The 57,671-nt window shown below is 37.7% G+C and carries 46 protein-coding genes (1 of these 46 running past the window's edge); 18 read left to right on the plus strand and 28 right to left on the minus strand.

Features of this window, described 5'->3' with window-relative positions:
• Positions 1-60 precede the first annotated feature (60 nt).
• Positions 61-1,386 (plus strand): (Fe-S)-binding protein, encoded by a 1,326-nt coding sequence (locus tag EGI24_RS00005; protein WP_255046365.1) that lies wholly within the window; start codon positions 61-63, stop codon positions 1,384-1,386.
• A gap of 222 nt (positions 1,387-1,608) precedes the next feature.
• The gene (locus tag EGI24_RS00010) at positions 1,609-2,805 is read left to right on the plus strand and encodes an anhydro-N-acetylmuramic acid kinase (RefSeq protein ID WP_255046089.1); all 1,197 of its coding nucleotides are present in this window, start codon (positions 1,609-1,611) and stop codon (positions 2,803-2,805) included.
• On the opposite strand, the gene EGI24_RS00015 is transcribed toward EGI24_RS00010, so the two are convergent.
• Positions 2,806-3,438 (minus strand): hypothetical protein, encoded by a 633-nt coding sequence (locus EGI24_RS00015; protein WP_255046090.1) that lies wholly within the window; start codon positions 3,436-3,438, stop codon positions 2,806-2,808.
• Between the two features lie 274 nt (positions 3,439-3,712).
• Here EGI24_RS00015 and EGI24_RS00020 point away from each other — a divergent pair, with 274 nt between their 5' ends.
• Positions 3,713-4,075: a BlaI/MecI/CopY family transcriptional regulator gene (locus EGI24_RS00020; RefSeq protein ID WP_310586067.1), complete on the plus strand. Its 363-nt coding sequence runs from the start codon at positions 3,713-3,715 to the stop codon at positions 4,073-4,075.
• Between the two features lie 11 nt (positions 4,076-4,086).
• The gene (locus tag EGI24_RS00025) at positions 4,087-6,516 is read left to right on the plus strand and encodes a M56 family metallopeptidase (RefSeq protein WP_255046091.1); all 2,430 of its coding nucleotides are present in this window, start codon (positions 4,087-4,089) and stop codon (positions 6,514-6,516) included.
• Between the two features lie 7 nt (positions 6,517-6,523).
• On the opposite strand, the gene EGI24_RS00030 is transcribed toward EGI24_RS00025, so the two are convergent.
• Entirely contained in the window at positions 6,524-8,155 is a 1,632-nt protein-coding gene (locus tag EGI24_RS00030) for a DUF1501 domain-containing protein (RefSeq protein WP_255046092.1), read from the minus strand.
• 3 nt (positions 8,156-8,158) lie between these two features.
• Positions 8,159-9,706, minus strand: coding sequence for a DUF1800 family protein (locus EGI24_RS00035; protein WP_255046093.1), 1,548 nt, complete (start codon positions 9,704-9,706; stop codon positions 8,159-8,161).
• 175 nt (positions 9,707-9,881) lie between these two features.
• On the opposite strand from EGI24_RS00035, the gene EGI24_RS00040 reads away from it, so the two are divergent.
• The gene (locus EGI24_RS00040; protein WP_255046094.1) at positions 9,882-10,580 is read left to right on the plus strand and encodes a DUF1080 domain-containing protein; all 699 of its coding nucleotides are present in this window, start codon (positions 9,882-9,884) and stop codon (positions 10,578-10,580) included.
• Between the two features lie 53 nt (positions 10,581-10,633).
• Here the strand turns inward: EGI24_RS00040 and EGI24_RS00045 are convergent, their stop codons facing one another.
• A complete protein-coding gene (locus tag EGI24_RS00045) occupies positions 10,634-10,996 on the minus strand; it encodes a hypothetical protein (RefSeq protein ID WP_255046095.1) in 363 nt (120 codons plus the stop codon).
• 62 nt (positions 10,997-11,058) lie between these two features.
• Positions 11,059-11,547: a methylated-DNA--[protein]-cysteine S-methyltransferase gene (locus EGI24_RS00050; RefSeq protein ID WP_255046096.1), complete on the minus strand. Its 489-nt coding sequence runs from the start codon at positions 11,545-11,547 to the stop codon at positions 11,059-11,061.
• Positions 11,548-11,614: 67 nt separating this feature from the next.
• On the opposite strand from EGI24_RS00050, the gene murF reads away from it, so the two are divergent.
• From murF to EGI24_RS00080, 6 genes are all read left to right on the plus strand, one after another.
• Positions 11,615-12,904 carry a UDP-N-acetylmuramoyl-tripeptide--D-alanyl-D-alanine ligase gene (gene murF, locus EGI24_RS00055; RefSeq protein ID WP_255046097.1) on the plus strand — a complete coding sequence of 430 codons (1,290 nt, stop codon included), beginning with the start codon at positions 11,615-11,617 and terminating at the stop codon, positions 12,902-12,904.
• Between the two features lie 131 nt (positions 12,905-13,035).
• Positions 13,036-14,172 carry a DEAD/DEAH box helicase gene (locus tag EGI24_RS00060; RefSeq protein WP_255046098.1) on the plus strand — a complete coding sequence of 379 codons (1,137 nt, stop codon included), beginning with the start codon at positions 13,036-13,038 and terminating at the stop codon, positions 14,170-14,172.
• A gap of 214 nt (positions 14,173-14,386) precedes the next feature.
• Positions 14,387-15,448: a tail fiber domain-containing protein gene (locus EGI24_RS00065; RefSeq protein WP_255046099.1), complete on the plus strand. Its 1,062-nt coding sequence runs from the start codon at positions 14,387-14,389 to the stop codon at positions 15,446-15,448.
• Positions 15,448-15,828: a hypothetical protein gene (locus EGI24_RS00070; RefSeq protein WP_255046100.1), complete on the plus strand. Its 381-nt coding sequence runs from the start codon at positions 15,448-15,450 to the stop codon at positions 15,826-15,828. The genes EGI24_RS00065 and EGI24_RS00070 overlap by 1 nt, the downstream gene beginning before the upstream one ends.
• Positions 15,829-15,894: 66 nt before the next feature.
• Positions 15,895-17,682, plus strand: a complete 1,788-nt coding sequence (locus EGI24_RS00075; RefSeq protein WP_310586068.1) for an ABC transporter ATP-binding protein — start codon at positions 15,895-15,897, stop codon at positions 17,680-17,682.
• A 20-nt stretch (positions 17,683-17,702) separates the two neighbouring features.
• Positions 17,703-20,033 (plus strand): DUF5916 domain-containing protein, encoded by a 2,331-nt coding sequence (locus EGI24_RS00080; RefSeq protein WP_255046101.1) that lies wholly within the window; start codon positions 17,703-17,705, stop codon positions 20,031-20,033.
• Positions 20,034-20,481: 448 nt separating this feature from the next.
• Here EGI24_RS00080 and EGI24_RS00085 read toward each other — a convergent pair whose 3' ends face one another.
• Positions 20,482-21,528 (minus strand): sugar phosphate isomerase/epimerase, encoded by a 1,047-nt coding sequence (locus EGI24_RS00085; RefSeq protein ID WP_255046102.1) that lies wholly within the window; start codon positions 21,526-21,528, stop codon positions 20,482-20,484.
• A gap of 228 nt (positions 21,529-21,756) precedes the next feature.
• Between EGI24_RS00085 and EGI24_RS00090 the strand changes: the two genes are divergently transcribed.
• Both EGI24_RS00090 and EGI24_RS00095 read left to right on the plus strand, forming a co-directional pair.
• Positions 21,757-22,209 carry an SRPBCC family protein gene (locus EGI24_RS00090; protein ID WP_255046103.1) on the plus strand — a complete coding sequence of 151 codons (453 nt, stop codon included), beginning with the start codon at positions 21,757-21,759 and terminating at the stop codon, positions 22,207-22,209.
• Between the two features lie 108 nt (positions 22,210-22,317).
• Positions 22,318-22,842 carry a DinB family protein gene (locus EGI24_RS00095; protein ID WP_255046104.1) on the plus strand — a complete coding sequence of 175 codons (525 nt, stop codon included), beginning with the start codon at positions 22,318-22,320 and terminating at the stop codon, positions 22,840-22,842.
• 8 nt (positions 22,843-22,850) lie between these two features.
• Here EGI24_RS00095 and EGI24_RS00100 read toward each other — a convergent pair whose 3' ends face one another.
• The 7 genes from EGI24_RS00100 to EGI24_RS00130 form a co-directional block, all read right to left on the minus strand.
• Positions 22,851-24,680, minus strand: a complete 1,830-nt coding sequence (locus tag EGI24_RS00100; RefSeq protein ID WP_255046105.1) for a glycoside hydrolase family 13 protein — start codon at positions 24,678-24,680, stop codon at positions 22,851-22,853.
• A 44-nt stretch (positions 24,681-24,724) separates the two neighbouring features.
• A complete protein-coding gene (locus EGI24_RS00105) occupies positions 24,725-26,110 on the minus strand; it encodes an alpha-amylase (protein WP_255046106.1) in 1,386 nt (461 codons plus the stop codon).
• Positions 26,111-26,195: 85 nt separating this feature from the next.
• Complete coding sequence (locus EGI24_RS00110; protein WP_255046107.1) at positions 26,196-27,527, minus strand: SusE domain-containing protein; 1,332 nt, start codon at positions 27,525-27,527, stop codon at positions 26,196-26,198.
• A gap of 18 nt (positions 27,528-27,545) precedes the next feature.
• Positions 27,546-29,150, minus strand: coding sequence for a RagB/SusD family nutrient uptake outer membrane protein (locus EGI24_RS00115; protein WP_255046108.1), 1,605 nt, complete (start codon positions 29,148-29,150; stop codon positions 27,546-27,548).
• Positions 29,151-29,175: 25 nt separating this feature from the next.
• A complete protein-coding gene (locus tag EGI24_RS00120; protein ID WP_255046109.1) occupies positions 29,176-32,175 on the minus strand; it encodes a SusC/RagA family TonB-linked outer membrane protein in 3,000 nt (999 codons plus the stop codon).
• A 33-nt stretch (positions 32,176-32,208) separates the two neighbouring features.
• On the minus strand, positions 32,209-33,261 hold the full coding sequence (locus EGI24_RS00125; protein WP_255046110.1) for a glycosyl hydrolase 53 family protein: 1,053 nt from the start codon (positions 33,259-33,261) through the stop codon (positions 32,209-32,211).
• Positions 33,262-33,493: 232 nt separating this feature from the next.
• Entirely contained in the window at positions 33,494-35,383 is a 1,890-nt protein-coding gene (locus EGI24_RS00130; RefSeq protein ID WP_255046111.1) for an AraC family transcriptional regulator, read from the minus strand.
• Positions 35,384-35,574: 191 nt separating this feature from the next.
• Between EGI24_RS00130 and EGI24_RS00135 the strand changes: the two genes are divergently transcribed.
• Complete coding sequence (locus EGI24_RS00135; RefSeq protein ID WP_255046113.1) at positions 35,575-36,456, plus strand: MerR family transcriptional regulator; 882 nt, start codon at positions 35,575-35,577, stop codon at positions 36,454-36,456.
• Here EGI24_RS00135 and EGI24_RS00140 read toward each other — a convergent pair.
• The 3 genes from EGI24_RS00140 to EGI24_RS00150 form a co-directional block, all read right to left on the minus strand.
• Positions 36,453-37,271, minus strand: a complete 819-nt coding sequence (locus EGI24_RS00140) for an aldo/keto reductase (RefSeq protein WP_255046114.1) — start codon at positions 37,269-37,271, stop codon at positions 36,453-36,455. The genes EGI24_RS00135 and EGI24_RS00140 overlap by 4 nt on opposite strands.
• A gap of 90 nt (positions 37,272-37,361) precedes the next feature.
• Positions 37,362-37,751, minus strand: coding sequence for a Dabb family protein (locus tag EGI24_RS00145; RefSeq protein WP_255046115.1), 390 nt, complete (start codon positions 37,749-37,751; stop codon positions 37,362-37,364).
• A gap of 8 nt (positions 37,752-37,759) precedes the next feature.
• The gene (locus tag EGI24_RS00150) at positions 37,760-38,755 is read right to left on the minus strand and encodes a phytanoyl-CoA dioxygenase family protein (protein WP_255046116.1); all 996 of its coding nucleotides are present in this window, start codon (positions 38,753-38,755) and stop codon (positions 37,760-37,762) included.
• A 133-nt stretch (positions 38,756-38,888) separates the two neighbouring features.
• On the opposite strand from EGI24_RS00150, the gene EGI24_RS00155 reads away from it, so the two are divergent.
• Positions 38,889-39,749 (plus strand): AraC family transcriptional regulator, encoded by an 861-nt coding sequence (locus tag EGI24_RS00155; RefSeq protein ID WP_255046118.1) that lies wholly within the window; start codon positions 38,889-38,891, stop codon positions 39,747-39,749.
• A gap of 13 nt (positions 39,750-39,762) precedes the next feature.
• The gene (locus EGI24_RS00160; RefSeq protein WP_255046120.1) at positions 39,763-40,713 is read left to right on the plus strand and encodes a glycoside hydrolase family 18 protein; all 951 of its coding nucleotides are present in this window, start codon (positions 39,763-39,765) and stop codon (positions 40,711-40,713) included.
• A gap of 1 nt (position 40,714) precedes the next feature.
• On the opposite strand, the gene EGI24_RS00165 is transcribed toward EGI24_RS00160, so the two are convergent.
• The 12 genes from EGI24_RS00165 to EGI24_RS00220 all read right to left on the minus strand — a co-directional run bounded on the left by EGI24_RS00165 (position 40,715) and on the right by EGI24_RS00220 (position 56,455).
• A complete protein-coding gene (locus EGI24_RS00165; RefSeq protein WP_255046121.1) occupies positions 40,715-41,065 on the minus strand; it encodes a type II toxin-antitoxin system HigA family antitoxin in 351 nt (116 codons plus the stop codon).
• Between the two features lie 4 nt (positions 41,066-41,069).
• Positions 41,070-41,372 carry a type II toxin-antitoxin system HigB family toxin gene (locus EGI24_RS00170; RefSeq protein WP_255046122.1) on the minus strand — a complete coding sequence of 101 codons (303 nt, stop codon included), beginning with the start codon at positions 41,370-41,372 and terminating at the stop codon, positions 41,070-41,072.
• Positions 41,373-41,494: 122 nt separating this feature from the next.
• Positions 41,495-42,406, minus strand: a complete 912-nt coding sequence (rlmF, locus tag EGI24_RS00175; RefSeq protein ID WP_255046123.1) for a 23S rRNA (adenine(1618)-N(6))-methyltransferase RlmF — start codon at positions 42,404-42,406, stop codon at positions 41,495-41,497.
• 60 nt (positions 42,407-42,466) lie between these two features.
• Positions 42,467-42,892, minus strand: coding sequence for a hypothetical protein (locus tag EGI24_RS00180; protein WP_255046124.1), 426 nt, complete (start codon positions 42,890-42,892; stop codon positions 42,467-42,469).
• 107 nt (positions 42,893-42,999) lie between these two features.
• Positions 43,000-44,337: a Gfo/Idh/MocA family protein gene (locus EGI24_RS00185; RefSeq protein WP_255046125.1), complete on the minus strand. Its 1,338-nt coding sequence runs from the start codon at positions 44,335-44,337 to the stop codon at positions 43,000-43,002.
• Positions 44,338-44,420: 83 nt separating this feature from the next.
• Positions 44,421-46,445, minus strand: a complete 2,025-nt coding sequence (locus EGI24_RS00190) for a glycoside hydrolase family 3 N-terminal domain-containing protein (RefSeq protein ID WP_255046126.1) — start codon at positions 46,443-46,445, stop codon at positions 44,421-44,423.
• Positions 46,446-46,505: 60 nt separating this feature from the next.
• A complete protein-coding gene (locus EGI24_RS00195) occupies positions 46,506-47,843 on the minus strand; it encodes a DUF1080 domain-containing protein (protein WP_255046127.1) in 1,338 nt (445 codons plus the stop codon).
• Positions 47,844-47,959: 116 nt separating this feature from the next.
• Positions 47,960-48,841 carry a sugar phosphate isomerase/epimerase gene (locus EGI24_RS00200; protein WP_255046128.1) on the minus strand — a complete coding sequence of 294 codons (882 nt, stop codon included), beginning with the start codon at positions 48,839-48,841 and terminating at the stop codon, positions 47,960-47,962.
• 77 nt (positions 48,842-48,918) lie between these two features.
• Positions 48,919-50,586 (minus strand): RagB/SusD family nutrient uptake outer membrane protein, encoded by a 1,668-nt coding sequence (locus EGI24_RS00205; RefSeq protein WP_255046129.1) that lies wholly within the window; start codon positions 50,584-50,586, stop codon positions 48,919-48,921.
• 13 nt (positions 50,587-50,599) lie between these two features.
• A complete protein-coding gene (locus EGI24_RS00210; RefSeq protein WP_255046130.1) occupies positions 50,600-53,656 on the minus strand; it encodes a TonB-dependent receptor in 3,057 nt (1,018 codons plus the stop codon).
• 238 nt (positions 53,657-53,894) lie between these two features.
• Positions 53,895-55,280 carry a Gfo/Idh/MocA family protein gene (locus tag EGI24_RS00215; RefSeq protein ID WP_255046131.1) on the minus strand — a complete coding sequence of 462 codons (1,386 nt, stop codon included), beginning with the start codon at positions 55,278-55,280 and terminating at the stop codon, positions 53,895-53,897.
• Between the two features lie 17 nt (positions 55,281-55,297).
• Positions 55,298-56,455: a Gfo/Idh/MocA family protein gene (locus tag EGI24_RS00220; protein WP_255046132.1), complete on the minus strand. Its 1,158-nt coding sequence runs from the start codon at positions 56,453-56,455 to the stop codon at positions 55,298-55,300.
• A 219-nt stretch (positions 56,456-56,674) separates the two neighbouring features.
• Here EGI24_RS00220 and EGI24_RS00225 point away from each other — a divergent pair, with 219 nt between their 5' ends.
• Together EGI24_RS00225 and EGI24_RS00230 are read left to right on the plus strand one after the other, a co-directional pair.
• Positions 56,675-57,538 (plus strand): AraC family transcriptional regulator, encoded by an 864-nt coding sequence (locus EGI24_RS00225; protein ID WP_255046133.1) that lies wholly within the window; start codon positions 56,675-56,677, stop codon positions 57,536-57,538.
• 97 nt (positions 57,539-57,635) lie between these two features.
• Positions 57,636-57,671: the start of a LysE family translocator gene (locus EGI24_RS00230; protein WP_255046134.1), read on the plus strand. The gene runs 585 nt beyond the window's last position; the window shows 36 of its 621 coding nt (coding positions 1-36); it begins with the start codon at positions 57,636-57,638; its stop codon lies off the right edge, out of view.

The raw sequence follows: 57,671 nt of genomic DNA on the forward strand, positions 1-57,671 counted from the left end.
ACTTTTTCTTGATATTTGTACATAGTATGCATGCATACCATTATTCTAATAATAGACAACATGAATATTCTTCCTCAAATTCTGTTTTTGATTGCTTTAGGCACTGCTGCATACTTTATTGGTCGCAGAGTAAACCTCATCAGGAAAACCATACTATTGGGAAAAGCTGAAAACCGATACGATAATCCTAGTCAAAGGCTAAAAAACATGCTATTGCTGGCTTTTGGACAGAAAAAAATGTTTGCTAAACCCATAGTGGCGATTCTGCATTTAGCGGTATATGTAGGCTTTATCATCATCAATCTTGAAGTGCTAGAAATTGTTTTGGATGGACTTTTGGGTACCCATCGTATTTTTTTAGAGCCTTTGGGTAACGTTTACTCATTTTTGATAAATTTCTTTGAAATACTGGCTTTGGCTGTAATAGTGGCTTGTGTGGTGTTCTTGATCAGACGAAACATAACCAAAGTGGAGCGTTTACAGGAAAGTCGCCACCGTGAAATGAAAAGTTGGCCTGTGAAAGATGGTAACATTATCTTGATTTTCGAGATTATTTTAATGGCTGCTTTCTTGAAAATGAACGCCGCCGACGCCGTACTCCAAAGCCGCGGTGTGGGTCATTTTGCAGAGGCCATTACAGGTTCTTTTGTAATCAGTCAATGGTTGGTGCCCATTATGGATAATTTCTCAGATGGTATGCTCATCTTTGCTGAAAGAGCGGCTTGGTGGTTTCATATATTGGGCATTATGGCTTTTGCCTTGTATGTTACTTATTCTAAGCACCTCCATATAGCTTTGGCTTTTCCAAATACTTATTTTTCGGACCTCAATCCAAAAGGAAAAATGAGTAATATGCCTACTGTAAGTACAGAGGTAAAAATAATGTTGGGTCTAGAACAAGCTCCCGAAACACCAGCAGAAGTGGGAAGGTTTGGAGCAAAAGACGTAGAAGACCTCTCTTGGAAAAACCTCATGGACGCCTACAGCTGCACCGAATGTGGCCGCTGTACTTCCGCATGCCCGGCCAATATTACAGGAAAGGCTCTATCGCCTCGCAAAATAATGATGGACACCAGAGATAGATTAGAAGACATTCAAAAAGGCTGGATTAAAAACGGAAATGATTACAAAGACGAAAAAAACCTATTAGGTGACTACATCTCTGATGAAGAAATATTGGCTTGCACAAGTTGCAACGCCTGCGTTCAGGAATGCCCCGTGATGATAAGCCCGTTAGACATTATCCTACAACTACGCCGCTACCGCGTAATGGAAGAAAGTCAAGCTCCTCAAAGCTGGAATATGATGTTTCAGAACCTCGAAACCAACATGGCTCCATGGAAATTTTCCCCTGACCAGAGATTTGATTGGGCGAAGGAGGATTAATTCTTGCCCTGAGCGAAGTCGAAGGGGGTTAATTGGTTAATTGGTTAATTGGTTAATTGGTTAATTGGTTAATTGGTTAATTGGTTAATTGGTTAATAAAAGTTTACCTATTCTATTTAGGTTCATTTCTGAGCCTTTTTGTATTAATTTGCGGAAATATTTTTGAGAAAACATAATTTCTTGGGTTCTCTAAACAATTACCTATTTCAATCAAAACACCCAATGAACCAAAACATCCAAAAACTATATGAAATAGCACAAAAGCCCTCTAGAAAAATCATTGGACTGATGTCGGGGACATCAATGGACGGCTTGGATGTGGCTCTTTGTGAATACAGAGGAAGTGGATTGGATACGAAAGTGAAGGTTTTGAAGTTTGAAACAATATCCTTTGCCGAAGATGTAAAAATTGAAATCAGAAAGATATTTGCAAAAAAAGAAATTGATTTTCAACAACTCTGCGTTTTAAATCCTTGGATTGGCAATTTGCATGGCGAAATAGTGAATCAGCTTTTAGAAAAATGGGGAATTAAAAATTCTGAAGTGGATTGTATTGCAAGCCACGGACAAACCGTTTTTCATGCTCCTAAAATTCAACATAAAATAGAGAAATTCCCAAATGCTACGCTCCAAATAGGCGATGGCGACCATTTGGCCGTTAAAACAGGCATCATAACGCTTTCAGATTTCAGACAAAAACACTGTGCTGCAGGAGGCGAAGGTGCTCCATTGGCTGTTTATGGCGACTACCTTATTTTCTCCGAAAAACATAAAAACAGAATCTTGCTCAATATGGGCGGTATTTCAAACTTTACGTTTTTGAGCGGAGACCTAAATCCTGAGAAAGTTTTTGCCACAGATACTGGCCCAGGAAACACCATTATGGATGCTTTTGTGCAGAAACATTTCGGAATTCCATTTGACAAAGAAGCTGAAATAGCATTGAAAGGAAAGGTATCAGAAAGCTTACTTTTAGAGTTGAAAAAGCATACTTTTTTTAAAGGTCCTTTACCTAAAACAACTGGTCCTGAGGTTTTCAACTTGGCTTATTTGGAAGTGGCTCTTGAAAATTCTAAAACTAAAGAGCTTTCGAGAGAAGATATTATGGCTACGCTTTGTCAGTTTACAGCCGAGACTATTACTGATTGTATTTTTTCTATTTCGGAAAACACCTTGCCTTCAGAGGTATTCATGAGTGGCGGTGGCATGCACAATCCCTTGATTGTAAATTTCTTACAAAACAGAATGCCGAACACAAAATTTCTAAGAACAGATGAAATTGGCATAGATGGAGACGCTAAAGAAGCCGTACTTTTTGCCACATTAGCCAACGAAGCACTATGTGGTGGCGAAACTGACTTTGGAATAAGAAAAGGCGTACCTAGCGTAAGTATGGGAAAAGTGAGTTTCCCAAATTGATTAATTTTTTCTAGATCCAACTCCTATCCCCACACCAACAACAGCAGATAGCGTCGTACCGTTTCCTGCTAGTCTATTGTACATCGTGAATCTGGTAAATTCATAACCCTCAGGCAGGTTTTGGTTATAATTGTTATACGTTCTTACGCCCATGCCCAAGAAAACATCTAAGATAGGAAAACCATTTTGACCAATAAATTCGTGGCCAAGTTTTAAATGTAAAGCCGCTACATTAACATTCAATAAATACGTAACACTAGGCGATTGAGGGTTGGAAATATTATCGGCACTTTTCTTTTCTAATACTTTTTTATACATAATTTCTTGTCCTAGATATCCCCTACCTTTCTTTTTAGAGGAAAATGGTCTGAAATATACGCGATGCTCTAACCTGAACATCATGGCCTTTTCGTTGCTTGAACTTTCGAAAATTTTATCATTACCAAAACCGAAAGTGGCCTGAACACTTCTCTTGGCACTCAAGAAATACTCACCTGAAAACTGAAGATGGGGGTCAACTTCCAAAAATGCTGCAAGGGGATTAAACTTAATACCAAAATTAGGCAAACTATCAGGAGAATAACTCCCAAATACATTGGAACAAATGAATAGAAAAAATATCGTAGCCCTCATTAATTTGAAGAATGTGCTTTAAAAATCGACACAGAATTGAATACAGGCGAATAAAAGTTATTCTACGGTCAAATATTTAATAAAATATATGCAAAGCACCAAGTATAAAATTTTCCTCTCTTGTTTTATCCTAAAAAAAATTATTTTCTAAATTTAAAACTACGATGAGACTTAATCTACTGTATATCAATATTATATACACAATAACTGATTTTTAAATTAAATAACTGAAAAAACAGTTGTAAAACTGATTATTTAGTTTTAAGTTTGTTTCATGATGGAAGAACTAACAAAAACAGAGGAGAAAATAATGCAAATAATCTGGAATTTAGGAAAATGCCTTGTTCGAGATATTATTGAAAAATTACCAGACGAACCCAAACCACCTTACAACACCATCTCGTCGGTGGTGAGGCTTTTGGAAAATAAAGGTTTTTTGGGGTTCAAGGCCTATGGTAAAACGCATGAATATTTCCCAATAATTACAAAAGACGAATACAAACAATATACTTTTAAAAAAGTATTTGCTAATTATTTCGACAACTCGGCCGAAAGCCTTTTGTCTTTTATGGTCAGAAAAGAAAACCTAAGTAAAGAAGAAATAGAGAACCTTAAAAAAATTATTGATAGCAATTAAACTAAACCAAAATGGAATATCTACTAAAATCCTCCGCTTGTCTTATTGGTTTTTATGGCCTTTACTATTTCGTTTTCCGTCAGTTCACTTTTCATACCGCCAACAGATTCTATTTGCTGATGAGTATTGGTTTGAGCGTTTTGATACCATTAGTTCACACTACCAAAACCGAAGTTGAATATTTAACAGCCGTGGAAAATCCGCCTGTTCCTACTTTGGTTTTTCCACAAATACAAAAAGAAGCTTCGAATACTAATTATTCAAAAATCGAAAAAACAGAAAAACCATTATGGAAGACTTTGGAAGTATCAGATTATTTTCTTCTCTTCTATTATGTAGGTATTCTGGTATCTATATTCATGCTTTTAAGAAATTTATCATTGATTTTTAAAGTAATAAAAACAGCAGATTATGAAAAAAAATCATTGAATTTGAAGATATTTGAAACCAGCAATTTCCTTGAAAATTCATCATTTTTCAATAATATTTTTATCAACTCAAAGCCGCTAAATCCAGACGAAAAATCCCTAATTATCGAACATGAAAGTTTGCATTGCAAAAAATTACACACGGTAGATTTACTGATAGTAGGAGTTCTAAAATGTACTTTCTGGTTTAATCCTGTAATTTATTTTTTGCAGAAATCTCTCAAAGAAATACATGAATATGAAGTTGATGAATTGATGACTAAATCGTTTAACCAAAAGGAATATGCAAATCTCCTATTAAAATTGGGCGTCTTTGCGGAGCTTTCATTTGTAAATCAAATGAGCAAAAAGCCGCTTTCACAAAGGATACATTTCATGTTTAAACCTGCCACCATTCATACAAAAAAATATCTGTATTTGATTGCGATACCACTAATTGCGGCTGCTTTCATGGCTTTTACAAAAGAAAAAATCGTAAAAGTTCTAAGAGAAAAAGGCAGTACCAAAACGGTTAAGAAAATAGAAGTAAAAGCGTATCCTTTAACCATTAAAAACGACCGAGATTATACCACTTGGGGACCAAGAGCATCATTAAGAATGTTGCCAACCAATATTTCTCTAAACTCACTCACTACAGTAAGGTACAACGGATTTAAATACGAAGTAAATCCAAACTCATTAACTGAAAGCACTATAAGTGATGTCAATAAAGAACTCAAGAAAAGAAACTTAGCCATAATAATCACAGAAAAAGTCCTTGACTTGGGTGGAAATTTCACAAAATTGGGCCTTTCTATCAAGCACCTTAAAAGTGGTAAAGCTTCAATACCTGAAATATTTGATATGAACAAGTGTAGAGAACAAGGGCAAAGCGGTGCGTTCTTTGTTTTCGATGCTTTTGATAGAAATTTCGAAAAATCACAGGTAAGCTACTTTTTCGGAAGCCCTCACTTGCTCATAAACAAGAGTCATTTAGATAGGAGTAAGCATAACACTTTCAACGTAAACTCGGAATCTTCCATTATCAGTCATAGTTCTGATTTGATAACCTATGTAGTTTACCCTGACAAGCTAACCCTTAAAGCGGCGGAAGAAGCCAAAGCATATTTCTCTGAGAATGACTTTAAGTTTGAATTGAAAGATTACGAATCAGATGCCGCTGGGAATTTGACCAAACTTAAGGTAGTCTTCGGAGGCCAAAGCCGATCTTTTGACTTGAATAAAATGCGTCATTGGGTAATATTAAAAAGCGAAGCGAATTCAAAACCTCAAAGAATGGATGAGTCGATGGTTTTTGAAGGAAATTTAAAAACCAAAGAAACTAAAATATCAGTGAATGATTTCTGGTTTAAAGCCATGGAAAAAACTGGAAGGTATGAAATACTTGGCAATAAAATAGTTGAAAAGGCTGCAGTTTTAAATCAAAAAAAAGAGACAAGAACCGTTTACGAAACCAATTTTCTTGGAGAAAACCCTTTGGTTATTATTAACGGGAAGGAATATCCAGCAGAAATTTTGACAAGAATAAATCCAAAAGTCTGCTTAATGCCTAAAATTCTTAGACCTGAAAATAAAATAGCCATCCAAAAATACGGAGAAAAAGCCAGAGATGGATATTTTGAATTATTAACGATGCAAGATTTTGTTCTAACTAATGAAAAAGAAATATTAATTGAAAAAGAGGTGATTGTTAAGCACCTTAACCTTCCAAAGAAGAGAATTCACAGGATTGAATTTGAAGATCTTGATGGAAATATTTTAAATAGAGTAATAGTTCACAGAGAAAACAGGGAAAGCGTCTTCTTTGAAATTGACTTCAAGAAGAGTAGTAAGATACTATTTATGTTAGATGGAAAACCAATAAGTGAAGAAGAATTGGCAAACTTTACCATCAGTATTTTAGAAGGAAAAGCTAGTCCAAAAATAACTACTGAGGATATTAAATTATACGGGCAGATTCTTATTAATTATGATGGTTTTGTATCGTTAAAAACCTACAACACCTTTGACTAGAACTATCCTATATCTTCAAGTACTTCACAAAGTGATTTCTTTTACCGACTTTTATGCGAAGCAGGTATAATCCCGGGCCACCTTTGAGTTCAAGATAAACATTGTGCAAGCCTGCTTGATAGGTTTTTTCATGTATCACACCCATTTCTTGCCCCGAAACATGGGCCTGAACAATCCGAACAGCACCCTGAAAATATAGTCGCATATTTAAAAACGCCGAATTGCCCTGTACTGGATTGGGATAAAGCGTAAACTTATCTTGCTCTGTAATATTCAAAGGACTCAACGGATTATCGGGAGAATTTAAATCCTGACTAACTTTCGGAACATCAGGTGGAGGCGGTAAAGTCACGTCCTTCTGCGTCGATTTAAGGAATCCTTTTTCTTCAATATAGGCAAATTTTGAACCCAATACATATTGTGCATATGCTGGAGTTTGACCAAACCAACTGACCATTATTTCGTAATACAAACTCCTAAAGTCTGTTCTGAACCATAAATTCTGAAAATCTCTAAAAGGCAAAAAAGCAAAATGATACCCAAAAATTTCACCTTTCACTGCCTCCCCAAATGCAAAGCCAACATTGGCAGTGCCGTGGTCTGTACCTAGGCTCCCGTTTTCGTAAGGCCTTCTACCAAACTCCGACGTAGTAATTCCTACAACCTTAGAGGCATGTCCCAGCTGCTCAATATCAGACTGAAAAGCACTGATAGCCTCGCTCAACTCAGCCAAAAGTCTTGAATGAACACCATCCAATACACCCTGATTAGAGTGCGTGTCATAACCATGATGTTCTACAAAATACACCTTAGATTTTAGTCCACCATTGATGAGCCTTGCCACCAATTTGAGCTGGTTAGACAAAGGTTGATCGGCATATTTCTCTATGTTCTTACCATTGTCGAAGGCCTTCTTTATTACCCTAGAATATTCGTTTACCTCAAGCCCTACTTTGTTTATATAATCAAACTCATTTAAAAAATATGCAGAACCACCTATGTTTATCTTGTTAGACTCTACAGACTGAGCTTGGCTATACAGTTGCTCCGCATCTTCCAAAACGATTGATTTTTCGCCACTTTCTCCCAAAAACATCAGCGACGGGTTCTGACCTATCTGCAAACAAAATGGGCTATCGGATTTCTCCGAAGGTCTTCCCCTGTCAAAATATCTGCCCAACCAACCCGTTTTCAAGGGTTCTGTGTCGCTGTTGGGAGTTATTCCACTCAACCAAATATCGGTAGACCTGAAATGTGAATAGTTGGGATTGTGATAACCTAAGCCATGCATTACTGCCAATTTTCCTGATTTAAACATGCCTAACATGCCATTCTTGGGCCCTTTTTTGAGATTGGGGTGCATAGCCATACCAAGTTCTTTACTGATAGGCTCCACAACGTTTTGGGGAATATGAAGCTTGGGTCTGTAAAGTGTATAATAGGAGTCCCATTCGTATGGAGTGATGGTGTTCATTCCATCGTTGCCGCCAAACTGCTGAATGATAACAAGAATGTTATCGTTTTCCGTGCTGACATTGGATGGATCAAATGCACTCACACGCATTTTGCCCAGAGATAGATTGGTAACTACCCCGACACCCATGGTGGATTGTTTTATGAAATCTCTTCTCTTTATCATTTTTTAAAATAAGAAATACTCCGGTGCCTTAATAATCTCGAAAAGGAAACTCCTAACTCGCTGACCAGCTTGTTCTTTGTTTTTGATGATTTCGTACCATTCATAATCGGGTGCCCCGCCCAAAAACGTATTTTTAAACTTCTTGAATCTTTCCTCTGACACAGGTCTTGCCAAAAATAATTCAATAAATCGCTCAGTAAGAATGTGTACTTCGCCACTTCCTTCAATACTTAAGGCCCAATCGGCCAGCCTTGTGTTTGAGTTATTGTCTATTATTTCTTTCAAAAAATGAATTGTTGTAGGTAATGTCTTAGTAGAAATCCAGGCCCTGTAACCTCTCCAACCTGCCACATTGGGTGGGTTAAAAAGTTCTAAACCGAGTGCTGCCATGATGTTTCTTGCATATCGGTCGTTATAGTCTATGTGTTTTACCATAGCTATAATCGTTTCAGCAGGGGATTTTATTTGTACGCCAATGTTAAGGTCATCAAAAAAATGTTGACTCTTGAAGAGTTTTTTCAACATGGGCTTCAATTCAAACCCATTATCAATAATCAACTGAGCCATTTGATCCACCACCGCATTATCGGTTTTTTGTGTATTTGCATACACAAAGTATTGATATATCTTGGTGCTCAAATATTTGGCAGCAACCTGTCCCTTTTTAGCTAAAATAACGTCTATGAGTTTCTGAACAGAGTTTTTATAGACATTTTGTTCGTTCACTTCATAATTCACGGAAAAAACCTCGCCCATGAATAACTTGGAGGTCTTATCAAATTGATTCGTGTTTAGAAAAGCCTTGTAGGGTGTACCCTCATCGAGAAACATGTTTACCTTCCAGCCTGTCAAAATTTTGGCCGCTTCTCGTATATCTTGTTCAGTATAGTTACCCACACCGAGTGAAAAAAGCTCCATCAGTTCCCTTGCATAATTCTCATTAGGCGACTCACTGATATTCTCATTGCCGTTTAAATACCTCAGCATGGCTCCGTCAATCGAAATCTGTTCCAGTAGCGTCCTGAAATTACCTGCATAGTTTTTTCTAAACAACTCGTTTTGGCGGTACATCGAAACAGATGGGATGTTATTGCAACTCGCAAACTGCGTAGCGAAATGGTCATGCCAAAAAAGAACCATTTTTTCCAAAAAGCTCTCGGAGTCCTTTTTCATTACGCCCACCCACCATTCGCCTAAGGTAAGGTTATACTCTCCCACTATAAGTGACTTTTTAGCCTCCGCCTCTTCACGTTGTTTGCCGGTAAGATTCCCTGGGTTTTTTATATGGTCATTTACAAAGAAAGGAGGTGTTGGGTTGATGTTGGCGTCTGCTTTGGCAAATAATTCATCCACCACAAAAGCGGCTGATTTACCAACATATTTATCAATAATGCTGTTGGACAAACTAAATGTGGCTCTTCGCAACAAATGTTGTACCTGAAGTCTATTGAGTGGCTGTGTGTACTCATCCAAACTAGCATTTATTTCTAGTCGGCTGTGGTTAAAATCAAACAAACCCTCTAAAAAATTTCTTCTAGAAACTACCGCCATTTTTTGTGTTGAAATTGTTACAAGTTATGTAGAAAATGGCGTTCTGCCAAATTAGAATTGTATTAGAGATGTTAATGAGGCAGTATGAGAAAGACAAAAGCCTTATTAAAATAATTTATTTATATTATTGAAATAAAACATATATTTGTGCTTGTTCAAAATTAAAAAAATATAAATGAAAAAAAATATTATAATTCTTGTAGCCTTTATTTTGGTTTCGGGCATTGCTTTTGCTCAGAAAAAGGGCAAATGGGAGAAACTAAGCGATGGAAAAACATTCAAAAACTGGCATATTTATAACCACGCTGGCGAGCCAGTAAATGCCAAGTGGAAAATCGTAGATGGTGCTTTTGTATTTGACCAAACTGCCAAAAGTGATTACAAAGTAAATGACTTAGTATCTGACAAAGCTTACGAAAACTTTGAGCTGGAATTGGACTGGAAAATTGCCAAAAACGGAAATAGTGGAATTTTTTATGGTGTATATGAAGATGCAAAATATAGCACGCCTTACCTGACAAGCCCTGAAATACAAGTGTTAGATGATGAAGGTCATCCTGATGCAAAACAAGGGAAAAACGGCAACCGCAAATCGGGATCTCTTTATGACATGATACCTTCAGCATCAAAAGGAAAACCTGCTGGCGAATGGAATAAAGTGAAAATCAAGAAGTTGAATAACCAAGTAACCGTTTGGCAAAATGGCGTACTAGCAGTGACATACCCTACCTCCGGCCCAGAATGGGACGCCATGGTAGCTGTAAGTAAATTTAAAGGTTGGGAAGGTTTTGGCAAATACTCAAATGGAAAAATCGGACTTCAAGACCACGGAAATGAGGTTTCATTTAAGAATATCAGAATAAAGGAATTATAAGGAATTCCACTTTTAAGCGTCGCCAATTGAAATAAAATCAATTGGCGATTTTTTTATTCCTTAAATCTAAACTGTTTGCCTTCGCTTATGGGCAAGCTTGGCTTACCTTTATAGTCTTGCACTACTCCTGAAATAAATACAGTGCGTCCAACATCGTCTTTGGTGATTTTAACTTCTGGTACCGCATCAGGAAAAACGGTTACACCAATTTCAGAATTAGGATAGCTTTCGTCAATATCTAAGAAAAGGATATCTTTTCCATTGCGGTCTGAATAGGGTTTTACGCCTTTTAAAATTCCTTTCAAAACTACTTCCTTACCAATATAGTTTTTGGCAGTTGCGGCGGTTATCGTGTCCGATTGAGCGAAAGAATTAAGTGACAAAAAGATAGAAATAATTATCAAAAGAGGTTTCATGGGTGTTTTTGATGTTTGTTTTTACAAATATATACACATAACAGCCAAATGTTTGTGGCTTTCTAAAACAATTCCATCACGCCGTTGGCCACTCGATTTTCTAAGTCTAGCAGATATCTTTTGTTTTCCAATCCACCCGCATAGCCAGTGAGGCTGCCGTTGGTGCCAATCACTCGGTGGCAAGGAATTACTATTGCCACTGGATTTTTACCATTGGCAGATGCCGCGGCTCGAATAACTTTTGGATCGCCTAGCTTATTGGCCATTTCGGCGTAAGTCCAAGTTTTTCCAAAAGGAATTTTGTATAACAAAGCCCATACTTTTTTCTGAAAATCTGTTCCTTCGGGCTCAAGTTTTAGACTAAACTCTTTTAGGTCTCCATCGAAATATTTTTGAAGTTCTTTTTGTGCTTTTAGTAATATTTCAGGTTGAATATCTGAGGGTTCTTCCAATTCTTTTACAAAACTAATGGCTTTAATAGCATATTCATCAGACTCAATTTTGAGCAAGTGATTAGCGGTTTTTAAAAATGTTTTGAAATATTCTGCCACAATTTTTAGAAAGAATAATACGAAATTAAGCAAAAAGGCAGAACTTTGATATCGAAAACACGATCGAATGCAAATAGCAGAAATTTACGAGAAATTTAAAGAAAGTAAGGGTGTTACAACCGACACCCGCAAGATTGGTCAAGGACAGATTTTCTTTGCCTTAAAAGGTGAGAAATTTAATGCCAATAACTTTGCGGAGCAGGCCATCGCTCTTGGAGCAAGCTACGCCGTAGTGGATGAAATGGAACATGCCCAAAATCCACAATGTATTTTGGTAGATGATGTACTAGAAACACTACAAAAATTGGCCAATTCCCATAGAAAGACATTTAACATTCCGGTGATAGGCCTGACGGGTTCAAACGGAAAAACGACCAATAAAGAGCTTTTGGTAAGGGTTTTAAGTAAGAATTTTAAAGTTCATGCCACCAAAGGAAACCTCAACAACCACATAGGCGTTCCTTTGACCCTACTCGAAATGACTGCTGAAACAGAGATGGCCGTGATAGAAATGGGAGCCAATCATCAGAAAGAAATAGCGATGTTGAGTAACATTTGTGAGCCAACACATGGTTTTATTACTAACCTTGGGAAAGCCCATTTAGAAGGTTTTGGTGGTGAAGAAGGCGTGAGAAAAGGCAAAGGAGAGCTTTTTGATTTTCTGAAAAATAGTCATGGAACCACATTTGTAAATCAAACCGACGAAAAATTGACTTCTCTGGTGAAAGAAAAAAACATGATGTTGGTGGTTTATTATGGAGCTGATGAATTTTCACTAAAAATGACCGCAGAAAGCCCTACAGTTTCTTTTCAAATACCTGACAGTGAGCAAATTTATATTACGCATATTGGTGGAAAATACAACTTTGACAATATGCAAACGGCCTTTGCTTTGGGTCGGTTTTTTGGAGTAAGTCATACTGATGCTGCAGAAGCTATTGCAGACTACAACCCTGACAATAACCGTTCACAAGTGATAGAAAAAGGGAGCAATTCGTTCCTGATGGATGCCTATAATGCCAATCCTTCGTCAATGGCGGCCTCTGTGAAAAACTTCGGTAACTTGAAAACCGAAAAACAAAAAGTGGTGATTTTGGGTGATATGTTTGAACTGGGTGAATACAGTCAAACCGAGCACGAAGCTTTGGGCAAATTGGCGTCTGAACAAGATTTTGATATTGTGGTACTTTATGGCGAAAACATGCATCACGCATTGATTCATTTACCCAAAGCTTACTATTTTACCGATAAGTTTTCTCTACATAACTGGTTGATAGAAAAGGCATTTGCCAATACTTATTTTCTTGTTAAGGGTTCTAGGGGTGTGGGATTGGAGAGTGTATTGACTGTGATGTAGCAGAATTTTTCTAAAATTGTACTTAACCAAGCTCTCGGGCGGAAGAGATGAATCTATAAGATAATAGTTACGAAAATCGCTAGTCGGCTATTTAGGAAAATTTGCCCTACCTTTGTAGAAAAAAACAAAACATGTCTTTCCAATCGCTCGGACTATCGAAACCTTTGCTGGAAGCCATCGAAAAGATGGAATATACGGAGCCTTATCCTATACAGCAACAGGCTATTCCGATAATTTTGAAAGGCAAAGATTTGCAGGCCAAGGCTCAAACGGGTTCGGGAAAAACCGCCAGTTTTGTATTGCCCATTCTGGAGCTTTTTCAGCAGAAAAAACCTTCTAGAAATTTACACCTAAAAGTACTCGTACTGGCTCCAACGCGAGAGCTGGCCATGCAAATAAGCGAAGTATTTAGTTCGTTTACAGTAGGTTTGCCCATTGCACCTAAAAATTTGGCGGTCTATGGCGGTGTGCCTTTGAACCAGCAAATGGTTAAACTCAAAAATACTGAAATCTTGGTGGCTACGCCAGGAAGATTGCTCGATATGGTTTCAACGAATTCTATTCATTTGGGCAAAATAGAAATTTTGGTGTTAGACGAAGCCGACAAAATGCTCGACATGGGTTTTCAGGACGAAATGGCAGATATTCTGAGATTGATTCCTGCGAAAAGACAAAATCTCCTGTTTTCGGCCACACTCGACCCCAAACTAGACAAGATAAAATCTTCAGTATTACATAAACCAGAAATTATTGAGATTGAGCCAGAAGTATTGAATCTGGATTTAATAAAACAAACGGCTTATATCGTAAAACCCGAAAGAAAAGGACCACTTTTGAGACATCTGATTGTTTCGCAAAATATGCAACAAGTGCTGGTATTTGTTTCAAGCACCCGCACTGCCGACAACGTGGTGGCCAAACTCAAAAAAAATGGCATAAATGCTACTGCCTTGCACAGTGACAAATCGCAAAGTGCTCGTAGTGAAGCGTTAAATTGCTTTAAAAAAGGCAAAATAAATATATTGGTGGCCACAGACATTGCTTCAAGAGGGATAGACATCGTTCATCTTCCGACGGTGCTTAACTACGAATTGCCCCGCTCACCCAAGGATTATGTGCATCGAATCGGGCGAACAGGTCGGGCAAATGCCAGTGGGGAAGCCATTTCTTTAGTGACTGAAGAAGAAGAACACCATTTTTATATTATTCAGAAAAAAATGGGGCGGAAAGTGGAGAAGATTGATGCTGAGACTTTGGATTTTAATTAATTGGTTTTAAAGAATCTACTTAAGTCTTCTTTGGGTCATTCCTTAAAATAAAATTCTAACTGAAAACTGTTGGAAAAAATTTGGATATTATCTTTCAAATTCTGAATTTAGATGAAATATATAACTCAGGCTCATGAAACATAATTCCCTAATTATTAAATTATTATTTCTGTTTTTCCTCATTGTCGGTTTCAATCTTTTTGCTCAGCAAAAGATGAACAAACCTGAACAACTAAAACTTACGCCGCAAACTTATAAATCTCGAATAGATGAGTCAGTAAAAAATAGTCTGAATCAAATCTATGAGCAAAAAAGCGTAATGGATCAGGTAATACCTGACGATCTTATTGTGCAAGGAAGTGGTTGTTTTGGGTTTGACTGTATAAACAATGAATCCTTTGGTTTTGATACAATACGCATAAAAGAAAATAATACCAGAATAGGTTTTGATGATACAAGCACTGGAGCATTTCCTGCTAACGATTGGCAAATAACTGCCAATGAAAGTGCAAGTGGAGGGTTAAACAAATTTTCAATTGAGGACATCACTGGTGCTAAAGTTCCATTTACAGTTGTTTCGGGAGCGAAAACAAACGCATTATTTGTAAGTAGCAATAGTAATATCGGAATTGGCACTTCAACTCCGGTATTAAACGCTCATATTTTAACTTCGAATACCCCAGCCATTCGTTTAGACCAAGATAATTCAGGAGGGTATACCCCTCAAGTTTGGGATATTGCAGGAAATGAGGCTAATTTTTTTGTGAGAGATATTACTGGAGGTAGTAGGTTGCCATTTAGAATAAGACCAGGAGCACCTACAAACAGTATTGATATTCAGGCAGATGGTACAATAAAAATCGTAAATTCAATTGTTCCGAATTCTGATATAAGACTAAAAAAGAATTTTGAAAAAATAGGAAATGCCACTTCATTGATTAACCAAATGAATCCGATGAAATATGATTTCAAATATCAAGAACTGAAAGAAATGGGTTTGCCGAAAGAAAGACAATTTGGATTGATCGCTCAGGAACTCGAAAAAGTTGTTCCTGAATTGGTTTTTCAACATTCAGAAGGTAAAAATCAAGAACACTATAAAGGAATAAATTATACGGGACTGATACCCATTCTTATTCAAGGAATGAAAGATCAACAGGCTGAAATTGAAGCTTTAAAACAAAAATTAGTCAATTATGAAACGATAGATTCCAGATTGACACAAATTGAAGCTTTACTTTCAAATCAAACCAAAAATATCAAATCAGAAAAATAATGAAAACAATATATATTACACTCTTCCTTTGTTTTGTTGCCATCCTCTCTAATGCTCAAAAAATTGATGAAAATGGCCGTGAAATTGGAATTTCGAGAACTGCCAAAATAATTCCACAGCCCTATGTGGCTCTTGACGTTCCAAAAACAATAAAATTTGGGGCTACCTTTAATGTAAATTATACTTTACCTGAAGGCAAAAAATCAGGAAAACTGAAATTATTTAATCCTCTAAAAGACGAAGAACTGATAGTGTTTGATTTGGCCGATGAAAAAGGTCAAGTCGCTATCCAAACTGCTGAGCTCAAAACAAAAGGTTTAGTATTAGGCCTATATTCTGATGAAAACTTAATTGCTACTTGCAAAGTAGGATACAATTAAAAAAACAAGAATAAGGCAGGTAAATCTTGTCCTGGTTGGTTTACTTTTGTGTTTTAAACCAATTTCTTGAAAAACAACCCTTACATATACATGCTCCGCATGGCTTGGAAATATTCCAAAGGCGAAAAATTGCGTTTCGCTTGGGTATATTTTAGGTTTATGATGAGCAATGTAGTGCAGGCGTTGTATCCTGTCATCTATGGGGTTTTTGTAAACGATGTGCAGAAAAATGGCACCGACGTGATGCGGCACGTTTGGATTTATGCAGCTGGATTTTTAGGAATTAGATTGGGTGACTGGATTTTTCACGGGCCAGCAAGACTCACCGAAAGAGAGTTGGCTTTCACTATGAGCCGAAATTTCCTTCAAGAAATGTATCACAAAACGCTTAAACTTCCTGTAAAATGGCACCAAGACAACCATTCTGGTGCAACAATCAATAGAGTCAGAAAAGCATATGAAGCACTTAGAGACTTTTTCCAACAAGGATTCGAGTATTTACACACTATATTCAAATTTGTCTTTTCTTTTGGTGCTATGGTCTATTTTTCACCGCTTTTTGGAGGAATTTCAATCATTTTTGGGGCTATTATTGTCTTTATTATTCTAAAGTTTGATAAACCATATATGCAAACTTTAGACGAAGTAAACGAAGGAGAACATGTAGTTTCATCAACACTTTTCGATAGCCTCTCTAATGTAGTGACAGTGATAACACTTAGACTAGAGTCAAGAATGGAAAATGGTTTATTAGAAAAAGTTAAGATGATCTTAAAGCCATTCAAACGAAATGTGGCAATCAATGAATGGAAGTGGTTTGTAACAGATTTGTTGGTAGGTTTCATTTATGTTTTTGTGATGCTGGGCTACGTCTGGCAAAACTGGGAGATTGGAAAGCCATTTATGTTGGGTGGTTTGGTGATGTTGATGGGATACGTGGAGCGTTTTACAAGTGTGTTTCACGGTGTGGCATATTTATACACCGACGTAGTTAAACATGCTACAAATGTGCGTACTGCTCAAAGCATTTTAGACGCCTACGAAGAAAATCATATCGCGGAGTTGGAGAAAACCCTTCCAGAAAATTGGGAGAAAATTGAAATAAAAAATTTGAATTACACACATCAAGGACGAGAAACGAATGTTGAAAACTCTAATTATTTTGCTGGAATAAAGAATTTAAATTTTGAAATTAAAAAAGGACAAAAAATTGCATTAATTGGTGAAAGCGGAAGTGGAAAAAGTACTTTATTAGCTATTTTAAGAGGACTTTATGGCCCAGAAACCTCTGAAATAATCATTGATGGGGAAGTTAAAAAAGAAGGAATAGCATTGATTTCAAATTATGTAACTTTTTTCCCTCAAGAACCAGAAATATTTGAAAATACCATAGCATATAACATTACACTTGGACTACCGTGTAACGAAGAACTGATGCAAGAAATATGTGAAAATGTTCATTTTTTAGAAGTTATTGGCCAACTTCCCAATGGCTTTGAAAGTAATATTGTTGAAAAAGGTGTCAATCTTTCTGGCGGACAGAAACAACGCCTGGCTTTGGCAAGAGGCGTGTTTGCGGCTCAGGATTCTGAGATAATTCTGTTAGATGAACCTACGAGCAGCGTGGACCCTATGACCGAGAGCAAAATTTACAAAAACCTTTTTGAGCGGTTTAATAAGCAAGTTATCATTTCTTCTCTCCACAGATTGCATCTGCTGCCGCTTTTCGATTACATCTACGTGATGGAAGGTGGTCAGGTAAAAGCGGAAGGAAATCTAGAATTTCTTTTAAAATCTTCTGAAACATTTCAAAAACTTTGGAAACATCAAGAAGACCTAATTGTAACTTCATAACCTAGTTATAGAAAAAATAAATGAACTTTAGACTTATTTTATTCTTATCATTATTATTATCTCAAACGGTTTTAGCTCAAACTCAAAATGAGGTTAATCACAAAATACATATAAAAAAAATTAATAGGCCTATAAAAATTGATGGAATATTAGATGAGGCAGAATGGCTTAATGCCGATGCCACCACACCATTTAACCAACAGTTCCCATATGATACCTCTTTGGCCATTATGCAAACACAAGCAAAAATAATGTTTGATGATACTTATTTGTATTACAGCTTTGTTTCGTATCAACCTCGACAATATAGGGTAACCTCTTTAAAAAGGGACTTTCCTCAAGGAGGCGGCACAGACCTAGTAAGTTTAAATATAGATACTTTTAAAGACAAACAAAACGGCTTCCATTTTTCTGTTAATCCCTATGGTGTGCAAAGAGAATCCTTGCTATTTAACGGTAACGAAATAACCAACGATTGGGATAATAAATGGATAACCGAAGTAAAAAATTATGAAGACAAATGGGTAGTGGAATGTGCTATTCCTTTTAGGATTCTCCGCTACAGTCTTAATCCAAATGGAATAAATGAATGGAATATTAATTTTTTTAGAAATAACTTATTGATTAACGAAAGGTCCTCTTGGACAAAAATGCCGAGGAGTGGCCGAGGCAATGATTTGGCTTTTGGGGGAACCTTAATTTGGGATGATGCACCTCCAGAACCAGCTAGAAATATTACCCTAATCCCCTATTTCATAGCAAGCACTACTTCAGATTATATTAACAATAAACCTGTTCAAAATAAAGCAAATATAGGTTTTGATGCGAAGGTTTCTTTGACCCCTTCCCTGAATCTTGACCTAACAGTAAATCCAGACTTCTCACAAGTTGAAGTTGACAGACAGGTTACCAATTTAAGTAGATTCGAATTGCTTTTTCCTGAAAGGAGGCAGTTTTTCATAGAAAACAATGACTTATTTGGATCATTCGGTTCTACTCAAATTAATCCATTTTTTTCTAGAAGAATTGGCATAGCCCGGGCATCAAATACTTATATAGAAGATATTAATGGCGATGGAAAAGTCGACACTACTTCATATTCCAAAACGGATGGAGTTCCTATTTTAGCAGGAGCAAGAGTAAGTGGTAAGATCGATAATAATTGGAGAGTGGGGTTTTTAACTATGCAAACTCGGGCCAAAGAAATAGCATTAACTACTAAACATAGTGTAAATGTACCGCAAGCCAACTATAGTGTTTTTGCAATCCAAAGGAAAGTACTGACGCGATCAAACATCGGATTTATATTTGCAAACAAGCAAAACTATTTTAAAGAGGAAAAAAGTTATGTTGGCAATATACCAAGTACTTCAGATTTTCATAGAATAGTAGGAGTAGATTTTAATTATGCATCTAGAAACGGATTTTGGCAAAATAAACTCTTTTTCCATAAAGCTCTAACCCCAGAAAAAATTGAGCAACAAGAAACTGCAGGCCTTTTGATTGGTCATGACTCTCCTCGTTTCAATATCGAATCAAACACATCGTATGTTGGTAAAAATTATACTGCCGAAATCGGATATGTACCTCGACAAGATTTTATTAGAAATGCATCGTCTGCTTTTATCAATTTTTACCCAACTAATGAAAAAATCAATAAACATTTAAACAGTTGGGGTTTAGGTGTGGATTGGGATTATGTGAAAAGGCAATCTGACGGTTTAAATACGGATTGGGATGGCACTCCTTTAATAATTACGCTTCGATTCAGAAACAATGCCAACATTCGTTTTTCTCCTTATCGAAACGATTATACCTATTTGTTTTCAGATTTTGACCCTACCAATACCGGAGGAAAAACCCTGAAAGCAGGGACATCTTATAACTATAAAAGCACGCGAATCTTTTATCAGTCTAATACTAATAAATTATTCTATTATAATTTTCAAGCTAGAATCGGTGACTATTTCAACGGAAAAATCAGTGCATTGGGAGGTAGTTCAAACTATAGAATTATTCCTTACGCTTTACTTTCTGTAGATTTGAATTATAGTAAAATCAGGCTACCCAAAGGTTATAATAGTTCTCAACTTTGGTTAGAGAGCCCAAGGGCAGAAATTACTTTCACTAAGAGTTTATTTTTTACCACATTTGTTCAATATAACAATCAAGCCAATAACGTAAACATAAACTCTCGGCTTCAATGGAGATTTAAGCCTGTAAGTGACCTATTCATTGTATATACTGATAACTATTTTGCAACAGCTACCGAAAGTGTTTATAATTTGGGTTATTTGGGTTCAAAAAGTAAGTCATTGGTTGTCAAATTTAATTATTGGCTAAATTTATAAAGAATAAAGCTTGATAAATTTGCATTATTCTATTTAGTGTTATCTTTTTTTTACCTTTAAAAATGATGATTTTTAATAGTCAATAAACAAATAGTTTTTATTTATTCCTAAAACATATATTAAAATGATAGGATACGATATCATAATACAACACAGTGTGTTTGAAAAAAAAGCAATAGGTAAGGTCTCTTCGTAATCAGAATAAATGATCAATCAGAAATCACCGAATTTGGCCATACGGGCATCGTGCCAGAGCAAGGTTTTACCTCCGTGAATTTATATTATCCCCAAACCAAAACAAGTTAAATTGTTCTTGAAAATCAGTGTTTTGAGGATTTTAGTATCAGTTATTTTTTTGAGGCTGAAGTCAGAAAAATTGTACGAGAAAGTGGGATTTTGGAATAAAAAAAAGGGCCGAAGCCCTTCTTGATTTTCACAGGTGAGTATTTTACGACAAGGCATTCTTACAAAACTCCAAACATTTCTGAACTTCTTTCACAGAGTTTGATCCTTCTGGTATTTTGTATTCCAATTCTACTGTCGCTGGGAATTTATACTTATTGTCTCTCATTATTTTCAGCACGTCTGCCAAAGGCGTGTCACCAGTTCCCCATGGCAAGTTTCCTTTACCATTGGCGGCATTTTGGCGGTCTTTGATGTGCATGCTGAGTATATTCTTGTTCATTTTTTTCACAAAAGCCAGCGGTTCTATGTTGCCAGCTGCCACAAAATGCCCCAAATCAAGGTTTAAACCGTTGGCTGGTGATTGGCTCAAAGCTGTATCCCAGAAAGTTGGCGTTTGTTGTTCGTGGCCATGATAACCCACTCTTACACCATACTTTTCGGCCAATTTACCTAATCTCATTGTTTGTGCATCGTCTGATGGGTGTTCTAGTGTTACTTGATTAGCACCTAAAGCTTTTGCGGCTTTCATTCCATAAGCCACATCATCATCACTATTGTCTTTTCCAAAGGCATTTGGCTTGAAACCGTATATCGATACTCCTGCTTTTTTATACATTTTACCTACTTCCTCAAATTTACTCATTTGCACACTCGACCTCCATCTTTTCACCTCGGCGTTGTATTCTTTCATCTGAGCATCGGCGGCATCGAGTTTTTTGGTTTCCTCTTCTGTCAAAGGTTGTTTTTCTCTTCTTTTACGCATCAAAGGGAAAAAAGTTCGCATATCAACAGGATTTTTTGGTCTTCCTGCAAAAGTTTCGGCTGGATCACCCATAAGCTCCACTGCACTTATACCACTGTCTAGGATATACTGAAGCGTCGCCTCGGCACTTTGGTCGGGCATTTCTCTAAACGAGTAAGTAATCACACCAATCTGTACACCTTTTATTAACGAACCTCCTTTATAGAGGTCTCTGATAATGGCTGGAGCTCCGAAAATTTTAGTCGAACCCAATACTGAGCCAGTAATCAAGGCTGCGTTGGTAATAAACTGCCGACGAGAAACTTGAGATTTATCTGTTTTTTCCATGAGAGTTTTAGAATAAATGAATGAGTTTTTAATAGAATATTATCTTATAAAACTACAATTTAAAAATAAATATATCCTATAAAAACGACATTATTGTTCCTATTTCCGATGATAAGGCAAAATTAACCGACAAAGAGATTATTTGGAAAAGGCAATTTTATAGTTTTTGTAAACATTGAGGTCTGGCAATGGGTTTAATGAATGATTAATACACCAAAACAATATTTGATGAAACGCCTGAAAGTCGAACAGTTTCTGCCAATTAGTCTTGAAAAAGCATGGGATTTTTTCTCTTCTCCAAAAAATCTGAACGAGATAACTCCGCCAGAAATGACCTTCAAAATCCTTTATGATATTCCCGAAAAAATGTATGAGGGACTGATGATTAGTTACAAAGTCTCGCCCATGCTGAATATTCCGCTCGATTGGGTGACGGAGATTACACATATAAAAGAAAACGAGTTTTTTGTAGACGAGCAACGTCTTGGGCCATACAATATTTGGCACCATGAACACCATTTTAAAGCCGTCGACGGTGGCGTGTTGATGACGGATATTCTTCATTACGACATCGGAAAGTGGATTTTTGGTTGGATTGCAGGTAAATTGTTCGTAGACGCCAAAGTGCAAGGCATTTTTACCTATCGGAAAATTATTTTGGAAAAAATGTTTCCAGTATAAAATTTTACTTTGACAGCTTTGGGTTTCTGAAGTTGATATTTTAAAATTCACTATAAATATCCATCCTTGTTAATCAAAAATTATTAATTTTCGAAAAAAAACAAGCCCATGTCAAAAGTAAAAGCCCTCATTGAAGCCGTTGGCGATTCCCGCCAACGGTTCTTAAAAACAATCTCTCAAATCCCTGAAAAGCAAGCACAAGCCAAGCCTAATGCTGACGTTTGGAATGCTGTGGAGATAACCGAGCATCTGTTTTGGGCAGAGCAAGGCGGTTTGTTTGGAATGTGGAAAGTGTTGGATGCTTTGAAAAACGGAGATGATAGCATTCAGAAAGCCAACGCTCCTTTTCAAGGACTAGAAATAGAAGCAATAATTGCCCAAACTTGGCAAGAAAAAGAGTTAGTTCCAGCAGTAGCTGCACCACGCTTAGGCGGAACACTTGCCTTTTGGTCTGCTTCTTTGAACAGTTTACAGGGCATCCTTGAAACACTCGGAAATGAATTGTCAGACAGTGACTTGCATTTGCTTGCTCACCCACATCCGATTTCAGGGGTGTTGGATTTCCAGCAAAGATTTGAATTTCTTCGGTTTCATATTGATCGACACAATGAACAAGTAAAACAACTGATTTGAAAAGCAGTTTATTTAACCTTTAAAATTCTGAAACTCTTTGCAGGAATTTTGACCTCATTCTGAAATTGACCGCCATCTAAAACATCCTCAAACGACGGCTTGATCGGAAGCATTCCTTTGTATCTTTCCAAACTAAGAGAGGCCTCTTTGTCGTTTTTGTTGAGCACGACAAAATACTTCTCTTTTTCATTAAATCTAAAATACGAATAAATTCCATCTTCTGGGGCAAAGTGAATGAGCTTACCATTATGAATAGCAGTTGCGGATTTACGCCAATTGAGTAATTTTTTTACAAATTCTCGCATCTCCGATTGTAGCGGGCTAAGGTTTTTATTTTGAAAAACATCTACTTTATCACCTTCCCAACCCCCTGGTAAATCTGCCCTTATCAAGCCGTCGTTTCTTTCTTTCGGTGAGGTCATGGCCAGCTCTGTTCCATAAAAAAACTGCGGGATTCCTCGTGTTGTAAATATTACAGCCAATCCCATTTTTAACAAATCTTTATCTTCATCCAGCTGGGTGTATATTCGGTTCATGTCGTGGTTGTCAAAGAAAGTCACCAGATTGTTTGGATTGGCATAAAGATAGTCATCAGACAAACATTGATACAATTTCAGCATGCCTTTTCCCCAGTCTTTGTCGTTTTCTTTGAGACCTTCTATGAGTGCATTGTTTAGTGGAAAATCCATCATCGAAGGCAGATAAGAATGATAACCGTCTCTGTTCATCTGTCCTTTTTGCCAATAGGCCGTTACGGCTTGGCGGGTAGACCACTCTTCGCCTACCATGTTCAGTTTTGGATATTCGTCCATCACTGCTTTTGACCAAACCGATAAGAAGTTTTTGTCAGAATATGGATACGTATCAATTCGCAGTCCGTCTAAGTCAGCGAATTCTATCCACCATAATGTGTTTTGAATGAGATAATTGGCCATGAAAGGATTTCGTTGGTTCATGTCTGGCATTGCAGTTACAAACCACCCTTGGGTCATTTTGTCCACGTCTGTTTTGGCGGCATACGGGTCGTGCATCACTTCTCTTTGGTGGTTGGTCGGGGCAAATTTCCCTTCATTGTTTATCCAATCTTTTGAGGGCAAGTCCGTCATCCACCAATGGTTGAGTCCACAATGGTTCAACACCACATCTCTGATAAATTTCAAGCCTTTTTGTTTAGATTCTTTTACCATATTTTGGTAATCGTCATTGCTACCGTATCGTGGATCTATTTTGTAGAAGTCCGTTATAGCATAGCCGTGGTAACTGGCTTCGTTCATTTTGTTTTCTTCCAATGGCATTGGCCATATAGTAGTAAAGCCCATTTCCGAAATGTAATCCAAGTTTTTTCTTATACCAGCAATGTCCCCGCCATGGCGGCCATAATCTTTCGCCCGGTTGAGGGCATCTGGATAGCCAGAAATATTGTCATTTTTTGGATCCCCATTGGCAAATCTGTCAGGAGTAAGGAGGTAAATAACGTCTTTTGGACTGTAGCCTTCTCTTTGAGCCGAGTTTGGTTTTCTATTTTTTAAATCTAGAAAATACTCGGTTTTAATTTTACCCTTTGAGAAATTGAAAGGCACTTTTCCAGGTTTTGCATTACCAGAAATCAACAAATCTGCAAAAAGATAATTGGGGTTCTCCGTTTTATTGATTTTTACCAATTTCACTCCAGGATAATTGACATTCAGACTAAAGGTCGAAATATCTTTTCCATGAATCAGAACTTGCAATTTAGGGTTTTTCATACCTATCCACCAAGAAGCGGGCTCGAAATGCTCAATAGCCTGTCCATAGGTTTTTAAGCTAATAATCAGAAGGATAACAAGTAGTTTTTTCATAGGTATTCAAAGTTCTTTGTCAAATTAATTAGGTTTGGTTTTTCTTAAAATTTCCTCAACGACCATACAGTATAGCTTTTTGAGGGCGTTTCTATAGTTGCTTTGCCTCTGTCATCGGTGGTTATAGTTTTGGCAGTGTTTTCAGAATAGTCATACAAAGTGGCGTTTTTAAATGAAGTAAAAACGTCTTGTTTTTTAGAAACAGTGCTGTTGTTTATGGCCACTACAAGGCCAGGTATTTTGCCTTCTCCAGAGCGTTGGGCTAAATAATATTCTACGTCAGCAAAAATCACGGAAAAATCGCCTTTGGCAAGTGTTCTATTTATTTGAATAAGTCGGTCAAGCTTCCATTTGGGCAGTTGCACTTCATAATCGAGATAAAAAATACAAGGATAACCTGGATGCGTTAGAATGTAGGCGTAGGCCAAAAGTTTGTTTTCGGTACTGCCGATTCTGTTGGATTGATTGGTTTCTTTTTCCGTGTCGTGGTTGGTTACAAATGTCACTGCATTTTGTGGTGAAAGCTTGAAAAGGGCACTTTTGTCTCTCAGAAGTTTCAGGTTATTTCCGTCAAATGCCTGTTCCATGTTGTAGAATGCCGCAAAATCAAAAGCCTTTGCCCCAGTTTTATCTACCCAAGTTTTGAGATAATCGGCGTTACCATCCCAGGCTTCTAAAACTCCAAAGCCGCCCACTTCTTCCATCCAAGATTTTATGACCGAAGGATCAAATCCCTTGACATAATCAAATCTCCAGCCATCAAACTTCATGGTATTTTTGTAATATTTGGCCACCGATGAGTCTGATTTCCAGAACCATTTCTGTACATTGGCTTGGTCATGACAAAGGTCTTGTTCTTCAAAAAACAGTGCCTCTGCATCTTTAGAATGGTGGTCGTTTGGATGGAAATCTTTGGCTGTTCTAAAAAACCTGCCCGATTTTGGTCTGAAAAGCGTATAGGTATTCTTGTTTCTGTAAGTATTGAATTCTATAGAACCTCCACTATTGTGGTTCAAAACTATGTCGGCAATTACCTGAATGCCAGCACTGTGTGCTGATGAAATCAGTTTCTCTAGTTCTATCCGAGAACCAAATCGAGTTTCCATTGTACCCATTTGGTCAAAATCACCAAAGTCGAAATAATCCATTGGATCATAGCCCATCGAAAAACCTCCTGACATGCCTTTCGAGGCCGGAGGAAGCCATATTCTGTCCACGCCCACTTTTTTCCAGGCGTCTATTCTTGTAGAGAGGGTATTCCACCAGTCACCCTTTGGTTCAACATCCCAATAAAAGCCCTGCATCATCACGCCACCCGTATTTTCTACCAAATTCAAATCCATAGGAGCCGAACTCGAAGGTACATTTTCGGATTTTGAACAGGATATGAAAACAGTAAGAAATAGGCATAGAACAGCGGCTTTTTTCATGGAGTTTGTTTTAATAAAGTTTAAAAAAATCTGCACAGAAATACTCTATGCAGATTATAATCAACCTATTACGAATTTCTTCGTGTTATTTTTTTGTAATTTTATATACAGGAGTTGACTTCGAAAAGTCTAAAATCACATCATATTTCCCAGCTAAAACTGCAATGTTTGCTCCACCAGCATCAAGTGTGCCATTAGCACCGTCGTCGCCGTAGTTTACTGACCAATCGGAGTTTGCTCTGAATTTTATTTCTCCTGTTTTAAGCGTTACATTTTGTGCAATCCAAACACCTTTTGTGTCAAAATCTTTGGAGAAATTGCCAAAGTCAGGTGCGAAAGTAAAATCTGGAGTTGCACCCCAATCGTTGTATCCACTACCAACAATCCCCCAAAGATTTGTGATTTTTTCTACGGTCATTTTGTTTTCTTTGAAATTTACGGTGATCAAATAAGTGCCTTTTTTGGCAGCAACATTTGCTCCACCAGCGTCTATTGTACCGTTTCCACCATCATCACCATAGTTTACCGCCCAGTCAGAGTTTTGTCTGATTTTAAACTCACCATCTTTCAAGGTAACCACACCTCTCCATTGGTCAGAAAAGGGATCATAAGTCAGTGGTGCATCTGGAGTTGCTCCCCAATCGTTGAAAGCACTTCCTACTAGTCCCCACGAATACTTTTCTACTTTTACTGTAAGCTTTGCTGCATCAAAAGTTATTTTATATGTACCTGCTTTGCTAACAATATTTGCACCTCCAGCTTCAAGCGTTCCATTTGCTCCATCGTCACCGTAGTTTACTGCCCAGTCGTTATTTTTACGGATTTTAAACTCACCGTCTTTCAGTGTTACATAAGCCACAAACACCTCTGCCGAACTCGTTTTGTAGAATGGAGCATCAGTAAAAGCACCCCAGTCGTTGTAGGCACTACCCACAACACCCCATGGAGAAGAAAGATCGAGTTTATCGAGATATGCGGTAGCTTTGAAACCAGCCAATGGCGACGTAAGAACTACCGCATCGCTCAGTTTCGCTTGGATCTTTACATCCAAGTCAGCCGCTGCACCCGCTGCCAAACCTAGATTTAGCAAAATGCTATTCAGCTCTGCACCTTTGAAGGTTTTGGTTAAATCTTTTCCTGCACTGTAGCTGTACGCTTTTGAGAAATCTCCACCTTTTTTATCCAAAAGTATGGTATAAGAGGGAGCTGCATCATAGCCAAATTCTGGCTTTTGCCAAGTAATTGTTAGAACAGTGTTCTCGGCAACATCTTTTGAAAGAACCACCGTTGGTGCTGACAGCGAAACTACTGGGGTGGCTCCTGAGTTGAGAACCGCCTGTATTTCGTCTTTTTCGCAAGAGGACATCAGAATCAATGTCCCTACGAAGAATGCTATATTTTTAAATATTTTATTCATTTTCTGAAAAATTAGTGATTAATAACCTGTGTTTTGTGACAAATTGGTATTTACCGTACGTGCCTCAGCTGGAATCGGGAACAACTTATATTTCGTATCAACCGCTCTACCCGCCATTACGCCACCTTTCCAAGGCCAAACATAAGTTGAAGTGGTAAGTTGGTCGAAACGAATAAGGTCTGTACGACGGTGGCCTTCCCAATACAACTCACGAGCACGCTCATCTAGGATAAACTGAAGCGTAAGGCTATTTGCTGTGATGTTTCCTGAATTGTTTCCGTAGGCTCTTTCTCTGATCTTGTTGATGTAAGAAAGTGCAGTGGCATTGTCACCTGTACCACCTCTCAAAACCGCCTCAGCATAAATCAAATACATCTCCGAAAGACGGAAAATCGGGAAGTCAGTATCCACAAAATTACCTGTGATATCATTTCCTTTAGCTCCGGAAGTATAATTGTTGGTCCATTTTTTTACATGAACGCCATTTTTAAAATTGCTGACATCATCAATTTCATTTTCCACTGGATCAATCTTAAATTTTGAAGTGGTGAAAAGAGCACGCTTATCATTTGTTGTAGTAGTATTGCCACTAAAAAACTTACTTGAAAGCCCTTTTGTTGCTCTGTACCCAGCCCAACCACTATTTACGCCAAAGTCTGGATAATCGTCGCCCGCGGCTGCATGTGCTAAGAAAGTCGTGTTTCCGTAACCCTGAGTTTTAAGTCCGTCGCAGTTGATAGCCCAAATAATTTCGCCAGTTTTGGTATGATTGTCTGCTTGAAAAAGTTCACTATATTTCGGAGTCAAAGCATAGCCAGCATCTATAACTTTCTTTGCATAAGCGGCGGCTTCTGTATTTTTCTCTGTTCCAATATATGTTTTGGCGTTTAAATACATTCTGGCCAAAAGTGCCTGAGCAGCACTTTTATCCACTCGTCCATAAACGGCAGTTTTGGCTGCCGGAAGTAAGTTCTCTACCTCCTTCAATTCTTTTTCTATATAGTTAAAAAGCTCAGATGAAGATTTTTCCACAGGCGTAACGCCTACAGCATCAGCTTCTGTCAAGAAAGAATATTTGCCAAAAAGATCCATGGCTGCCCAGTAGTTAAAAGCACGTAAGAATCTAACTTCAGCCACCGCATTTTTAATGTTGGTAGCGTTGGCTCCGGTGATTCCTCTTTCGGCGAATTTGGCATCTGAAGACTCACGGATAAACTCGTTGATAAGGGCCACATTCCAGATCGGACGTGCATACATACCTTTGATAAACGGGTCAGTGCTGGTCCAAGATAGGTTATGGAAGTCTTTAATTGTTTGGTCATTCCAAGTCACCATGGCTTCGTCGGTTGGTAGCTCCTGCATATTGAAAAAGGGACGAATAAAGGCTATTTGTGAACCTTCATCAAGTCCAGTAATGTCAGGTTGACCACCTCCGCCAGTGTTTCCACCCACAGAAAGGGCTCCATATATTTTTGCAAGTACAGAATTGTATCCTTCTACACTAGAGTAGGCCTTATCTGGCGTAAAATCGTTCTGAGGAAACAAGTCGAGTTTGTTTGAACACGAAGTAATGAAGGCTGTCGTGAGCAAAGCAACTGAGAATTTTTTTAATATATTTTTCATTGTTTTTTCTTCTTTTTAATAATTATCAAAAATCAAAGTTTAAACCAAACGAGTAAACTCTTGGACGAGGATAAATGGTGTTGTCAACGCCCGATGCACTTGAGTTTTCAGGATCTAAACCACTGTATTTGGTAACAAAAAACACGTTGTTTACACTTGCATTCAAGCTTAAAGTAGTATTACCAAAAACTTTACCTACATAATATCCAACGTTCACATTGTCCAATCTGAAGAAAGAAGCATTTTCTATGTAATAATCAGAAAGGTATCTGTTATTAAAGAAATTGGTTTTTGTTAGAAGCGTCGTGGCATTGTTGATCACCAAAAGTGGGTCTATCAAATTTCTAAGTACTGATCGCTCTGACTGTAGGTTGTTGTATAAATAATTGCCCACCATGGCATGTCCAGAGGCACTAAAAGTAAACTTATTGTAGTTTAAAGAAGTATTTACACCAAATAACATTGTTGGAGCGGGTTTTTGGAATAAATATCTATCCGCATCGTTAATCTGGCCATCCGTATTTCGGTCCACATAAACACCTTCAAGCGGTGTACCATTTTCGTCATATACTTGTTGAAAAACATAATAAGTATACGGCCATTGCCCAATGGCATGCAAGCCAATAGAGTTACCAGTTCCTCCCGAAATTCCACTAACAGGTATTCCTGTGAAATTAGGATCTTCTTGTTTACGTAATGCTGTGATTTTGGTATTGTTTTTTGTGAAATTGAATCCTAGATCCCAACGAAGTTTGTCTTTTTTGATAGGTGTAGTATTCAGCACAACTTCTACTCCTTTGTTGGTCAAACTACCCACATTGGTGAATAAGTTGATATCAAACGTAGAACCATAGGCTACAGGAACTGTCGCCAATAAGTCTTTGGTGTCTTTTTGGAAAAGCTCCACTGTACCGCTGATTCTGTTGTTAGCAAATCCGAAATCTAAGCCCAAGTTTTTGGTAGTAGTAGTTTCCCAAGAAATGTTTGCATCAAAAGCCGCAGGACGGTAGAAAGTATAGAATTTATCACCGAATTGGTATTGGGCAGTTGCAGTACTTTGGGCATATCTGGCCATGTATGGATAATACTGTCCAAAATCTTGCTGTCCAGTCACACCGTATCCAACTCTAAGTTTCATATCAGAAACTATTTTGCTATTTGAGAAAATATCGTCTCTAACTTTCCATGCCAAGGCTACAGCAGGGAAATAACCCACTCTTGTTGCTGGGGAGAATTTCGATGACGCATCTCTACGAATGGAAGCCGTGGCCAAATATTTTCCCATGAAGGTATAATTGACTCTTCCAAGATAGGAGTCCAGTCGATATTGTGGTTTATCTGTTGCAAAAATAGGCTCGGTGCCAGGGATGATTGTTTTACCGTCAGCACTGTAGGCTGGGAAATTAAATACATTGGTTACAAAGTCCTGATAAGAGTGTAATGCCAACACGTCTATTTTACTTTTTATGCTTGCAAGGTCTTTTTCATAGAACAAAGACACATCCCAAAGTTTGTTTGACTTGCCTTGTTTGTAGTCGGTTAGTCGTCCGTTTGTTAAATAGTTTGTAGCCGAAAGTGCATTAATCAAGTCTGTGCCACTACCTTTGGTGTTATCTAAACCAAGGTTGGTTCTTACATGCAAGTCTGGTAAGAATGGCAGTTTATAATCTAATTCAATATTTCCGATTAATCTATTTACAGTAGAAGTATTGTCACGTTGCTCCAGCAAACCTAAAGGATTAAACCCAGAAAGTTGTTTGTACTTGCCTTGGCCGTCTAACCATTGGTAGTATCCGCCGTATGGGTTATCGGTCATAACTGGTTTTGTGGGGTCCATTCTAAGGGCAGAGCCTATGGCTCCTTCATCTGCAAAACGGTTATTGGTATTAGCCAATTTTAGGTTAACATTAACTGCTAATGCATTGTCCAAAAACTTAGGGCTAAGATTGATTGCGGCTGAGGTACGATTGAAATTGTTGGTTTTCAAGATACCGTTTTGATTAGAGTAACCCAAAGACACTCTAAATGGCACTTTTTTGTAAGTACCACCCGCACTTAAGTTATTGTCTGTACCCAAGGCCGTACGGAAAATCTGATCTTGCCAATCGGTATTTTCAGTTCCTAAAAGGTTTTTATAAGTATTGTCACCAGTTTTGGCAGCTCTTGCAGTGATTATTTCTCTTACCTGATCTCCTGTAAGTACATCTACTTTTGTAAATACCTCACTGGCCGAAACAGCGGTATTAAAATTGAAAGTTGGCTTACCCGAAGTGCCTTTTTTTGTGGTGATAATAATAACACCATTTGAAGCTCTTGAGCCATAAAGGGCTGCCGCTGAGGCATCTTTCAATACTGACATACTCTCTATATCATTTGGATTGATGGTGTTCAGTAGGTTGGCTGAACCAGCAATGCCATTTCCTTCTACTGGTATCCCGTCTATTACAATCAAGGGGTCGTTGCTGGCGTTTAATGAGGCCGTACCTCTGATACGGATTGTGCTACCTCCGCCGGCAGAACCACCACCACTAGTTACCTGTAAACCAGCCACTTTACCTTGTAGCAACTGCTCTGAAGATTGTATGTTTCCTTTTTGAAAATCCTTAGAATTTATCGCTATTACAGAACCCGTAAGATCAGCTTTTTTACGCGTACCATAGGCTACCACCACAACTTCTTCCAGCAACTTGGAGTCGTCTACCAAAACTACGTTGATAGCTGTTTGAGTTCCTACCAATACCTCTTTGCTGGTTTTTCCAATAAAAGAATATACCAAAATGGCTTGGTTATTCGGAACAGCAATGGAGTAGTTTCCACTCAAGTCAGTTTGTGTACCGACGGTTGTTCCTTTTACTGACACCGTCACACCAATCATTTCTGATTTGTCTGTGGCATCGGTCACCTTGCCCGTAATAGTTTTTTGGGCAAAAGCAACATTTCCAAAAATCATCAACAAGAAAACAGCAAAGATGCCGAAGCCGGAAGTTGATGACCTTAAATTTCGATTGCGTTTGTTTTTTTGCATCTTGAAATAAAGTTTAAGTTAAAGTATAAAATATTAAAAAATCGGTTTAAAAAATTTAAAAACAGGCAATGCTTCATTGCCATTATCTGCATCAAAAAATGAAGCGTTTTCCCAATGTGAACCTGTACCCCATTGCGTTTTGCAACTGCTAGAAATCCAGGCAGGTTCCCAATAAATTACGCCTTCAGCCCCCACATTTTTGCATCTTTTTACGAGATCAACCATAAAACTCAGCTGACCTTCAGGTGATATTGGATAATTTTTTAGGGCTGCATCTGCCCCAAGCATATTGTTTGCTTTGTCAAATTCTTTTGCAGTGTAAGGATAGCCCGTTTCTACTATCATCACTCGTTTACTGTAGGTGTTTTTCAGTGTTTTTATGGTGTTTTCCAGCTGGTTCAAATCATACTTGGACCATTTGGGATAATAACTCAAACCAACCCAGTCGTAGTTTTTTACCTCAAATTGGTAGGCGTCTTTAAACCAAGGTTCGGCGTTTTCGGGCTGAGCTACGTGTAACATCGTTTCTACTTTCAGGCTGTTGGTTTGGTTAAAAAAACCTACTGCTTCTAAACCTTTGTTGAGCAAGAATGCATTGCGTTTCCAATTTATAGGACCGTTGCTGGCCGAATCGGGATGTTGAATGATACCGATATTGGTCTCATTGCCAATTTGGACCATTTCGGGTGTAAGACCTCGGGACTTTAAATAACTGAGAGTTGATAAAGTGTAATTATAAACGGAGTCACCAAGGGTATTTAGGTTATTTATTTTTTGCCAAGCTTTAGGCATAATTTGTTTGGAAGGATCGGCCCAGTTGTCGGAATAATGAAAATTTAACAAAACCGACTGACCAGCATTTTTGGCTCTTTTCAGTGACTTCTCCACATCGGCAAGTGAGGAATATTTGTTAAACTCTGGTGTGTGCCAAAGACGCAATCTTATAAGGTTTGAACCTCTTTGGGCAAAGTATCCATAAGGTTCCACTTTTTCACCTTTTTCTCTATAAATTCCGCCACAATCTTCAAGTTCATTTACATAAGAAAGATCTGCACCAAGATAAAAACTAGGCTTAGGGCTTGCCATTTGACTGCAACTGTTCAATGACAAAGCTGCCATTAAAACTAGTAATGAAAATTTGGCTTTTGGACTTTGCACCTTTTTTATTTAAGTATTTTGAGATGCAAAGGTATAGGTCAGAAAAATAGACTTCGCCCCATTTTGTATTTTTCTAATAATTTTTTGTTTGATACAATGGTTTGAATATTAGAACCTTACGAAAATAAAAAGTGCCGATTTATAAAATGGCACCTTTTTTCTACTGTAATTTTATACTGTCCAAGTATTCTCTAGGAGTCTGGTTAGTGATTTTTTTGAAAGAGCGGTTAAAAGCAGTCTTAGAATTAAATCCTACTTCATAAGCCAATCCCAAGAAGGTAAGATTTTGGTTTTTAGGATCAATGACCATTTTCTTAAACTCCTCTATTCTGTAATGATTGATGAAGTCGAAGAAGTTTTGGTGATAATGGTCGTTGATGATTTTCGACAATAGATGTGACGGTATTTGAATCTGTGAGGCGAGTTCGCTCAGACTGACTTTTGGGTTTTTAAACGGACTGTGGTCTACCATAAATTTCTCTAACTTTTCAACATCCTTTTTAATATGCTCAGGATCATTGGCAACTACTTTTTGATTCAAATTAACCGCCGTTTCAAGCAAATCGTCAAAAATGGAAATCTTTTGAGGCTGTGCTTTGAAGGTCTCTGACTGATGTATGGCGAAGTATCCAACAAAATAAGTGATAATAGAAAAAGCTAACCAAGTGAGGTCCACACTGTTTTCAAATAGCCTGATATTGTCAATGTTGAAATAATGCCCAACCAAGATAGCTACAATAGAAAATGCCCAAAAGCACAAAACGACAAACTGAATTACAGAAACGGTATTTAGATAGTTGAGGTTTTGTTCGTATGATAAATTGGTCTGAAATTCGAGTTTATAAGCAACAATCGTTTTTCTAAAAAGATACCAATAATACACATTCCATAGTAAACCAAAAATGCCTGCCCCACCAAATATATAGGTTAAAATAAGCTTTTGCTCCATCAAATCCAACAAAAAGCGTTTGTCGTTTTGCATCAAAAAAGGTAAGTAAACAAAAAATTGGACCATAAATGGCACGAAGTGTAAGTACCACTTTGAAGGAAGAAAGTGAACATTATAGAGCAGTTTTATTAAATAAAAATAAAAAATTGGAGCATAAACAAAGTAAATGAAGTCATGCAATATTACTATTCCCGGAAAACGATTAACAAAAGTCTGGAAATTGGACATCAAGTATAACAAAATGCTCATTGATGAAATAATAATTGAAAGTATGAGCCAACGATTGGCCTCAATATTGGCATTCTGAATGAGAGGAATTGCAATGACCAACAATATGCCTTGAAATACTGCAAATAGCAGTAAAAAGTCGAAAAGCGAATAAACATGAAGCGTACCCATGAGGTCTTCCCAGCCTTCAATGGTCACATTTACTGACTTATTGTTGATGTCCGAACTGCGATAGATTATCCTGTTTGGTCTGGCTTTTCCACTTTCTCTAGCTTCTACCGATTCCCAGGTACCTCTCGTAAATTTAAACTCCAATTTGGCCATATCAGAATAAATCCTGGTGGTATATTGCCCTTGAATATTTCTTTTGAGTTGATAGTCGGCATTGCCTGACTCCCAATTATTGAAATTACCTGAAACGTAAATTTCTGCATCTTTAGGGGTGTTTTCAGGAATATTATCCACTATTATATCATAGGCTACTTGCTTTTCCCAGCCCAATATTTTTGCCTTGACAATACTCGACTTTGTCACATTTCTATCAAAGCTCCTGTTGGGCAGTCCTTCACCACTGGGAGTACCTTCTACCAACATCCAGCTTCCTTGGGTAAATTTATATTCAAAGCTTGAAGGAACGTTTTCAAGAACAATAGAATAGAGGTTTTCTTTTTCTTTAATAAGAATATAGGCAGGGTCGCCAGGGTTCCATTTGTTGTAGTCAAGGGCTACAAATAATGGCTTATTAGCATCTAAAAATGGCGACAATACTTCTACCTCTATTTTTACTTGTGCCGAAATAAGCTGACTCAAAAAGAAAAAATAGAAGCACAACATTTTGGATAAATGTGGGCTAAAAGTATTTTTAAGAACCATTGATGAATAGTTTGTTCAAAAGTAAGCAAATTTTTGAGATAATTGACCAGTAAGTATAATCCAATAATATGAACTACTTTTGTTGTTTGATCTAGTATAATAGAAATACTAAAATTCATTGTTTAAAAAACTATTAAACAATTTCGTATATAAATAGTTGATAACTTTGTTAACTGAATACTACAAATGAAATGAGCCAATACTCCATCCGAGACCTCGAACAGCTTTCAGGCATTAAAGCCCATACCCTCAGAATATGGGAGCAGAGGTACAAAATGTTGGTTCCCCAAAGGTCTGATACAAATATCCGTACGTATAGTGACCAGGAGTTGAAGCTTTTGCTCAATATATCCACGCTTAAAGATCATGGCTACAAAATTTCGGAAATAGCCAAACTGAAAGAGTCGGAAATTAAAGAAGAGGTGTTTTCGCTTTCAGATAAAGTGATGCAATACTCAGATCAAATACAGGCCTTGACTATTGCAATGATTGATATCGATGAACAGTCTTTTGAAACTATTATCAACAAAAATATAGAAACACATGGTATAGAAAAAACCATGGTAAACGTCATTTATCCGTTTCTAACTAAAATTGGCATACTTTGGCTCTCAGGTTCCATCGGACCGTCGCAAGAACACTTCATTACAAACCTTATCAGGCAGAAAATCGTCGTCGAAATTGACAAATTACCAACAAATTATGACCCTCAAGCCGAAAAAGTAGTGGTGTATACACCCGAAGGTGAATATCATGAAATCGGAATTTTGTTCGCTTACTATATTTTTAAAAATATGGGAAAGAAGGTGATTTATTTGGGACAAAGTTTGCCTTTTGAGGAGCTTAAATTTATTATTGAAAAGGAGAAACCAAATTTTGTTTTTTCAGCATTTACTTCGTTTTCTACTTCCCAAGATGTACAGAACTACATTACCAAAATGGGTACAACTTTTCACGATCAAACCATATACCTTACTGGTATGCAGGTAGTTAGTCAGAAACTGGAGCTAACCGAAAATATTACGGTTATCCAAACAGTCAATCAGCTTGTTGCGTTAGGAGCAAATCCTTAGAGTAAATCTATCGGGTTGTCAACTACTCTAAAATCTTCATGGAGCGAATTCAAGATATTCATATCACTTTCAGCAATTGCAAAATCAAAAATATCAAAGTTCTCCTTTATCCTCAACAAGTTACTAGACTTCGGAATCGGTGAAACTCCATGCTGAACATTCCACCTCAGAATTATCTGAGCGGGTGTTTTCTCATATTTTTTTGCCAAACTTTGAAGTAGATTATCGTTCATTTTTAGTCCTCGAACCAAAGGTGTGTAGGCTTGTAAAACAGTTCCTAGTTTCTCGCATTTCGATTTTAAGCTTTCCAAATACAAAAACGGACTAAACTCTACCTGATTAACTGCAGGTACAATATCTGAATACATCAAAAGTTCGTCTAAAAAAGGCTCTAAATAATTGGCCACGCCAATAGCCCGAGCTTTGCCAGACTCATAAATTTTTTCCAAAGCTCTCCATGTTTCTTTTCTTGTGGCTTTTATAGGCCAGTGAATTAAATATAAGTCCACATAATCGGTTTGCAAAAGTTCTAGACTATAGTCAAAAGCTCGTAAAGTATTGGCATAGCCTTGGTCTTTATCATTGACTTTGGTAGTCAGAAATATTTCTTCTCTCACCACCGAACTGGTTCGAATTGCATTGCCTATTTGCATCTCATTTTCGTACATTGAGGCCGTGTCAATCAATCGGTAGCCGATTTCCAAAGCCCACGCTACAGCTTGTTCTGCTTCTTGATGATGCATATCAAATACACCAAGGCCTAATAATGGCATTTCCACGCCATTGTTTAGCGTTACTGTTGGTTGAGATATCATAATATTAAATTTTCAAATCAATAATGGCCATTAAAAAAGCAGATTTATCCAAATATAAATTTAAATAAATCTGCTAGAAAAATTTATAGATTATTTTACCCAATAATCTACCACAAAAACCTTCTCCATGTGAGGTTTTAACACCTCTTGAAACGCTTTGTGGCTAGGATCATTTTGATAATCTGCTAGGTCCTTCTCGGATTTAAAACTTATTATAAAACAATGTGTAAAACCCTGATTAAACTGTTCAGGACTATTATTTATTCCCCATTCCATATCCTTTATTTGAGGCACTGATTTCTTTAATGCATAAAATGTATCTGCCACATTTTGAACGTCTTCGGCTGAGGAACTGTCGTTAAATTTAAAAATAACAACATGTCTAAGTAATTTCTTGCTTGATTTTCCTTGAGAAAAAACTTGAGTTGACGTCAAAGAAATTATAAACACGTATAAAAATAATCTAAATTTTGATTTCATAATTTTGGTTACCATTTTTCAATACCTAAAAGTTTTTTACCTAAATCGTTTAATTCTGCCACACCGTATTTAGTTTGTTCCCAATTTCTTGGATCTCCCGGAAATGCATAACCTTCTGGTGCTATGCGGTTTTTCCATGAATTTACTCGCCAGTCTCGCATGGCTTGGTTGTCATCTTCGGCTGGCATCATTGATATGTACTGAGCTACGCGTACCTTATTTGTTGAATTATTAGGGCGAATGCCATGTGGCTCTAAGCTGTTGAATATCAGCAAGTCACCTGCTTCCAATTTCACTTTATGGAACTGTCCCTCAAAAGCAGAAGTGTCTGGTTTAAATCGGTTTCTGTCTTCGGGCTGGGTAAGTTTCCAGGTGTCGTAGGTTCTGTATAGCTCAGGAATACACTGAAAGCCACCCATGTTTTCGTCGGTTTGGTCAGCTAATGCCAATACGCCTTGCACGTTTACGGGTTTGGTTTCTGGGTCATAATCCCAATGAATAAATCCTTTATACTCAAATCCCGGACGAATTGGGAAATTTAAGTTGGCTCTGTCTATCGTTACCCAAAGTTTCTCTGTTCCCCAAATGTCCACAAAAGCATCGTACACACGCTGCATCTGGCGGTTGTTCCACAAGTGCTGGTTGTTATAAACTTCTACCATACCTGTGCCACCAAGTTCTTTCATCTTCATTTCGGCTCTTGGAGCAGTGTACCATGTAGTTTCGTCATTTGGGTCTTTTTCTTCAAATTCCCATAAGAAAGCGGCCGTTTCCAATGCTTGCTCTCTAGGAACCGCATTTTTAATGATTACATAACCGTTTTCTATCCAAAACTTCCAGTCCTCTTCGCTCAAAACTCTTAAAGGAGCACCATTAGAGCGGTCGTTTAAGGCAATTTGACTGCTGGTGGCCGTAGAAGGATTGCCCGGAATATCGAGATGATTGGTGTTTGGTATCATAGTGGGAGCCATTGTAGGCACCATTCCAATATTAAGGTTTTCCATAAATATTTATACTTTATATTTAAATAATATACAAATTTGGGATTAAAAAATCAGGAAAACATTCTCAAAATTTGCCTATATTTGAACAATATTGACCTTTTTAAAAGTTTTTTTATACAAATAATATATTATAGTGTCAAATGATAAATTAATTCTTGAAAAAATTGTTCCTGACCAAGAAAAAAGTTCGTTTCATTGGTTGGTAAACCCAAAACTTAATGATTTTTTCTTGTGGCATTTTCATCCTGAATATGAGTTGGTATTCATTGAAGCCGCGGCAGGTAAAAGACATGTGGGTGAACACGTGGGGAATTTTAACGAAAGCGACCTCGTGTTTATTGGTTCATATATTCCGCATCTCAACTTCGACTATGGTATAAAAACTGAATATCTGAAAACTGTGTTGCACATTCAGCCGCAATTTCTTAAAAACGAGCTACTCAACACACCCGAGCTGGAGGCCATTGCTTCTCTTTTTGAAAAATCAAAATACGGTATTGCTTTCGGTGAAAATGTCAAAAAACTTGTTGGTGAAAAATTCAAAAAAACTACTAAATTGACTTCCTTTGAACAGTTCTTGAGTATGCTAGAGATTTTCAAAATATTAGGTGAAACGAATGACTACATGCTTCTTCACACAGAAATACCTAAAAATCAGTATAATAAAAAAGAAGAGGAACGGCTCAGAAAAATTAATATGTTTATAGAAATCAATTACACGAGAAAAATAGATTTGATAGAAATTGCTCAATTGAGCAATTTAAGTACTGCCGCTTTTTGTAGATATTTCAAAAAAATGACCAAGCTGAGCTTTACAGAGTTCTTGAATAATTACCGTATCAACCAAGCCAAACTTATGCTCATGAATCACAAAAACGTTTCAGAAACGTGTTTTGACGCTGGTTTTGACAGTCTTTCGTATTTTAACAGAACCTTCAAGAAAGTAATGGGCGAAAATCCATCTTCCTTTCGGAAAAAGTATAGTAAATTGTAAAAAAAACTTCATCATGAAAAAATTCTTGTTCTTGACCGTACTATTTTGCCAATCTTTATTTTCATTAGCTCAAGACTTCAAAGTAGTTGGATATTACACACCCACCAAAAATCCCGAAGAAATTCAGATAAATTTGCTAACACACATCAACTATGCTTTCGCGATTCCAGCCAAATCGGGCGATACCTTGTTGCCCATTGGGAATCCTGAAAACCTTATAAGAACCGAAAAATTTATACACAAAAATGGCAAACAAATTTTTATTTCAGTGGGCGGCTGGGGAATTGGAGATGGTGGTGGTGACGATACCCGATTCCATAAAATGGCAGAGCGAGCAGAGGGAAGACACACTTTTGTGAAAAACATAATGGCCTTTGTAAAAAAATACAACATGGACGGTGTGGATTTCGACTGGGAATATCCAGACGAAGAAAGTCCATCTGCTGACCATTATGTGGCTTTGGTAACCGAAATGGCGGATGCCCTACACAAAGAAAACAAAAAGCTAACAGCAGCCGTAATTTCGTATGGAAAGAAAGGCTATGGAACCAAAAACGAGGTTTTCGAAAAAATGGACTGGCTCAACCTTATGGCTTATGACGATGATTACGGCCCAAATTATGTAGTGGCACATTCACCTTATTCTTTGGCTATTAAAAGCCTCGACTATTGGTTGATTGAAAGAGGCTTACCTGCTAAAAAAGCGACATTGGGATTGCCATTTTACTCCAAAAAGGGCATGGGCAACTATGGCCCGAGCTATAAAGACTTACTAAAAGACGGGGCAAGTCCATTCGACGATTACTGGAAAGGTGCGTTTTACAACGGAATGCTTACCATTGAAGAAAAAACCAAATTGGCCAAAAAACAAGGTTTGGCCGGTGTGATGATTTGGGAAATTTCTAGCGACACCAACGATGAATGGTCGCTTTTGAAGGCGATTGAGCGGGGAGCTAAACACTAATCTATGCCAGTAGTGTTTCGGCAGAGATTCCAAATCCTTTGTGTAGGTTCTTAATCATTCTCAGTGTAAGTGGCTTTTTCCCATTTAAAACTTCGGATACTCTAGATTTTGTACCCAAATATTTAACCAAGTCTTTTTGACTTAGGTTGTTTTCCTCCATCTTGTACTTTATTGCCTCTATGGGATTAAGTTTAGGAATAGGAAATTGCTCTGCTTCGTACTTTTCAATAACAAGCAACAAAAGTTCAAGTTGATCTCCTTCCTTTGTGTTAGGTTCTGCGTGCCAAACATCTTTTAAATAACGAAGAGATGTTTGGTATTCTTCTACGTTTTTGATAGGTCTTATTTCCATAATCTCAATAATTATCTACCGTTTTTGCGTCTATTTTATCATATTCCTTGTGAGTGCCTACAAACATTATCCAAATAGCCTTAAATTTAAAGTTGCAGGAAACTACAAGCCGAAATTTGTTTTTAGCGATATTAAATACAATTCGATCATTTCCAACATAATCAGCATCCTTAAAATCCAAAACAATTTCTTGCGGTGTTTTATAAAAATTCTTGCTCATTTTTTCATACCAACTCAATAAGCCAATCTTTGAATCAGGATGTTTTTCCCAAAATTTTAAAAGTGTGCCTTTTGCTATAATTCTCATAATGTTACAAATGTAAGAAAAGTTCCAAAAGTTGGAACTTAAAAATCTTCAATATTTTCAAAAACAAACTAAAACTCAAATATTGAATATATTTTATCAGAGATCTGAAAAATCGCCCTACTTTAAAATCTCCAAGCTACTAATCGACTGACCTTCTGTCCTTGAGCCATTTCAATTGTTTTGAATTGGCTCACTTTTACCTTTTCAAGTTCTTTGTAAATTCTATCGAGATGCTCTTTTTTTGAAACCAAACTTGTAAACCAACGGCAAGCATCAGAGAATTCTATACTTTCTCGAATCATTAAAATGATAAATTTCAGTTCTCCACCCTCACACCACAGCTCGTTAGAATTTCCTCCAAAATTAAGCTTTGGAATGTCCTGTTTTTTTCCAGATAGGTTGTTTGTTTTTCGCAAATTTTGTGCAGCGGCATCGGCTTCTGAAGTATAAAATGGTGGATTACAAATGGTCAAATCAAACTTTTCATTCGGCTTTATGATACCTTGGAAAAAATGATTTTTGTTTTTTTGCAATCTAATTTCAATTCCATCCTTTAAAACTTCATTAAAACCCACAATTGCATTGGCTGCTTTTACAGAAACAGGGTCAATATCTGTTCCTACAAAACTCCAACCATATGCACAATGGCCAATTATCGGATAAATAGCATTAGCTCCTACTCCAATATCAAGGCATTTTATGTTTTTGCCTATTGGAATAATTCCGTTGTTGGTTTCTGCCAAAATATCGGCCAAATAATGCACATAATCCGCACGACCAGGAATTGGTGGACAGAGATAACCTGCAGGGATATCCCAGTTCTTTACGCCGTAATAATGTGCCAAAAGTGCTTCATTGAGTGTTTTTACAGCCTTAGGATTTGAGAAATCTATTGTCTGGGAACCGAATGGATTAACGAAAACATGGTTTGAAAGTTCGGGCAATGTCTTTACGAGAGCTTCAAAGTCATATTGCCCTCGATGCTTATTTCGAGGATGTAGATTGAGTTTTTGTTTGGCTATTTCTTTGGGCATTGACCATTAATTTCGATACAAATTTACCCAATTACTAGAGAAGTCGGTGAAGAATTAAACTTATTGTTTCTTATAATAAAAAGCACCTCCATCGGCCAGTTCAGCTTCTAAAGGACATTTTTGATATAAACTTATTTCTCCCTTGGTTTCGTCTATTCTTAAAAAAGAGTAAGTTTTGGACTCCAAAAAAACCAAAGCCAAACGTGGATTTGGGGAATTTTTGGGATGATTCCCTATTTCAATTTTCGTAGACTCCGTCACTACACCGTTTACTTTTCGTATCAAAGTACGTGCCTTGGCATCAATCTCTAAAGTTTCTGTTTCAGTAGGAAACAATTCCGTCGGACCATTGGGCGGAGGATAACCGACTCCGATTTTATACATAATCCATTTGCCATCAAGCTTTGAAAGTTCAGGATCAACATCGGCTTCGCATTGTGCGGCACTCAAAACCAATCCGAATAGAAGAAACAATAGTCGGGTCATATTTATAGCGTTTTCTTTAATGATTCGGAACTTTCGGATTTGGTTGGAAATGAAGAAGGAGAGCCAAAAGACTCTCCTTCCTATAAATTATTCAAATCAATAACCAATCAAAATGGCTTCCATGGCTTGCCTCCAGCTAATATCTCTTGAGCTTTTGCATCAAAAGTTATTTTTAAGCCAGTTCTATAGGCAGCATTTGACATCATAGTGGCTATTGAATGCTGGTATCCAGCTTCAATTGGAGCGTTTGGAGTTTTACGGCTACGCACACACTCCATCCAGTTTCTGATGTGAGCAAATGTCAAAGGGTCGCCACCTGTGTTGGCATCAGAAGCTACTTTGTCGCCTTCCAATTTCAATGGTGAAAGTAAGTTTGCCTTCATTCCCATTGCTTTGGCCTCTCGCTCACGTAAACCACCTGTGTCAGAGATTTCGTTGGTATCCAAGTTGATCATACCTCCGTTTGAATAATATAGCTCTTTGGTATCACCGGCCGAGTTTGAGAATCTGCTTGTAAACTGCACTTGGAAACCATTTTGTGGTTGGTCAGCAGGGCCGTAATCAAAAACAACCGTCAATGTATCGGCATTCGTGCGGCCATCTTGCCATTGGTAAATACCGCCGTTGGCTACTACACTTCTCGGGTGACTCAAACCTGAGAACCAGTGAACCGTATCTATTTGGTGGCTCATCCATTGACCAGGTATACCTGATGAATACGGCCAGAATAATCTGTATTCTAAATATTTACGAGGATCAAATTTCTCATAAGGACGGTTCATCAAATATCGTTTCCAATCTACATCAGACTCTTTCAGGCTGGCAACTAAGTCAGGACGTCTCCAACGGCCAGGTTGGTTTACGTTCCACATCAACTCCACCATTTTGATATCGCCAAATTTACCTGATTTAATAAAATCTTCGGCCGCGTGATAGTTGGCTCCCGAACGTCTTTGCGAACCTATTTGTACGATTTTCTTCGAGTCCTTCACGGCTCTCAATACTGCACGGTTGTCGGCCATGGTTTCTGCCAAAGGTTTTTCTGCATATACATCGCAGCCAGCTTTTACTGCCTCGATAGTATGCAAAGCGTGCTGAAAATCGGCTGTTGACATCATTACGGCATCTACAGACTTAGAAGCATAAAGTTCTTCATTGTTTCTGTAAACTTGTACATTGGCTCCTAACTGCTTATCCAAAAACGCCTTACCTTCTTCACGACGGCGATTCCAGATGTCTGAAAGGCCCACCATTTCGAAGTTCATTTCTTTTTGCAATGCTGCAAAAGGACCTACATGCGATGCACGGTGACGGTCAGAGAAACCCACACATGCTACTCTTACGCGGTCGTTTGCACCTATGATTTTTCCGTAACTTTTTACAGAAAACCCTGTGGCTACACCCGCCATTATCGATTTTTTAACAAATTCTCTTCTTGTTGTCATTCTGATATTTTGGTTGAAATTTTCTAACTATAAAAATACTGTTTTATTAAAATTATTACTGTTTTTTCTTGAAAAAAATTAAATCAATAACTCAATCCTTGGCCAAAATTAAATAAGGCATAACCTGGATTTTCTTTGCTCCCAGGCAAATCTGACTTGTTTTCTGACACAGCTTTTTCCGAACTTGGCGTAGCAAAAGGCATTTTACCAGTTGGGTTAAATCTGCCAGAAATAACATCTATCAAAGCATCGACAGAAGTACCAAAAGTAGCCAAAATAGTTGCTGCTTTTCCTTTATCAATCTCATCTATCACCCAAGGATTGGTGTAATTTATCACCACAATTGTCGGTTTGCTATTAATTAAATCATTGACATGGGACACATCAACTTTGTTTTTTGAAATACTCAATTCTATAGGTTTTCCGCCAGAACTAAATAAACCACCAGTAGTAGGAAAAAGCCACAAGAGAACCACATCAGCTTCCTCTTTAGTAGAAACAAACTCGATGTTTTCGGCTTTCGTGTCGGGTTTTAAGACTTTTATTGGAGACTTTGGAGCTTGTGCCTGCGGCCCTCTTCCACCACCATCTTCTTTGTAATATTCAAAGTAAACTTTTGTTTTCTTGGTGATGGGTAACAATTTCTCATCATTTCTTAACAAAACGATAGACTTTCTTAATGCCAAGTCTCCTTTTTGCTGGAATTCCGAATTTCCAACAATTTTTTCAGCTTTTTCGACATCTACAAAAGGATTTTCAAACAAGCCCAATTCAAATTTTTCTTTTAGCAACCTACTCACTGACTCGTTAATTCTAGATTCTTTTACCAAACCTTTTTTTACGGTATTGAGCAATACTGTTGGATCCGCCGCTCCCGAAAAAATATCCACACCAGCCTCTATGGCTTTTACATATCGCTGCTCGATGCTCAGAGATTCTACTCCCCAAGGCATCATTTCTATAGGTCCCGTATCAGAGTTTATTATGCCTTTGAAACCTAACTTTTTACGCAATAAATCATCAATAATGGCCTTGTTGAATGAGAAACCAACTTCCTCAAACTCCTTGCCTTTTGGTGCTGAATAGTAAGGCATTATAGAAGAGGTACCTGCATTTATAGCTGCAATGAAAGGTTTCACATGGTCATTAAAATTTCCACCGGGATAATGGGCAAATTTTCCCCAATCAAAATGCGAGTCTTGACCACCTTCTTGAGGGCCACCACCGGGAAAATGTTTGGTGGTCATCGCTACAGAATTTTTGCCTAATTTATTTCCCTGAAAACCTAAAACTATCTCACGAATCATAGCAGAGGAAAGATCTGCATCTTCTCCAAATGTCCCTTCCGTGCGATTCCAGCGGGGTTCTGTAGCCAAGTCTGCCATATACATATAACCTTTTCGCAAACCTACCGCAGTCCATTCTTTTGCGGCAATTTCTGCAAACTCTCTGGTAAGTTTGAAATCACGCATGGCAGCCATACCCAATTCGCCCGGCCATTTTGAAAATGCAGTAGCTCCCACACTCAAGCCCACTGCGGCATCGGTGGTGATATGGTTTCTTGGATTTGAAGCAACAATAGCTGGTATTCCCAACCTTGTGGTTTCGCAAAGTGCCTGTAAATTATTAGACCACTCTGCCATAGTTTTGGCTGAGGTATTGGCCCTTAATATAAAATGTCTTAACTGTCTTTCTGTAACAGCCTTGGTTGTACCAGAGGCAGACATATTGGGCTCAGACAATGGTTTACGTGTAAACATATTTACATTTTGTACCAAATCTTCCTCATTAAAACCACTTGAAATTGGAGCATTCGGATTAGCTGAAGGACCAAAACCTCCATCGTTTGCCATTCTCGTGGTGCTGATCAACATGAAGCCTACTTTTTCTTCCATGGTCATTTTTGATAGCAAGTCTTTCGCACGCACATCAGCTGGTAAACGCCAATCTTCATATTTGTCAAGTTTGCCGTTCTTGTTTAAGTCCTTAAATTCTAAATTTGCTGACTTAATTATTTTCGTACTTTTGGCACCCAAAATTGGCTGAACAAATTTTTGAGCAAAGAGCGAGGTGGCTGAAAAAAGGAAAATAAACAGTATTTTATTCATATTTTGCTCAATTATTAACTTACAATTTTAATTAGACTTAAAAGGGTTTTAGAAAACTTGTTAAAATTCTCTGATTTTTATGTTTTTGAAAAACACATTGTCGCTGTGATCTTGCAACAATATATGCCCTTTTTCACCTGATCCAAAACCCTCAATTTTGGCATATTTACTTCTAGCCACTAGTGCTTTGAAAATATTGCTGTTTCGTTGATATTCAAGAACCTTGAAGCCATTTAGCCAATGTTGTACCGTATTATTCGGCATCACAACTACACGGGCTTGGTTCCAGTCTCCAATTTTCTTCTGAAAACGTTTGTCTAACTTATCAGACGGAATAAGGTCATACAAACTGGCTATGGTGCGGTTGCCCACCACGCCTTGTTTGGCATCCGGATGTTTTTCATCATCTAGCACTTGATATTCTAGGCCCAATGGAGATTTTTTTCCTTCTTCACCGAGCATTTCAACAAAGTACTTTACGCCAGAGTTTGCAGCATCTGTCAGTTTAAAGTCAAACTGAAGTTCGAAGGCTCCATATTTTTGATCTGAAATCAAATCTACCCCAGGGCTTTTTGTAGCATTGGATGTAATGGCCAAAACACCATTATCTATTTTCCAGCGAGAATCTGGTGCAGCGGTGCTACTGCCGTTTTTCCAACCATCCAAGTTTTGACCATTAAAAAGTAACTTGTACCCTTGAGCTTTTTCTTGTTCTGAAATATTATTAGGAAGAAGATTTACTACTGGGCACTCATCCAAAGGACTAGGCTTTAGATTTTCTGTTTGAATTCTGATATTTTTCCATCTAATGGTCATTCCTGGCTTCATGGCTGCATAAATAGAATGCACTTGAAGGGCAATAAACCCTTTGGCGGTCATGTCGTCAATCACATGTGCTGTGGGTACTCCATTTATAAAAGTTCTTAAAGTGTTGCCAATCGCCTCTATTCGGTATTTGTTCCATCCTAGTTTTATAAATGCTTTTTGACCAGCTGGATTGTGGTTTAAATTATATAACCAATCCCTGCGGCCTTCGTCATAAATACCACCTGACCAAGCTCTTGTAGAAGGATCCACTTCCATTTGGTACCCATGTACTCTTCCGTTTTGATAATCTGGCTTTGACAAACTTCGAAATTGCACACCACCATTCATTTCATCATCAAGTTTAAGATCAAGCTCAAGAATGAAATCACTATAATCTTTATCGGTGCAAAGAAATGAGTTAGGAGTATCGCTTATGGTTTGACCTACAATTTGACCATTTTCTACTTTATAAATTGCTTTTCCACCTCTTTGGGTCCAGCCTTTTAAAGTTTTTCCATCGAAAAGGCTTGTCCATTTTTGTGCTGACAATCCCGAAGAAAACAAAAGGAATAACAATATTAGTTTTTTCATATTTTATAATTGAATATTACTCAAAATTACCTAATATTATTATTCCCGAATGATAGATAAAAAGCGAAAAAATATGAAATTTTGATGCTTATTTAACAGTTTGGGCCAGAAAGGTGTTAAAATTTCACCTTTATTGTTTCCAAATACGTTTTGCTTATTTGTCCACACTCCAATGCGGTTCTTCCTTTTACAGGAACGGCATCTAATTCTATGACATTCCAACCTTTGAAGCCTATTTTATGGAGGTTTTTGAAAATAGCAGGAAAATCTACTTTCCCTTGTCCAAGTTCCACAAATCTATAGCCTGATTTATTCTCAGTATCAGGACGTGTGTCTTTTATATGGGTAGCATAAATGATATCTTTGTATTTTAAAACAGCATCGGCTGGCACGCCACCTCCTTGGTGATAATGTGCTACATCGAGCAATAGTTTTATATATCTACTATCCATCTCGTTAACGATAATTTCTATTTCCTCAGGCGTCTCCCCTAGCTGATGCATGTGGTTGTGATAGGCCGGCTGAATTCCCGTTTCTTCAAGAACGACTTTAGCCACTGCCGACATATTTTTAGCATACTTCGTAAGTTCATCTTTGGTTGGCTGTCTGTCTTTTGGTCTTGATGTGTTGGTAATCTGTAACGACTGACCGCCTAAAGCTTTTATAAATTTTGCGTGATTTAAGTGCGTTTGGGTATCTTTAGAGATATCGTCTGATATGCCGACATTTCCACTAGAAAACATCGCCAATTTTAATTTTGCCGATTCTATGGTCAGCTTTAAATCCTCCGGTTTATCTTTAAAAATAGGGTAAGTATTGGCTCTTAACTGAATGCCCTTATAACCTAAGGCAGCAATGTCTTTAATGGCTACAAGGTCGTTTCCACTCCATGTGATGGCTGAATAGGCCATTTTTTGGTTGTATTTGGCTGCAAAGGCATCAAACTGAGATGCCAAAACCAAACTTGCTGCTGATTGAATAAATCTACGTCTGTTCATGATTATTTTTGGTTGAATTATAGAAAAGAAAACCCCGAATCTCTTCGGGGTTTCTATGCGTATTAAAAAGGTCTAAATTAATATCCTGGGTTTTGTGCAAATGTACCTTTAGCTGCACGGTCAATTTGCGTTTGCGGTATTGGACGTAAGTAGTGTTTCTCCGCAACTGCTGAAGCTTGTGGATTGTGTTTTTTCACTCTATCCACCAATAAACCCCAACGCTTCAAATCTAACCAACGTGTTTGTTCACCTGCCAACTCACGAGCACGCTCATCTACGATAAAGTCAAATGTAAGTTGGTCAGCAGTAATTTTCATAGCATCTTTTTTACCAGGCCAAGCAGCTCTTTCTCTTACTATGTTTACGTCAGCCAAAGCTTCTGCTTTTTTACCCATTTGGAACAAAGCTTCTGCTCTCATTAAATGTATATCCGCCAATCTCCAAACAAAATGATCTCTTGAACCTCTTGGCTCTGTTCTGTCAGAACGCTTAGTATCAAAGAATTTTTGCAAGGTTGGGAAAAGTGCTTCATTGTATGCACTTGGCACCAATACTTGGTATTTCTTGGTAGCTCTTTCTTCTTTGCTCATTTCGTATCCTGGGATAAAGATGGTCGTATCACCAGCAGCAAAAGTTACTTTAGCCTTTGAATTGTCAAATGATGTATTAAAAGTACCAGGGCTATTAGACTTCCAAGTATCTCTAAATGACTTTTTGTAACGAGAATCGTTTACTCTGTCAGCAAAAACTGTATTAAGAAGGAAATTAGTTGGTCTCAAACGCTTAAATGGTCTGCCATAGAAAACATCACGTACCATACCAGCTTGTGTATCATATTGCATACCAAAGAATAGGTGTAAGTTATTACCACCACCGCCTTCTCCGCCAACATTGGTAGCGTTAGAGATTTGGTCTGTAGTATATTGAACAGCAAAAACTACCTCTGCATTCTGTTGGTTGTCTTCGTTGTGCACTGCCGCAAAATCATCTAACAATTTGAAAGTATACTTAGTGATGAGGTTAGTACACAAGTCAGCCGCTTTCTGAAAATCATCCGCTGCCTTATTTGGGCCATAGGCCTTAGCCAAATATACCTTAGCCAATAGAGCTTCTGCTGAAGCCTTAGTAGCTCTACCGTAATCTGCTGAATGTGCTTTATTTTCAAGGTCAGCAATTGCTTCATTACAATCTTTGATAATTTGGGCATAAACCTCCGCTTCAGAATTTCTCTTTGCTTCTTTAGAAGGAGCCAAAGTTTCGGTTAATCTTAAATCTAAAGGCCCGTATTGTTGTAACAATATATAGTAATAATGAGCTCTTAAAAACTTAACCTCAGCAATTCTTAATTTCTTAGTAGCATCAGAAACACCTGTAACTGCAGCTGATCTCGCAATAACAGCATTACAAGTATTTATACCTCTATACATTTCGTCCCAAAGGATGTTCATGTAATCAACCGTTGGTTGTATCTGATTATCATAGAAATGAAATCCCTTATAACCACCGTCGGCTCCTGTAGCATAAATATCAGTACCGTATTCAGTCAAAGTAAGACCCAACTGCGTACCGTAAAATGTTCTCAGCGAAGAATATGCAGCTTTGGTAGCATCCTCAAATCCTTTGGCTGTATTCATATAATCATTACCGATGTTGGAGATTACTTCTTCCTTCAGTAAATCTTGGCAAGAGGTGCTCAAAAGTAACAAGCCACCTAGTGCAAATCCTTTTATTTTATTTATGTTCATGATAATCAATGCTTTAGAATTTAATATTTAGACCAAATGTAGTTACCGTTGTTGACGGTGTAACATCACTAGTAACCGCTGTTAAGCCTGTGGCAGAAGTTGTAATCGCCGCTTCAGGATCTACACCATTGTATTTAGACATATAGCTTGACCAAATCTTAGGCTGCTGAATTGAAGAATAAAAACGAACAGACTCTGCACCGATTTTCTTGGCAATACCTTTGCTAAATGTGTATCCGAAGTTGATGTTTCTCAACTTTATGAAAGTACCATCATAGTAAAACAAAGTAGAGTTGTAAACTGGGAACTCTTGGTTGCTTTTTGGACGAGGAAACTCATTGGTAGGATTGTTTGGCGTCCAGTAATCCACTTTGATTTGTTGGTAACGACCAGCTAATTGTAGTTGGTTTCTGTGGAAACCTGACAAAATAGTATTACCAAAACGTCCAACGAAGAAGAAACTTAAATCGAATCCTTTGAATTCGAATCTGTTTGTAAGACCCCCTGACCAATCTGGCACATCAGTACCTACTAATACACGGTCGTCTGCAGTTATTTTTCCATCGCCATTGGTATCTTGAACTTTTATTTGACCTACTTCAGAACCAAAAGCTTTGGCTTGATCAGCCTCATTGCTTTGCCAGATACCCTCTTTCTTCCAATCAAAGTAAGTATTTAAAGGATAGCCAATGAACCATCTATTTCCCAAGTCATCTACTTTACCGTTATACAATTCTACGATTTCTTCTTTGTTTTTAGTGAATTGGAAATCAGTAGTCCATTTAAATCCATTTTTTGTATTCACGTTAACCGTTGTAACACCTAGCTCTATACCCTTGTTTCTTGTATGACCTACGTTGTTACTGAAGAAGTTGAATCCAACAGAACCTGGCAAGAAGTCATTCAACAATAGGCTCTTGGTATTGGTTTCATACAATTCCAACGATCCTTGTACACGTCCACGAAGAACTGAGAAATCTAAACCAATATTGGCATTAGAAGAAGATTCCCATCTCAAATCAGGGTTACTGATTGTTCCTGGTCTAAATCCAAATGCTCCAGTTGCACCGAAAGCATAAGTAGTACGAGCCAATAAACCTTGTGTTTGATAAGGTGCAACCCCTTGGTTACCCACTTTTCCCCATCCACCACGAAGTTTCAACATATCTACAAAAGTGACGTTTTTCATGAAGTCTTCGTTGGTAATGTTCCAACCAACAGCTACTCCAGGGAAGTTACCATATTTGGTGTTTTCTCCAAATCGGCTAGAACCATCACGACGTAATGTGGCAGTCAACAAATATTTATCATTAAATGAATAATTCACACGACCCATAAATGAGTTAATCGTCCATTGTGTCAGACTAGATTGAACCCCCAAAACAGAAGTGGCAGAATTTAAACTATAAAACGATTGTGCCTGAGCAGGTATTCCTTGTACCTCTGTTCTATATCTTTCGAAGTTATCTTTTTGAATTGACTGAACACCGGTAACATTCAAAGTATGTTTGCCGAAGGTCTTGCTATAGTTCAAGATATTCTCCATGGTCATGTTGAAACCAAAACGGTTCTCGTTGAATGCTTGAGCATCTCCACGACGACGAGCGTTCGTCTCAGATCCAATGAATCTACCCCAACGCTGCTGTGTAAAGTCAGGACCAAGGTTTAATCTATAAGTCAACCCATCGATTATTTTTACTTCAGCATAAATTGAGTTGAATATTCTATACTTTTTGGTATTATCGATATTAACGCCTGGCACAACCTCGGAAAGTGGGTTTGATAATAATGCATCATTTGTTGGCTCAAATATTAAGCTACCATCTGCATTATAAGCAGCACCAAGTGGATTTGCATTAAGCGTATTTCCGTAAGGATTAAGGTTTTCACCGTTTCTTACTGAGTACATCATATAGGTTGACATACCTACTTTCAATCTTTTGTTTACTTGGTGGTCAATATTAGCACGAAGTGAATGACGTGTAAAGTCCAAAAGCTTTGTAATTCCTTTATCTTGGAAAAAACCACCCGAAATATAGAAAGAGGTTCTTTCATTACCACCTTGTACACCAATCGTATGGTTTTGCATCATACCTGTTCTAAGGATTAGGTCCTGATATTGTGTATTTCTACCTGCTGCTATACCTGCAGCTACGTTAGGGTCTCCACCTAATACTGCAATTTTGGCATCAGCCGCTGGATCTGATTTACCAGTTGGAACTGCATTTCCAGCAGCGTCTTTATATAAGTTAGTAGCTCTATAAGCCTCTCTTACATATTCTGCAAATTCATCTCCTGAAAAAAGCTCTAACTTACTGTAAGCATTTGAAGCACCCGCATAAGTGTCAAAAGTTACCGTAGTTTTTCCTTTGTTAGCACCTCTTTTGGTCGTTACCAAGATTACACCGTTTGCTCCTCTAGCACCATAAATGGCAGTAGCTGTAGCGTCTTTTAGTACTTCCATTGACTGGATGTCATTTGGGTTGATGTCTTCATATCCAGCAGAAAGCGGAATACCATCTACTACATAAAGTGGGTCGTTACCAGCGTTAAATGACCTACGACCACGAATTAGGATTCTTGGAGCAGAACCAGGCTTAGAACCCGACTGAGAAACGTCCACACCAGCTGCACGACCTTGCAATGCCTGTCCAAGAGAGGTTAGTGGCATTTCTGTGATTTGCTTGGCTGTTACCTGTGAAATCGCACCCGTCATCTGACTTTTTTTCTGAGTACCATATCCTACTACAACCACTTCTGAAAGGGCAGTTGCGTCTTCTACTAAAGAAACATTGATTTGGCTTTTAGATCCAATAGTTACCTCTTGCGAAACATAACCAATGTAAGAAAATACCAAAGTGTTTTTGTCACTTGGTACATTAACACTGTACGCTCCATCACCATCTGTTACAGCTCCATTTGTAGAGCTCTTCACCGTTACACTCACACCTGGAAGGCCATTGCCACCAGCATCCGTTACCTTGCCTGTAACTGCTCTTGACTGAGCCGCTACAAACTGCGATTGGAGGCAAAAAAGCACTCCAAAAAGGAAAAGTAAACTTTTCTTCATAGTTAAAAAATTGGTTAAAAAATTGAAAAAATCTTAATTGTTCTACGTTATTTTATACTTCTTAAAAACAAAGAAAAATATGACATTCTTGGAAAATGAATACTTTTCTTAGAATTTATACAAAATTAGTATGGCAAGGATGACTTACCTTCCAATAAAAAAGCAATTTATGATACGATTTTGACGACAATAGCCAAAAAAGTGTCGATAAAGTGTCATAATAAAATTTTTTAAAAACTTACTTGGATTTTGCAAAAATTTTATCAGTTCCGTAAGGCGTTCTTTGTGATCGGCTGAGCAATTTATTTGCATGCTCATTATTCGTAAATCTTTCGGCTTTAGGGTCCCAAAGTAATTTTCCAGGGATTTTCATGGCCACGTGACTCACCAAACAAACCGAACATGCTCGGTGTGCAATTTCTACTGGAGAAAGTACAGGCGTTTTTTTGAGGATTCCTTCTAACCAGTTGAGGTGATGCTCCTCACTTACTTGTAGTTTTATTTCATTATCTTTTATAACAGAAGTCAATATTTTAGGATCACTCGCATCTAAGGCTTTTGCACTTTTGGCCGCAGAAATTGGATCACTTGCTGAAGCGACATAGTTTCCTCGTGAAACAAAAATCCAACCTTCAGTTCCTTCATACCTTATGCCATTGGTATAGCCACCGCTGGTGTACATACTTATTCCGTTAGCATATTCGGCTTTTACCATAAAGTCGCCATGTACATTCCAGAGCCCTGCCTTTGGAAATTCAGCTACGGCTTCTACAGATATTGGTCCAGTAAGTTCGGTGTCCATCCCCCATGCAGCTGAGTCAAAATGGTGTTGACCCCAACCTGTAATCATTCCCGCCCCAAACTGCTCCATTCTAAGCCAACCTGGTCTGTCATAACCTTTTTGTGGGTGAACACCAATCTCCGTGTAAGGCATATTCGGTGTAGAACCTAGCCACATATCAAAATTGAATCCTTTTGGAATTGGCATTTCAGGAGCTGCAGGGCCTGCGGGATCTCCAGGCAAACCAATTTTAACAGTATGTAACTTACCTATTCTACCATTTCGTACCAACTCCGCCGCTATTCTGAACTGTGGAGAAGATCTCTGCTGAGTCCCAACTTGAAAAACCACACCTGTTTTATTTACAATATGAGCCAGTTGCCTACCTTCAGAGATGGTCAAAGAAGTTGGTTTTTGTAAATAGATATGCTTCCCGGCCAAAGCGGCCTCCATGGCTGGTTGTGAGTGCCAATGGTCGGGCGTGCTGATCATTACTGCATCAATATCTTTGTTCAACAACATTTCACGATAATCGTCATACATTTTGGTGTCCATGTATTTATCGTTACCCGTCTTTTTTGCATAATAACCATCAATTAGCTTTTTACCATCTTCGAGCCTGTTTCTATCTACATCGCAAGCCGCCATTATCCTAGCAGAATCGTGTTTCAATGTACTGGCTAAATCATGATCCCGGGCAATTCTGCCACAGCCAATTTGTCCAATATTCACTTTATTGCTAGGGGCGTTTTTACCAAAAACCGAAGATGGCACAATGGTGGGCATCGCAATCCCTAATGCAGCAGTTTTTAAGGTCTTATTTAAAAATTCTCTTCTTTCCATAATTGAATATTGATGATTTAAACGATTTCTATTTTTTGGGCTTTACTTTGGGCTTTTAGGGCGAGTTCCATGGCCAAGAAACAATGATCCTGGGTCATGGCAGTTTCTGTCCGGTTAATCACGTCGTTTACAAGTTTTTCTCCGTAAGAAAGTGGATACTCACTGCAGTCGAAGTAGGCAGTCTCTTTGTTGTTCGCCATATAAAGGTGGTTGCCAATATCCTTTCTGGCTATATCTATATTTTTCCTGATTTCTATAAAACCTTCTGTTCCAAGAATCGTCAATCTACCATCTCCCCAAGTTTTGAGACCATCAGGTGTAAACCAATCCACGCGGATATAACCCATTCCCTGGTTTCCCTTGAGCATTACATCGCCAAAATCTTCGAAAGTGGGATATTGTTTGTTGTTAAAATTCCCTACTTGAGAAGCCACCACTTGGGCTTGAGTAGATCTGGTAAAATGCAAAAATTGGTCAAACTGATGCGAAGCAATATCTGTAATTATTCCTCCAAAATATTTCTTTTCAAAAAACCATTCAGGCCGAGTCTTTGGGTTCATTCTATGTGGTCCCATACCGATGGTCTGCAATACTTTTCCAATTGCACCAGCTTTTACCAACTCACTGGCTTTTTCGGTCGCTCGGTTTTCGAATCTCTCGCTATAGACTATGGAGAAAATACGACCCGTTTCTTTCTGAATTTTTCTAACTTCTTTGAGTTGTTTGAGATCGGTAAGCCCAGGCTTGTCTACCATATAGTCTTTACCTGCCTTCATGGCTTTAATGCCAATATCTGCTCGCTCGCTTGGAATGGCCGAGCTCAGTATAAGATGAATCTCTTTGTTATCTAAAAGAATATTTTCATTGTTTACACGAGGAGCGTTTGGGAATCGTTTCGAAAAGTCGGAGGCCAAATCATTTTCTTTTGCATAAAAACCAACCATTTCTCCTCCTCCTCTAATAATAGCATTAGCCATGGAGTATATGTGACCGTGGTTGATACCTATAACTCCAAACTTTATTTTGGGTGCTAAGTTTTTAACAAATACCGGGGCCTTTTCAGTGTAAAATTTTGGCTGAGACTCAAAATCTCCCAAAAATGGCAACATACCGAAACCCGACAATTTCAACGAAGTTTCTCTCAAAAAACTTCTCCTATCCTGTTGTTTTTTCATATTCAAAGGTTGAATTTCTCTTATTATAATATTATTTTATATAAGAATTTTAACAAAAATAGGGTTTAGATTTATCAAAAACTACTAAACAGATGCTTATTGTGGTGATATTTTGACAGTAAAATTACAGTTTATGTAAAAATAGTCTTAAAAACAGGTGAGTGCATGATAATTATATGACAGTTTTATTATATTTTTGGAAAAAAAATACCAATTCTCATGAAACCTCAGCTTCTAAAAATTTCAAACCCTGCTGATACGTCGTTTAATTTGATTAAAATGGATGGGCCAAATTTCCCAACACCATGGCACTATCATCCTGAAATAGAGATTGTTCTGATGTTGGAAAGTACGGGCAAAAAGTATGTGGGTAGTAGTATTACTGATTTTGAGCCTGGAGATTTGTGCATGATTGGAAGTTTTTTACCTCACTATTACAAAAGTGACGATGCGTATATGAAAAACAACCCAAACCTAAGAGCTAGGTCAATGGTTGTACATTTTAATTCTGACTTTATTGGCAATCAATTTTGGGAAACTCCCGAAAGCTATAGTATTAAAAATCTATTGGAAAGAGCTAAACGAGGTTTACAATTTAGCAAAGAAACTTCTGCAAATATTCATCCGAAATTTGTTGAAATGTTTAATTTGGAGGGCATGGCTCGACTTTTAAAATTCTTGGAAGTGTTAGACGATATGGCCAAAAGTAGAGATTTGGAATTTCTCTCAACTGACCCAATACAAATCAGAAACGAGGTGGATTCGGATCGTATAAAAAAGGTGTTAGAGCACGTAAGTGAGAATTTCAAAAATCAAATTCGATTAGACGATGTGGCTCAATTGGCCAACATGAGCGAGTCGGCTTTTAGTAGATATTTCAAGAAAAGAACGCGTAAAACTTTTTCCAATTTCTTGACCGATATCAGAATTGAATATGCTTGCAAGATGCTTCAAAATGACAAATTGAGTATTTCCCAAATAGCATTTGACAGTGGTTTTTATAACCTATCCAACTTCAACCGTCAATTTAAAGCCATTAAGAAAATCACGCCTCTCGCTTACAGAATGAATTATTTGGATTGAGAATTAAAAATAAGATAACATGAAAATTCTCAACAAATATGTAAATTTGAGAAAGAAAAATCTATAGCTTATAATTCGTGTTAATAAATAATCTTCCATGCTAAACGCCATTCTTACGGGAATCTCCATAGGC

The organism is Lacihabitans sp. CS3-21, assembly GCF_024343675.1.
In the GTDB taxonomy this organism is placed as follows: domain Bacteria; phylum Bacteroidota; class Bacteroidia; order Cytophagales; family Spirosomataceae; genus Leadbetterella.

Coding starts and splice junctions, on each gene's coding strand:
- EGI24_RS00060 (WP_255046098.1), top strand. CDS start 13,036: ATGTCTTTCCAATCGCTCGGACTATCGAAACCTTTGCTGGAAGCCATC.
- EGI24_RS00100 (WP_255046105.1), bottom strand. CDS start 24,680: ATGAAAAAACTACTTGTTATCCTTCTGATTATTAGCTTAAAAACCTAT.
- EGI24_RS00225 (WP_255046133.1), top strand. CDS start 56,675: ATGAAACCTCAGCTTCTAAAAATTTCAAACCCTGCTGATACGTCGTTT.
- EGI24_RS00180 (WP_255046124.1), bottom strand. CDS start 42,892: ATGACCCGACTATTGTTTCTTCTATTCGGATTGGTTTTGAGTGCCGCA.
- EGI24_RS00115 (WP_255046108.1), bottom strand. CDS start 29,150: ATGAAAAATATATTAAAAAAATTCTCAGTTGCTTTGCTCACGACAGCC.
- rlmF (WP_255046123.1), bottom strand. CDS start 42,406: ATGCCCAAAGAAATAGCCAAACAAAAACTCAATCTACATCCTCGAAAT.
- EGI24_RS00015 (WP_255046090.1), bottom strand. CDS start 3,438: ATGAGGGCTACGATATTTTTTCTATTCATTTGTTCCAATGTATTTGGG.
- EGI24_RS00165 (WP_255046121.1), bottom strand. CDS start 41,065: ATGGAAATAAGACCTATCAAAAACGTAGAAGAATACCAAACATCTCTT.
- EGI24_RS00090 (WP_255046103.1), top strand. CDS start 21,757: ATGAAACGCCTGAAAGTCGAACAGTTTCTGCCAATTAGTCTTGAAAAA.
- EGI24_RS00140 (WP_255046114.1), bottom strand. CDS start 37,271: ATGATATCTCAACCAACAGTAACGCTAAACAATGGCGTGGAAATGCCA.
- EGI24_RS00195 (WP_255046127.1), bottom strand. CDS start 47,843: ATGAAAAAACTAATATTGTTATTCCTTTTGTTTTCTTCGGGATTGTCA.
- EGI24_RS00085 (WP_255046102.1), bottom strand. CDS start 21,528: ATGGAAAAAACAGATAAATCTCAAGTTTCTCGTCGGCAGTTTATTACC.
- EGI24_RS00095 (WP_255046104.1), top strand. CDS start 22,318: ATGTCAAAAGTAAAAGCCCTCATTGAAGCCGTTGGCGATTCCCGCCAA.
- EGI24_RS00215 (WP_255046131.1), bottom strand. CDS start 55,280: ATGGAAAGAAGAGAATTTTTAAATAAGACCTTAAAAACTGCTGCATTA.
- EGI24_RS00025 (WP_255046091.1), top strand. CDS start 4,087: ATGGAATATCTACTAAAATCCTCCGCTTGTCTTATTGGTTTTTATGGC.
- EGI24_RS00040 (WP_255046094.1), top strand. CDS start 9,882: ATGAAAAAAAATATTATAATTCTTGTAGCCTTTATTTTGGTTTCGGGC.
- EGI24_RS00185 (WP_255046125.1), bottom strand. CDS start 44,337: ATGACAACAAGAAGAGAATTTGTTAAAAAATCGATAATGGCGGGTGTA.
- EGI24_RS00170 (WP_255046122.1), bottom strand. CDS start 41,372: ATGAGAATTATAGCAAAAGGCACACTTTTAAAATTTTGGGAAAAACAT.
- EGI24_RS00220 (WP_255046132.1), bottom strand. CDS start 56,455: ATGAAAAAACAACAGGATAGGAGAAGTTTTTTGAGAGAAACTTCGTTG.
- EGI24_RS00110 (WP_255046107.1), bottom strand. CDS start 27,527: ATGAATAAAATATTTAAAAATATAGCATTCTTCGTAGGGACATTGATT.
- EGI24_RS00135 (WP_255046113.1), top strand. CDS start 35,575: ATGAGCCAATACTCCATCCGAGACCTCGAACAGCTTTCAGGCATTAAA.
- EGI24_RS00070 (WP_255046100.1), top strand. CDS start 15,448: ATGAAAACAATATATATTACACTCTTCCTTTGTTTTGTTGCCATCCTC.
- EGI24_RS00190 (WP_255046126.1), bottom strand. CDS start 46,445: ATGAATAAAATACTGTTTATTTTCCTTTTTTCAGCCACCTCGCTCTTT.
- EGI24_RS00145 (WP_255046115.1), bottom strand. CDS start 37,751: ATGAAATCAAAATTTAGATTATTTTTATACGTGTTTATAATTTCTTTG.
- EGI24_RS00105 (WP_255046106.1), bottom strand. CDS start 26,110: ATGAAAAAAGCCGCTGTTCTATGCCTATTTCTTACTGTTTTCATATCC.
- EGI24_RS00160 (WP_255046120.1), top strand. CDS start 39,763: ATGAAAAAATTCTTGTTCTTGACCGTACTATTTTGCCAATCTTTATTT.
- EGI24_RS00045 (WP_255046095.1), bottom strand. CDS start 10,996: ATGAAACCTCTTTTGATAATTATTTCTATCTTTTTGTCACTTAATTCT.
- EGI24_RS00065 (WP_255046099.1), top strand. CDS start 14,387: ATGAACAAACCTGAACAACTAAAACTTACGCCGCAAACTTATAAATCT.
- EGI24_RS00030 (WP_255046092.1), bottom strand. CDS start 8,155: ATGATAAAGAGAAGAGATTTCATAAAACAATCCACCATGGGTGTCGGG.
- EGI24_RS00125 (WP_255046110.1), bottom strand. CDS start 33,261: ATGGCAAGCCCTAAGCCTAGTTTTTATCTTGGTGCAGATCTTTCTTAT.
- EGI24_RS00080 (WP_255046101.1), top strand. CDS start 17,703: ATGAACTTTAGACTTATTTTATTCTTATCATTATTATTATCTCAAACG.
- EGI24_RS00035 (WP_255046093.1), bottom strand. CDS start 9,706: ATGGCGGTAGTTTCTAGAAGAAATTTTTTAGAGGGTTTGTTTGATTTT.
- EGI24_RS00010 (WP_255046089.1), top strand. CDS start 1,609: ATGAACCAAAACATCCAAAAACTATATGAAATAGCACAAAAGCCCTCT.
- EGI24_RS00120 (WP_255046109.1), bottom strand. CDS start 32,175: ATGCAAAAAAACAAACGCAATCGAAATTTAAGGTCATCAACTTCCGGC.
- EGI24_RS00150 (WP_255046116.1), bottom strand. CDS start 38,755: ATGGAAAACCTTAATATTGGAATGGTGCCTACAATGGCTCCCACTATG.
- EGI24_RS00130 (WP_255046111.1), bottom strand. CDS start 35,383: ATGGTTCTTAAAAATACTTTTAGCCCACATTTATCCAAAATGTTGTGC.
- EGI24_RS00005 (WP_255046365.1), top strand. CDS start 61: ATGAATATTCTTCCTCAAATTCTGTTTTTGATTGCTTTAGGCACTGCT.
- EGI24_RS00200 (WP_255046128.1), bottom strand. CDS start 48,841: ATGAACAGACGTAGATTTATTCAATCAGCAGCAAGTTTGGTTTTGGCA.
- EGI24_RS00020 (WP_310586067.1), top strand. CDS start 3,713: ATGATGGAAGAACTAACAAAAACAGAGGAGAAAATAATGCAAATAATC.
- EGI24_RS00210 (WP_255046130.1), bottom strand. CDS start 53,656: ATGAAGAAAAGTTTACTTTTCCTTTTTGGAGTGCTTTTTTGCCTCCAA.
- murF (WP_255046097.1), top strand. CDS start 11,615: ATGCAAATAGCAGAAATTTACGAGAAATTTAAAGAAAGTAAGGGTGTT.
- EGI24_RS00205 (WP_255046129.1), bottom strand. CDS start 50,586: ATGAACATAAATAAAATAAAAGGATTTGCACTAGGTGGCTTGTTACTT.